Here is a 57,671-nt window from a genome sequence, read left to right on the forward strand (position 1 = left end):
TTCACCCAAGCGCCGCCGCCGCAGTTGAGGGCGCGGACTTCGTGCAGGAGAACGTGCCCGAGCGTATCAACATCAAGCACGCAACCTTTGCCGAGATCGAACCGGTGCTGAACCCGAACGCCATCGTGGCCAGTTCAGCCTCGGGCCTGACGCTGGGCCAGATGCAGGGCGGCTGGGCCAATCCCGCCCGCTTTGTGCTGGGTCACCCGTTCAACCCCCCGCATCTGATCCCGCTGGTCGAGGTGATGGGAAATGACCGAACCGATGCCAGCGCCGTGGACGGGGCCGAGCGGTTCTACGAAGCTGTCGGCAAGGTCACAATCCGGGTGAACAAGGAACGACCGGGCCATGTGGCCAATCGCCTGCAGGCGGCGATCTGGCGCGAAGCGATCAGCCTTGTGATGGATGGGGTCGCCTCGGTCGAGGATGTGGACAAGGCCGTTTGGGCCGGGCCGGGGCTGCGATGGGCGGCGATGGGGCCAACCATGCTGTTCAACCTCGGCGCGGGAGAGGGCGGTCTGCGCGCGTTTTGCGATCATTTCTCGGACACGTTCAATGGCTGGTGGGACGATCTGGGCCAGATCCATCTGGACGAATCCGTCGCCCAACACCTGATCGCGGGCGTCGGCGAGGCCGCGAAGGGCCAAAGCCCGGCGGAGTTGTCCGCCAAGCGGGACGCATTGATCCTTGCGATGCAAAAAGCCACAACGGGATTGCGCGATACAAGCTAAGAAAAAGCGCCGCTCAACACGCGGCGCTTTCTTTACTCTCACATCCCTCCGGACACTCAAGCAGCCGGAGGGATCTGACAAACTGGCTTACTGAAGCAGCGCCGACAGGTTGCCGCGCGCATCGTCATTCAGCCATTCCGACCATGTGTCCTGATAGTTGGTCAGGAAGTAAACGGCGGCCTCGTCATAAGATGCGCCATTGTCATCCTGCCAGGCCAAAACCGTGCCCATCTGATCGTTCGAGAAAGACATCTTCTTGAGGAACTCAACCACGTCCGGCTCACGCTCCAGCAGGGACGGGGCCACGGCGGTCACAACCTTGGCGGTCGGATAGGCGGACAGCACCGGGTTTGCGCATTCCGGGTCACCGTTGCAAGTATGCGCATCCTGATCGAAGGGTGCGGTTTCGACCTGAACCATCGGATACTTGCCAAGAACCGAAGTGGGCGCCCAGTAGTAGCCAAACCAGGGCTCTTTCGCCGCATAGGCCGCCGCGATTGCGGTGGCCAGCGTTTCACCGGACCCGTGCTGGAACCGCTCAATCCCGTTCTCGGTCATGTTGAGCGCTTTGAGGTTGTTGTTGTTCACCACATCACAGGCCCAACCCGACGGGCAGTCATGGAACCGGCCACCGACCAGTTCAGGATTGGCCAGAATGCCTTCGACCGTAGTCAGTTCGGGGTGCTCTTCGGCCAGATAGGCCGGAATCCACCATGCCTCGACCCCGCCATCAGCCAGAACATTCGCCAGTTCGACAAGTTTGCCGTCGGCGCGCAGCTCTTCATAAACCGGTGACGAGTTGGTCCACAATTCGGTCAGGATGTCAGGCTCGCCGGTTTCCGCAATCGACGCCATCGCGGGCGTGGTCGAGGACGGAACAGCAGCAACCGTGCAGCCATATCCGTTCTCAAGCAGGAATTTGGCCACCGCAGTTACAACCGCGGACGAGGCCCAGTCCATTTCAGTGATCGAAACCTCACCGCAATCGGCCAGAGCCGTGGTTGCGCTGAACCCGGTCGCAAGAGCCGATGCAGCCAGTAGTGTCTTGAGTTTCATTGCTTTCTCCCTGTAGCAAGATTCGTTTTTATCATGCGCCATTATTATCGAGCGCTTCTGGCAATTGAACCGCTAGATTGCATCAATTGCCGTTCTGTCATTTTTCTCAGACAGTCGCCGAATTAACATAATCAGTCATATCGCTGTTCGCTGATCAAACCGCCGACCCGGTTGGTTTCCCTTTGGCGGGTCCTGCACGAGGGCGGAGGAATTCAAAATTGACATAAGTGCCCAAGCCAAAAATGCTGACCGACAGGAGGAATCACGATGGTGCACCGAAACCTGTCCGTGGGCTGGAAGCCACTGGAGTCTCAACCCGCAGCAGGAAGGCGGGTGCCCGCATGAACATCGTTTCTGATTTCCCCAATCCCGTCCGCGAAATTTATCACACTGAAATCGCTATGTCCGATGGATGCAGATTGGGTGCACGGATCTGGATGCCCGAAAACGCCGAGGCGCAACCGGTCCCTGCGATCTTTGAATTTCAACCTTATCGCAAGAACGACATCATGGCCGAAAGGGACGTGACACTGTACCCGTACCTCGCGGGTCACGGATACGCCGTGGTGCGGGTTGACCTGCGCGGCAGCGGGGATTCCGAGGGCGTGTTGACCGATGAATACACACCGCAGGAACTTCAGGACGGGTGCGAGGTGATTGCATGGATCGCTGCGCAGACCTGGTGCGACGGCAAGGTCGGCATCACCGGCAAGTCCTGGTCCGGGTTCAACGGGCTGCAAATCGCTGCGTTGCAACCCCCGGCGCTGAAGGCGGTGATGACGCTGTGTTCGACCGATGACCGCTATGCCGACGACATCCACTATTCCGGCGGCTGCGTGCTGGGTGAGCAACTGACCTGGTCCTCGACGATGTTCGGCAAGAACACCATGCCGCCGGACCCGGCAAATGTCGGTGATCGCTGGCGCGACATGTGGCTGGACCGGCTGCGCGGCTCGGGCCTTTGGCTGAAGACATGGATGCAGCATCAAACCCGCGATGACTATTGGAAACATGGCTCGGTATGCGAGGATTTCTCGCGCATCCGCATTCCGGTCTTTGCAGTCTCGGGCTGGGCCGACGGGTATTATCCGGCGGTCTTTCGGATGATGGAACATCTGCAAGGGCCGCGCAAAGGGCTGATCGGACCATGGGCACATGTGATGCCAAACGCTGGCGATCCGGGGCCGCAAATCGGGTTCCTGCAAGAGGTTCTGCGCTGGTGGGATCATTGGCTGAAAGGCCGCGACACCGGCATCATGGAGGAACCGATGCTGCGGCTATATATGCAGCATAGCGCGGATCCGGCAGCGGCAATGGAACGTCGTGAAGGCCATTGGGTGGCCGAGGAAACCTGGCCATCGCCTTCAATCGGTGCAAACCATTGGTATTTCGATGAAAATTTTGGACTTTCACCGATCCCGCGCAGCGCGGGCAGGGTGCCTGTCAATTCGCCGGTCATGGTTGGCGGCAATGCCGGTTTCTGGTGCGCCTTTGCCAGCGACGGCGATTTACCCGGCGATCAACGGCGCGACGACGCCGTGTCGGTCTGTTTCGACAGCAATCGCCTGACCGAACCATTTGAAATCGTCGGCCAACCGGTTCTTCGTCTGGCTTTCACTTCGGACAAACCCGTGGCCCAGATCGCAGCGCGTCTGAATGAGGTGTTGCCCGATGGAACATCCTCTCGTGTGACCTATGCCGTTTTGAACCTGACCCATCGCAATGGTCACGAAAGCCCTGAACCTCTGGTACCGGGGCAGGACTATGAGATCGAAATCCCTTTGCGCGCCATCGCGCATCGGTTCGGGGCAGGCAGCCGCATCAGGATCGCGCTTTCGACACAGTATTTCCCACTGATCTGGCCCGCGCCGGAAGCCGCGACACTGGAGCTGAAGCTTGAAAACTGCCGCCTGACGCTGCCGGACAGACAGCCAAACCCAATCGACGAAACGCTGCATGAGTATCCGCCGGCCGCGCAGGCCCCGGCGCTGGAAACCGAAATGCTGGAAGCGGCCGAAGGCGGGCGTTGGATGACCCATGATGTGGTCAATGGCGTCACAACCGTGGTTTCACAACACGCAACAGGCCGGTACCGGATCGTCGAAAACAACCTTGAACTGAGCGTGCAGGGCCGGGAATCCTTCAGCGCATCGGACCATGACCCCGAAGGCGCTGTGGGCCAAACGACGTGGGTCTATGAAATGTCGCGCGGCGACTGGTCCATTCGCACTGAAACCGGGGTCAGTATGACTGCCCGCCTGACGGACTGGCAGATCAAGGCAAGCCTGCGCGCCTTCGAAGGTGACAAGCTGGTGCACGAAGACCATTGGGACGAAACCGTGCCCAGACACCTGAACTGACGCAGATGCAGCACATCTGAGATTGATTTGCAAAGACGCCTCGCATCGCTGGTGAAACGTTGCTGCTCGGGCTAAGGTTTGCGCACAAATACAACAATAAAACTAGTCCAACACCGGGCCGCGTCTTCGCTGGCCTGACCCGGAACGCAGAGGGGTACAATGGCAACTTACGATTGGCTATTCAGCACGCTTGGCCTTACGGAATGGTGCAATGCCGGAAAGACCGGCGGCGAACAGCTTTCACTCACAGATCTCATGGCGCAGGTCAAAGGTAGCGAAGCCAAGACCCCCTGGTATGAAACGCCGTTCCCGTCTTTGGATGCGCTGCACGATGCCTGCCCGGCCATCGCCCAGACACGGGACATGACATCGGGGGTCGAGAATGGTTTTCTGGCAATCAAGGATGGTCTGAAATTCATTCTCGATCCGCTCACGCAACCGCTCAGCTGGATGCTGGACGGGTCGCTGTGGCTGTTTCTGGCAATCCCGTGGTTCATCCTGATCCCGCTGATCCTGATCGGCACGCATCTGGCGGTGCGCAAGGCGTCGGTCACCATACTGGTTGCCGTGACCTTCCTGTTCATGGCCTTCATCGACCATTACACATTCGCCGTCCAGACCTTGTCGATCATCTTTGTCTGCACCTTCCTGTGCGTCCTATTTGGCGTTCCGATCGGAATCCTTATGTCGAAATCGGACAAGACGCAGAAATCGGTCATCCCGATCCTGGATATGCTGCAAACCCTGCCCAGCTTTGTCTATCTGATCCCGCTGATCTTTCTGTTCAGCGTCACGGAATCCAAACTCTACGGTATTGCCATCATCCTTTATGCAATTGTGCCGATCATCCGCCTGACCGATCTGGGTATCCGTCTGGTCAACAAGGACGTGATCGAGGCGGCAGATGCATTTGGCATGACCGCGCGCCAGAAGCTGTTCAAGGTCGAAATCCCGCTGGCCCTGCCCAACATTATGGCCGGTCTGAACCAGACGATCATGATGAGCCTGGCAATGGTTGTTATCGCCTCGCTGGTCTCGGCCCCCGGTCTGGGTGTTCTGGTCCTGCGCGGCATTCGCAACCTCGAACTTGGGGTTGGTCTGGTATCGGGCTTCTGCATCGTTCTGCTGGCAATCCTGCTGGACCGTGTGTCCAAGGCCGCCCTGTCGCGCGTCGACGAATCCACGCATCATTAAGGAGGCATGATATGACCAAGACCCCGATTGTCTCCATCAAAGGACTGTACAAAATCTTCGGTGCAAACCCGAAATCGGTGATGCCTCAGGTTCTGCAAGGCATGGACAAGGCCGAACTGCTTGAGAAACACCAGCACGTGCTGGGCCTGCGTGACATCAATGTCGACATGCAGGAAGGTGAGATCACCGTGATCATGGGCCTGTCCGGGTCGGGGAAATCGACCCTGATCCGGCACCTGAACCGCCTGATCGAACCCACGGCAGGCAGTATCGATGTGCGCGGCGAAGATGTGCTGAGCTATGGCGAACAGCGCCTGCGCGATCTGCGGCGCAACGTGATGTCGATGGTGTTCCAGAAATTCGCGCTGTTGCCGCATCGCACGGTCGAGGAAAATGCCGCCATGGCCCGCGAAGTGCGCGGCGAAAGCCATGACGAACGTCTGGCAGAGGCCCGAAAGTGGCTGGCCCGCGTCGGTCTGGCCGGGTTCGAAAAGCGCTATCCGCACCAATTGTCGGGCGGTATGCAGCAGCGGGTGGGGATCGCCCGCGCCCTGGCCTCGGACAGCCCGATCATGTTGATGGACGAGGCGTTCTCGGCGCTCGATCCGCTGATCCGGACCGACATGCAGGACCTGTTGCTGGAGCTGCAAAAGGACCTGCACAAGACCATCGTGTTCATCACTCATGATCTGGACGAAGCGCTGAAACTGGCCGATCACCTGGTGATCCTGAAAGACGGCTACGTGGTCCAACAGGGTGAACCGCAGCATATCCTGCTGAACCCGAACGATCCGTATATCGAGGATTTCGTCAGCGACATTAACCGTGCCCGCGTTCTGCGCGTCCGGTCCGTCATGCACCCGATGAATGGCGAGACCGATTTCGCCGGGGTGGTCGATGTGGACGACAACCTTGAGCACCTGATCGGCCTGTCCGGCGGCGACACCTACAAGACCTACAAGGTACAATCCAACGGGCAGGATGTGGGCGTTTTGGACATGAAGGATCTGGTGCGGGCACTGGTGCCTTCCGCCGCATCCGAAAGCGCATCACGCCGCATTTAGGGGCAAAACCCCCGAAATCCGTGGCCGTTTTCCCGGCCACGGATGGTCACTCAGATGGCATGTTTGCCTTGTGGACAGGCGTCAGAGCAGACCACGCTCCTCTAGAACCTTGCGCGCGACGCGGAAGCATTCCAGTGACTGCGGCACGCCGCAATAGATGCCGATCACGTGAATGATCGCCTGAATCTCTTCTTTGGAGACCCCATTGTTCAGCGCGCCTTTGCAGTGAATTTCCCATTCATGCATCTTCCCAAGCGCGCCGATCATGGACAGGTTCATCATCGACCGTGTCTTGGCGTCAATCGTGTCATCGCCCCAGCCAAAGCCCCAGCACCAGGCGGTCATCGCCTCTTGAAAGGGACGCGTGAAATCATCGGCTGCGGCCAGGTTTTTTTCAACATACTCGGCCCCCAGCGTCGCCTTGCGCTGTTCCAGCCCTTTTTCGAACAGATCATTGTCCATTACGTGTCTCCTGTATCAATCTTCGGAAGGCTTTCATAAAAGCGGCCCTCGCGCACGCGTCTGGCGGTTCCGGCCTCTTCGTCGGGGTCCTTGGCGTCCAGAGCATCCAATCGCAAACCGTGATGGGCGTAGACTGGGGCGCCAGCGTCTGTCATGCCTTTCAACCGGGCTGCCAAAGCGTGTTTCTTGCGGACCTGATGGGGTTGGAAATCGTCGAACATGCGCGGGGTGATGGTCTGGCCAGACTGCAGATCGCCTGCGGCGCAGGCCGCGCGATACAGATCCTCTCCGGCGGATGTGCGGGTGATCACACCGTTGAACCCCTCATCCTCACCCACCGGTGCGCCACCGGGCCAGATATCAGCGGCTGCAATATCGGCAGCCTCGCCCAAGGCATCCGGGCAGAGCTTGCAGCGACTTTGGATGCGCCAGCCGGATTCGTCCGCCCACATATCCAGATAGGTCTTTTCAAACACCTGCCCGTCGCCGGTTTCGATCCGCGTGGCACCGGGGTTTCCGTACCCACGATAGCGAAACAGGGTCACGTCCCGTTCCGACAGGTCATATTCATCCAGAACCGCCTGCGATTTGCCAAGGTCCGACGCCCCACCACACACCATCACCAGCAGGGCGACCAGATTTTGGCGCAACCGCTCATCTTCCTCTGCCCGCGCCCGCACGGCCCCTGCGTCGCAGGGTTTGGCTATGATGGCAAAGGGCGCGTCCCGGTCCAGCGCCGCACTTAGACCGGCCAGAGTGTCACTGGGCCCATATCGCGACCCCGCCCGCGCCATGACCTGCTCTGGCGTTTCGCTGATGCACCAACCGGTGCGCATCGGGTCATCCGGCAAGGCGGCGCAATGCAGGATGAACTTGGCCTGCCCGGATCGCAGCAGGTGAACACCAAGCGCCGTCAAAACTCCGCCAGTTGCCGCGCGATAGCGAATGTCCGGGTCTGCGGCCCAGGCTTTCTGCATGCTGTGATAGCCGCCCCAGATCTGATCCGTATGCGCCGAAAGTTCGGCATTCGGGCGCGCAACCGCGCCGGGACAGGCGCGCAGAGTTTCAGCATCCGAGCCGGGCCCGATTTCCGCAGGGCGCAGCCGACCTTCGGCCGTATAGGCCATTTTCCAACGCGTGGGGGCCAAAGCCTCGCACAACCCGCACCCGATGCACAGACCGGCATTGACCACATCTTCCACGGAGTGCGGGTGTCGCATACCTTATGCCCTCAACCGGATCGCGACATTCTTCGTTTGCACGTAGTTCCACAGCGCCTCGCGGCCCTTTTCGCGCCCATATCCGGATTTTCCATAGCCACCAAACGGGGTTTCGACGCCGCCTGCAAACCATTCATTCACAAAGACCTGACCGGCGCGGATTTGTCGGGCCGCCTGCGTGGCGCGGTCAATATCGCGGGTAAAGACGCCCCCGACCAGACCATAAGGGGTACCGTTGGCAATCTCGATCGCCTCGGCGTCGGATTTGAATTTCAGGACCGACAGAACCGGGGCAAAGACCTCTTCATTGGCGATGGTCATATCGGGTGAAACATCGCACAGGATGGTCGGTTCCAGAAACGCGCCGGGCCGGTTCAGCTTGCGCCCGCCGGTTGCCGCCTTGGCCCCGTCCGACACGGCTTGCGATACCATGCCAAAGGCGCGGTCCCGTTGGGCCTGGCTGACCATAGCACCCATGTTGGCACCGAATTCGGCGCGCTCGATCCCTGCACCGACCGACAGCCCCTCGGCCATGTCCACCAGTTTTCCGACAAGCGTGTCATGCACATCCTCATGCACGATCACGCGGCTCATGGCGGAACACACCTGTCCGGCATTGAAGAAGATGCCCCAGCGGACATCATTGGTGAAGGCGTCGATATCGGCGTCGCTATGAACGATAGCCGCCGATTTTCCGCCCAGCTCCAACACACATGGTACAACGTTTTGCGCCGCTGCGGTGGCGATAGCGACGCCTGTGGGAACCGATCCGGTGAAGACGATCTGGTTGACATGCGGGTGAGCGGACAGGGCTGCCCCGGCCTCGTGCCCCAAGCCGCACAGGATATTCACCGCGCCTGCGGGCAGGCCAACCGCTTCGGCCGCGTGGGCGAACCAGGCGTTGGTCAGCGGGGTCAGTTCAGGTGTCTTGATCACGCAGGTGTTGCCCGTGGCCAGCGCGGCGGACAAAGACCGCGCCGTCATCTCGACAGGGTAATTCCACGGGATAATCTGCGCCGAAACGCCGTAAGGTTCGTAGGTGGTGAAGTCGAAGTAGTTCGCCCCCAGCGGGATCGAGCGCCCCTCGACCGTTTCGGCCTGATTGCCGTAATATTCAAAATACCGCGCTGCGCCCTCGACCTCGATCCGCGCTTCCCAAAGGGGTTTGCCCTGTTCCAGCGTCAGAACGGGCGCGATCTCATCGATATGATCCAGCAGATAGCGACCAATGGCCTGAACCATCCGCCCACGTTCGACCGGGCGCAGCGCGCTGAGCGCGCCTGACAGATGCACCCGGCGCGCGGCCTGAACGGCGCGGTCCACGTCGGCGGCATCGGCCAAAGCGTGTTCGGCCAGTTTCTCACCCGTGGCCGGATCGACAACATCAATGCGGCCCGCGCCGCCATCGACCCATTGCCCGTCGATATAGTTCTGCCAATAGGGTTTCACGTCATGCATATCTCGCGCCTCCGAGTATTCAGGGAACGCGCTTGGCATTCCTAGAACAACTTGTCTTTCGCTATTCCGAGTTTCAGTCGACCGCGTCGCGCATCCATTGCTGCAACTTGGCAATCGAATGCTCGCTCATCACGCCGCCCTCGGGGTCCAGCACCAGTGGGCCAGGCACGTAGCCTTTTGATTTCAAACCACGATAGACGGATTCGACCAGACGAATATCCTCGGCCACAGTAGTTTCCCGGTCCTGCACGGCAAGCCCGCGGATCACATCGCTTTCATGGCCGCCTTCGGTATACCAGCCACGCCAGACCGTGCAGCTATCGACGGTTTCAGCACGCCAGTGATAGGTGTTCAGCACATTGCCCGGATAGCACTGGAACGAGAACATCGGCCACAGAAACCACGATTGGTAATCACCCGCATGCGGCACCGTCATGTCGATGGGGTAAGTCATCTTTTCAAGGGCCTGACACTCGGTCGTGTGGCGCAGAACATAGCCGCCATCTGAATCCGGCTGAATGTCATAGGTTTCAGGTTTAACCACGCCTTCCGCGAAGGTCGGGTGGTTGGTCGGGCAGTGATAGCATTCCGAGTAATTCTCGACCGAAACCTTCCAGTTGCAGCTTTCGGGGATTTCCACCCATTCCAACGGCGCAAGGTCATTGATCTGTGGGACAAATTCGGCGATCTCTTCCCGCACGCCGGGATACCATTCGTCCATAGGCGCGGCGTCCCTGTCGAGATTGACGAAGATGAAGCCCAGAAAGATCTCGGTCCGAACCTCGGTCAGGCAAATCTTTTCGCGATCAAATCCGGGCACTTTCTTGATATTCGGCCCGGCGCGCAGGCCGCCGGTCAGCTCATAGGTCCATTGGTGGTAGGGGCACACAACAACGCGCGTGTTCCCGGTGCCGGTCACCATCTCATGGGCGCGATGCTGGCACACGTTATAGAAGGTGCGGATCACCTCATCCCGCCCGCGAATGGCAAACAGGTTCTGCCCGGCGATCTGAAACGCAAAATAGTCGCCGACATTCGGGATATCCGCCGAATGCCCCGCAAATTGCCAGGTCCGCGCCAGAAGGCCGTTCATCTCATTCTCGAAGACGGCGGAATCCGTATAGTAGCTGGCGTCCAGCGAATGGGTGAGCGGCTTATTCATTTGGGTTCCTCATCCTAGAAGCCAGGGTGCTGGGGGTGATCGCAAAAGGTCCGAACAATCCCAGTGTCAGCACAAAACACAACGGCCTTGCGTGCCTTGGGCGACAGCGAATCCGATACCAGCGACAAACCGTTCTCGTCGCGGGCCGATTCACGCATTTGTTCCATTCCGATCCGTTTCTCGATCATTTGTGTCATTTATCATTGACCGTGGTACATTTGTTTGAATATCAAATCCACAGAAATCTGCGACTCTCGAACAGGAATTTTGCGATGTCCAAAAAAGAACTGCCGCAGCGTGCAAAGGTCGTCATTGTTGGCGGCGGCGTCATGGGTTGCGGCCTGGCCTATCATCTGGGGCATGAAGGCTGGGGGGACGACACCGTCCTGCTGGAAAAGGCCGAACTGACCAGCGGGTCGACATGGCACGCAGCCGGGCAGATCACCCATTCCACCAGCTCTTACGGGCTGGGGCGGATGGTCGATTACAACATCGGCCTTTATTCCAAGACGCTTGAGGAAGAGACAGGGCAGGCGGTTACCTGGCACGGCTGCGGATCGTTCCGGCTGGCCTATACCGAGGATGAGATGGACTGGTTGCGCCACACCCTGTCCGTCGGCCGTTCGCTGGGCTTCAATATTGAACTGGTCGGGCCGGACTTCATCGCAGAAAAGCACCCGTTCTATAATCTGGATGGCGTTCTGGGCGCGCTTTACACCCCGGGTGACGGCCATGTGGACCCGTCAAACGTGACCATGGCGATGGCCACCGGCGCGCGTCAGAAGGGTGTGAAGATCTTTCGCCATTGCCGCGCCACCAACATCACGCAGAATGATGCGGGCGAATGGGTGGTTGAAACCGAAAAGGGCACGATAACCTGCGAGCATGTGGTCAATGCCGGTGGCACCTATGCGCGCCAGATGGGCGAATGGTCGGGCTTGCAACTGCCCATGACCTCGATGACGCACCATTATTTCGTCACTGAAAATGTGCCCGAGTTTCAGGATCTGGACACTGAACTGCCCGTGATCCGGGATGACAAGATGGTCTCGGGCTATATCCGGATGGAGCAGAAAAAGGGCCTTATCGGGATCTACGAGAAAGAGAACTCGAACTCGGTCTGGCATGACGAGTGCCCGTGGGAATACGAGAACTGGCTGTTCGAGGCCGATTATGACCGTGTCATGCCATGGCTGGAGAATTCTCTGGAACGCATGCCGATCTTTGCGGAACTGGGCATCACCCGTGAGGTCCATGGCGCCATCAGCCACCCGCCGGATGGCAACCCGATGGTTGGGCCTGCGCCGGGCGTCAAGAACTACTGGTGTTGCTGCGGCACCCAGATCGGAATCGGCTGGGGCCCCGGCCTGACACGCGAACTGGCCAAGTGGATGGTGCGGGGTGCCGCCGATATCTCGATGCGCGATTACGACCCCCGCCGCTTTGGCAGCTATGCCAAAAAGGACTGGCAGGTCATCAAAGCGCATGAGGATTACAAACTGCGCCACGAGATTCCCTTCCCGCATTTCAACCGACTGGAAGGTCGCCCGATCAAGCCGTCACCGCTCTATGAGATCCTCAAAGACAAAGGCGCGGTGTATGAAGAGGTTTACGGGTTCGAGCGCCCCCGCTGGTTTGCGCCGGACGGCGTCGAGCAGCGCGACCACTACAGCTTCCGCCGCAATGTGGTGCATGATGTGGTAGGCGCCGAGGTCAAAGCCGTGCGCCAAGGCGTCGGCATCATGGATGTCACCGCCTTTACCAAGGTCGAGGTTTCGGGCCCGGACGCTTACGCATTGTTGGACCGTCTGACCGCCAACAAGATGCCGCAGAAAACCGGCTCGATCACGCTGACCCATATGCTGAACCGCCGGGGCCGGGTCGAGTTGGAGACCACGCTGGTGCGCATGGCGGATGATCGGTTCTATCTGGTCTGCGCCGCCTTCTTCGAACAGCGTCTGCTGGACCACCTAAACCACAACCGCGCCGATGAGGATGTAACCATCACGGCGCTGTCCGCCGGATGGTCGGCCCTGTCGCTGAACGGCCCAAAATCGCGGGACGTTCTGGCGCAATGCACCGATGCGGATCTGTCGAATGCAGGGTTCCGCTGGCTGTCGGCGCAGGAAATCACCGTTGCAGGCCACAAGGTCTGGGCGTTCCGGATGTCCTATGCGGGCGAACTGGGTTGGGAACTGCACATGCCGGACGCGGCCTGCGTTGACGTCTATTCCGCGCTCTGGGCCGCAGGTGCGCCCTTTGGAATCGTCAACTACGGGTCCTTCGCGATGAACGCGATGCGGATGGAGAAAGCTTTCCCCGGTGCGGGCGAATTGACCAACGAGGTCACGCTGCCCGAGGCCAATGTGGGCCGCTTCATAAAGCTGGACAAAGACTATTTGGGCGTTGAGGCCACCCGTGTCAGTGCACAACAGGCCGAGACGGGCGAGATGCCCTGGATCTGCGCCTATCTCGAGATCGAACCGGACGGGGTTGAAGACGGCCATGGCGGCGAAGCCGTTGTTGTAAATGGCGAAATCGTCGGCGCAACAGCCTCGGTCGCTTATGGTCACACGGTCGGGAAAATTCTGGCCTTTGCCTATATCAAACCGCACGCGCATGTGCCCGGCACCGAGATCGAAGTCATCATAGCGGGCAAGCCGCGCAAAGGGCGTATTCTGGGTGAGCCGGCCTATGACCCAGCCAGCCTGCTGCCGCGCACCGACGCCCCACAGCTTGAACAAGTAGAGGAAGCCTGACGTGAAGATCACGCGCATCGCGCTGTGGGAAGTCCCCCTGACCAGCCATGAGACCTACTACATGGCAGACGGAAAAACCTGCGACACCACCACCTCGGTGGTGGTGCGGATCGACACCGATACCGGGCTGCAAGGATGGGGTGAGGTCTGCCCCATTCCCCACTACCTGCCTGCCTACGCCAAGGGCGTGGTGCCTGCGGTAATGGAACTGGCCCCGGTTCTGATCGGGGCCGACCCGGTTGGCCCTGAAACACTGATGGAAAAACTGAACTCGTATCTTCAGGGCCACGGTTATGCCAAATCCGCCCTTGATACAGCCCTTTGGGATTTGACGGCGCAGGCGGCGGGCTTGCCGCTGCATCGCCTGTTGGGTGGGCGGCAGGTCAAGGACATGCCCCTTTATCACTCGATCACCTGCGTCGCGCCGGACGAAATGGCCCGCATGGCGCGGGATGCCTATGACAAGGGCATGCGCCAGTTTCAGGTCAAGCTGGGCGCCGACAATGACTGGCAGATGGATGTCGAACGTCTGGCCAAGGTGCGCAAGGCCGTTGGGGCAGGGCCCCTGGTCTATGGCGATTGGAACTGCGGCAGCGATGCGCTGTCGGCGATCCGTGTGGGACGCGCCGCTGCGCATCTGGACGTGATGCTGGAACAACCCTGCACCACCTTGCAGGAATGCGCCCATGTCCAGCGCACCACCGGTCTGCCGATGAAGATCGACGAGAACGCCCATGACATCGCCTCGGTGATCGAGGCGCATCAGGCCGGTTGTATGCAGGCCGCAGCGTTGAAACTGTCCAAGATGGGTGGCCTGTCGGCGATGCGGCAAATCCGCGATCTGTGCCTGACCCTGGGCACCCGGATGTGCGTCGAGGATACATGGGGCAGTGACATCACCACGGCGGCGCTGCTGCATCTGGCGGCATCGACACCGGCGCGCGGCATCATGAACACCTGCGACCTGAGCCACTATGTCGGCCCGCGTCTGGCACCGGATGGCCCGGTGCGTGAAAACGGCCGTATCGCCCCGCCCGAAGGGCCGGGGCTTGGCGTCACACCTGATGCGGACGCGCTTGGCCAGCCGGTCACGATCATCGACTGACCTCGGTGGCAGCCCCAGTTCACCGGGCTGCCGCCTTGCCCCTGGCACCGGTCGATCCTACGCTGCGCCAGCGGCACAAGTGCCCTGGCAATTGCAGGCGAACTCACCATGTCCAAGCCCCTCGACAGTTGGATCGGACGAACCGAGACCCACAGGGACGTTCTGCGGCCCGAGCCTGCGCGCTTCATGCAGGCGACTCTGGGGCGGACCCCCAGCCTTCAGGTCGGCGACCCGCTGCCGCCGCTGTGGCACTGGCTTTATTTCCTTGAGGCGCAGCCGATGGATGGCCTGGGGCGCGATGGCCACCCAAAGAAAGGTGGTTTTCTACCCCCCGTGTCGCTGCCCCGACGCATGTGGGCCGGAGGGCGATTTGTCTTTCACAACCCGTTGCCTATGGGGGTGTGGGTCGAAAAACGCTCGACCATCAAAAGCGTCGTGGAAAAGACCGGTCGCAGCGGCCCGCTTTGCTTTGTAACCGTCCTGCACGAGCTGATGCTTGAGGATGGCACCCTCGCCCTGACCGAAGAACATGACATCGTCTATCGCGAAGACCCACATCCCGATGCGCCACAGCCGATCCCACCCGTGGCACCCACGGATGCGCAAATCTCTGAGCATGTGGCGCCGTCTCAGGTCATGCTGTTTCGCTACTCGGCGCTGACGTTCAATGGCCACCGCATTCACTATGACGTTGATTATGCTAGGTCGGTCGAAGGGTACGACGGGTTGGTTTTCCACGGCCCACTGACCGCCACGCTTCTTGTCGATCTGGCCTGCCGGACAATAGGCAAATCGCCAAAAACCTTCGCGTTTCGTGGGCTGTCGCCGATTGCGGGCATGGTCCCGTTTAATATCGAGGGCAACAGAACCGGCAAAGATATCCAGCTTTGGGCGCGGCGTCAGGACGGTGTCAAAGCGATGGACGCCAAGGCGACATTCTGATCCGTTGCCCAAACCCTGTCAGCGCTGATCCAGATGCTCCAGCAAGGACAGGCACTTATGCGCAACCGGGTTCTGTTGGCCGAACCGAGTCAGGCGCGCGAAGAACTTGGTTTTGTTTGAATGCCAGTCGACCGGCATCTCGATCAAGGCGCCCCGGGTCAGGTACGAATCCACAAAGCTGCGCCAGCCAAGGCCCAAACCTTGCCCTGCGGCAGCGGCTTCCAGCAGGTAGACATAGCTGTCAAACTCTTCGGCAATCGGCCACCCGGCATAGGCGGGATGCACATTCACCCAGTCGGGCCAGTCCATCCATCCGAAATTCTCTTTCTGCAACCTGAGCAGAGGAGGGGGCTTGGCCTTGCCCGCAAGGGCGGCAACAGCCTGTTCAACGATGGCGGGCGTGCCGACTGGCTTGATCTCTTCCTCGCACAAAACCACATGCGGCGCGTCCGGAGTGGCCGAAGCGTATTCAAAGACGATATCGGCCCCGGTATCAATGGCGGCGGTCAATAGGTTGTATTCCGCTGTCAGCAATCGCAGCTCGGACCCGCTTCCCAACGCCCTGCGCAACGCGCCATAGCGCGGCATCAACAGAAGATGCGATACCGAATGGGAACACACAACTGTCACCTCGCTTTGCGGACGCGCCAGGATGTTCACAGCGGATTGCATTTTATCCAGCGTCTGCGCGACAGAATGATAAAAATCCCTGCCCTTTCTGGTCAGTGAAACGCGCGCGCCTTGCCGCTCGAACAAGGTGGTTCCGAACCGGATTTCCAGATTTCGGATATGTCGGCTGATCGCGGGCTGCGATGTCCTCAGCTCTTCTGCGGCCCGCGCAAAACCCTGTAATCGTGCCACCGCCTCAAACGCAATCATCGCGTTGATCGACGGCAGGTTATATTTGCGCTGACTCATATCAGTTTTGATATTGAATGCTGCACGTCAAAGCAATGGCATTTCGGGCTGCGCGGCAGCAAGGTCCGAAAACCCACCACAGGTTCGGAACGGCACAAGGCTGGCGCATGGAAAGCTATGTAAAACCCCCAAAATGGCAGAACCCCAAGGTCAAGCTGTTCCCGCATCAGGTGGGGTTTACCGCCCCGCCACATGACTTTGACGCAGCACCTTCGGACTTTCTGCGCATGGCCCCGCGCAGCGTGGGCGTGCATGGCCGGATGCTGCACGTGCCGGATTACGCGCACCGTCTGGATCAGCGGCAAAAGAACTTTGGCCTTTTGGAAGAATTCGTTGAATGCATGGCCAATAACGGTGCGGATGTCTGCGGTCAGGTCGGCTCGAACTGGGTCCATGCCAGCGGTCTGGGTGTCGAGGGCATCCGGCAACATTGCGAGCAACTCAGCGACACATACCAGACCCCCTTTCACATGGCGGGTTATGCCATGGTCGAGGCGCTGCGCGAGTTGAACGTCGAAAAGGTCGCGCTGAATGCCTGCTACCACCCCGACAGCTGGTATACCGGCACGGTTGGCTTCCTGCGCGAAGCCGGGTTTGATGTGGTCTGGGCAGGCAATTTCTTCGATCAGGGTTGGTTTGAAAGTCAGGACGCGGTTGACGACTGCATCTGGTGCTTTGACGAAGACCTGTTGTGGAAGTCCTTCGACTACACAGCAGAGCAGGCCCCGAATGTGGACGCCTACCTGATCAACGGGATGAGCAACTATCGCCGCCCATCTGACGGGATCGCACAACGCCCGGTGCATTATGAGGTCGCGCTGGAAAGCCGTTTGGGCAAACCGATCATCGGCCATGACACGGCGCTGTACTGGCGGATTTTCAAGACACTCGGCATTGCCCCGGAAACGCAGCAGGGCCGATTGCTCTCATCACTGAAAGGCTGAACATGCACAAAATCGTCGCCCTTTGGGCCATCCCACGCTCAACCTCGACCGCGTTTGAATGGATGATGCGTCAGCGCGGCGATCTGGACTGTCTGCATGAACCTTTCGGCGAAGCCTGGTATCAGGGCGAGGATCCCATGTGGCCCCGGTTCAAGGAAGGTGAGAAAACAACGCCCGGCCTGACCCTTGAAAGCGTGTGGACGGACGTCAGGGCCCGCGCCGAGAAAGGCCCTGTCTTCATCAAGGATTTCCCGCATTATATCAACCACATGTGGGATGCTGAGTTCCTGTCTCATTTCACCCATGCTTTCCTGATCCGTGACCCGGCCAAAACGATCACGTCGATGTATAACAAATGGCCCGATTTCGACGAGTTAGAGGTCGGCTTTCCCGAGCAACGCGCGCTTTACGATCTTCTGACTGCCTTGAACGGAACGCCGCCGCCGGTGATCGACAGCGATGATGTGCTGGAGAACCCGTACGAAATGACCCAGGCCTTCTGCGAAGCCGTCGGGATCCCATTCATCGAAGAGGCGCTGAGCTGGGAGGCGGGAGGCGATCCTTCAGCGCATAGCTGGTGGGACGGAGGATCCTTCCACGCAAACCTCGCCAAATCGACCGGCCTTGTGCGGCAGGAACGCAAATATGTCGATCTTTCCAACACCCCGGATCGCGTCCGCCGCGTTCACCGCCGCATGAAGCCGCATTACGACCATCTGTTCCGCAACCGGATCCGGGTGTCGGAAACTGTCTGAGGGATGAAGCAACCGGTTAGGCTGAAGGTGGGTTTTCGACCTTGAAGAAGGTCGAGTACACACTTAACATAACCTTGCTTATAGGGTTTTTATGCACATCGGTTTTTACGCCCGCATGTTGGCCCCGTTTGCATCATAGATGGGTCCGCCCAGAACTTCGGCATCATAGAATTCACCCAGAATTTCCACCTGAAGCGCCGTGCCGGGAGCGGCATGCTCGGTCGCGACATATCCCATCGCCATGGATCGCCCGACCCGGTGGGCAAAGCCGCCGGATGAGACATATCCAACAGCGGCACCGTCTTTCAGGATCGCCTCGTCATTTGAAACGTCAATCCCGTCCACGTCGATCGTCATTGTCACCAGTTTCTGCTTCACGCCCTGTGCACGCGACGCCTCAGTCGCATCTTTACCGACGAAATCTTTCTTCCAGTTGATAAACGCGTCCATTCCGCTTTCGACCGCATTGAAATCGGGACGGAATTCCAGGGTCCAGACGCCCCAGCCCTTTTCCAACCGCATCGACATCAGCGCCCGCGCGCCGTACCAGCGATAACCCAGATCGGCCCCGGCCTCTTCTATGGCCTCAGCCAGACGCAGCAGATATTGCGGTTTGCAGTAGATTTCATAGCCCAACTCGCCGCTGAACGAGATGCGGTTCAGAATTACCGGAACCCCGGCCACAAAGGTCTGACGCAGGTCACGGAATTTGAACGCGTCGGCCGAGACATCCGCACGCGTCAGCCGCGCCAGCAAGTCGCGGGATTTTGGACCAGACAGCGCGATGCCATGCCAGTCGTCCGAGACATTGGCATAGGTCACACCCTCGGGCAGGTCCTTTTCGAACCAGCGGCGGTGCGCCTCTTGCATCGCACCCGAGCCGAACAGGACAAAGTGGTCTTCGGCCAGACAGGCGACAGTCAGATCTCCGTACAGTTTGCCCTTGGGTGTCAGCATCGGCGTCAGTGTCAGGCGACCCGGTTTGGGCACATATCCGGCCAGTACGTGATCCAGATATGCACGCGCGCCTTCACCCTTGAATTCATGCTTGGCAAAGTTGGCAATCTCAATCCCGCCCACGGCCTCTTGCACCGCCTTGACCTCGCGCGCGACATAGTCGTGGCTGCGATTGCGCTCGAATGTCGGGTCTTCGTGTGCGTCGTCGGGGCCATCTGCGAACCAAAGCGCGTTTTCCAGACCGAACCCCTGCCCCATCCGCGCGCCATTGGCGACCAACCGGTCATAAAGCGCCGTGGTCTTCTGCATCCGGCCCTTGGGCAAGGTTTCGTTGGGGAAGGTCATCACAAACCGCCGCTCATAATTCTCGGACGATTTGACCGTGCCCCAGTCGGGCGTCGCAAATTCGCCAAATCGCGCAACATCCATGGCCCAGACGTCGATCGAGGGTTCGCCGTCGATCATCCACTCGGCCATGGTCAGGCCCACACCCCCGCCCTGACAAAAGCCCGCCATGACGCCAACCGCGACCCAATAGTTCTTCATCCCCGGCACTGGTCCGATCATCGGGTTGCCATCGGGGCCAAAAGTGAACGGACCGTTGATCATGTCCTTGATCCCGGCCTGACCGATAGTGGGGATACGTTCGAATGACATCTCAAGCCGGTCAGCAATACGGTCGAGGTCGGGTTGCAGCAGTTCGTGACCAAAATCCCACGGTGTGCCATCCACTTTCCACGGGGTCGATTTCGGCTCGTAAGTACCCAGCAGCATCCCCTGCCGTTCCTGCCGGAAATAGATGTTGGCCTCATAATCGATCCCGGCAGGCAGGCGACCGGCCTCACCCATGCTTTCCATCCGCTCGGCGATCTGAGGGATTTTTTCAGTGATCAGATAGTGATGCTCCATCGGCTGCACCGGCAGATGGATGCCGGACATATGCCCCACCTCACGCGCCCAAAGGCCGCCGCAATTGACCACATGCTCGGCGTTGATCCGCCCTTTGGGCGTGGTCAGATCCCAAGACCCGTCGGGTCGCTGAGACATTGCCGTCACCCCGCAATGGGTGAAATATTGCGCCCCATGAACGCGGGCGGATTTGGCAAAAGCATAAGTGGCCCCAGACGGATCAAGATCACCATCCTGATCATCCCATAGCGCCGCATAATAGTGTTTCGGATCAATCAGCGGATGCCGTTCGGCCAGTTCTGACGGAGAGATGAATTCCTGATGCAGCCCCATATACCGCGCTTTCGAGCGTTCGCGTTTCAGATAATCATACCATTCCTTGGTCGAGGCCGCGTAGAACCCGCCAGTGATATGCAGGCCGACCGAATGGCCCGATGTTTCTTCAATCTCTTTATAAAGATCAATGGTATAGCTTTGCAGGCGACTGATATTCGGGTCAGAACTGATCGTGTGAATCTGCCCCGCCGCATGCCAGCTTGAGCCCGAGGTCAGTTCGTCACGTTCCAGAAGCACAACGTCTTTCCAGCCAAACTTGGCCAGGTGAAACAGGATCGAACAGCCAACAACGCCACCGCCAATTACAACAACCTTGGCGTGGGACGGCAGCGGTTTACCGGTGGCGGTTTCGTCTTTTTGAATCTCGGGCATGGGGGTGTTCCTTACATCATCCTGTTCGCGGCAAGGGGGCTATCAGTACCAGGCATCGGGAAGGGCTTCTTTGCGTTTGGCTACAAACGCCTCCAAGGCTTCGCGCGTGGCCTCTTCGACAGGCGGTGCTTCGTAACCCTTCAGCATCTGGGTCCAACGGTCATAAGCGCGCGTCCGCATGTCTTTCGCGCCTTCATCCTCCCAGCTTTCGACATTCTCGCTGTGGCTCAGCGCGGGTTCATAAAAGGCGTTCTGATAGTGGCGCATGGTGTGACCGCAGCCCAGGAAATGACCGCCGGGGCCGACCTCGGCATAGGCGTCGCGGGCCAGTGCCTCATCCGAGGTATCCAGCCCTTGGCTAAGAACCTTTTGATAAGACCCCAACCGGTCCGCATCCATGATCAGCTTTTCAAACCCGGTGCACAGGCCGCCTTCCAGCCAACCGGCTGAGTGCAGGACAAAATTCGCCCCGGCCAGCATGGTCGAATGCATCGAATCCGCGCTTTCATAGGCGGCCTGCGCGTCCTCGATCTTGGATGCCGTCAGCGAGCCACCACAGCGCAGCGGCAGACCCGCGCGGCGGGCCAGTTGGCCGATGGCATAGTTCGAGATCACCGGCTCGGGCATGCCAAAGGTCGGCGCCCCGGATTTCAGTGACATCGACGACAGGAAGTTGCCCAGAACAAAGGGCGCGCCGGGTCGGATAAGCTGAACATATGCACAGACCATCATCGCCTCTGCCATGGCCTGCGCGACCGAGGCGGCGGTCGAGACCGGACCCATCGCCCCCGACAGGATGAACGGCACGACGATCATGCCCTGCCCCCGGCTGCTGTAAACCCGCGCGGACTCGGTCACCACCTTGTCGACCAACAGCGGAGAATTGGTGTTCACATTCCCCATGATGACGCAGTTTTCGGCCATCACATCGGCACCGAACACAATCTCGGCCATATCGACACTGTCTTGCGCGCGGCTCATCTCGGTGATTGCGCCCAGATGGGGTTTATCACTCAGCGTCATATGGGCCAGCAGCATGTCCAGATGGCGCTTGCTGACTGGCACGTCGCAGGGCTCGCAGGTGACAAAGCCGCCGTGATGCAGGTTCGGGTGCATATAGGTCAGACGCACAAGGTCCTGAAACGCCTTGATGTCGCCATAACGCCGACCGCCGTGCAAATCGCGCACAAACGGCGCGCCGTAGATCGGCGCGAAGACCTGATTGCGCCCGCCAATCCGAACCGAGCGTTCGGGATTGCGGGCCAGTTGCGTAAACTCGCGCGGGGCCTTGGCGCACAGGCTGCGGATCCAGTCCGCCGGGGCGCGCACGGTATCGCCTTCGATCCGGGCCCCTTCCCTTTTCCACAATTCAAGCGCCTCGGGGTCGTCGCGAAAGGCGATGCCGACATCCTGAATGATCCAGTCGACTTGCTGTTCCAGCCGGGCAATCTGCTCTTCGTCCAGCAGGTCGTAATACGGTGCTTGCCGTTGGACAAACGGAGACGCTGTCTGCGTGTCCTGTCGTTGTCTGGATCCCCGTGCGCGCCGTGCCATTGCAAACCCTCATCGACTTGTTCGCGCATAGTCATACTGCGCAAACGCCCGTCTGTGACGGTTGAAAAGAATGATCTTTTGCATAAGCTGAATTTATGCAAAACCTCTGGTCCCAACTCGCATCCCCCCGTCATCTGGTTGTGTTCGAAGCTGCCGCCCGGACGGGGTCATTCACCAAAGCGGCGCAAGAGCTGAATGTGCAGCAACCGGCAGTCAGCGCGTCGATCAAGCAGCTGGAAACCGCGCTTGGCGTGATCCTGTTCCGGCGCAGCCATCGCAGGATCACCCTGACAAATGCGGGAACGCGATTGTTTGCCGATGTGACCCGCGCGTTCGAGATGCTTTCGCATTCCGCATCCTCGATCCGGCAGTTCGCCAGCAATGACCACGTGACACTCAGTGCCTCTTCGGCCTTCAACAACTATTGGCTGGTGCCGCGTATTGCCTCGTTCCAGCAAAAACACCCCGATATTGACCTGCGCCTGCAATCCAGCGACCGCGAGCCTGACCTGACCGTCGAAACCATCAGTCTTGCGGTGCGGCTAGGCGATGGCAACTGGCCGGATTGCGAGGCGCAGCTGATCTATGACGAGATTATATACCCCGTAGCCGCCCCCCGCGTCATGGCCGCCGCCGTGACCTTGCGTAGTGTGCCGGGCCTGTTGAACCAGCGCCTGATCCATCTTGAGGAACCCATCCGCGAGCGCCCCTCGTGGGATCAGTGGTTCAGCGCGTTCGGCATATCCGAAGTTACGCCCCGCAGCGGTCTGCGTCTCAACGATTACGCATTGGTTTTGCAGGCGGCGATGGCGGGCGAAGGGTTTGCCTTTGGCTGGCACCACATCGTCGAACATCTGGTGCAGCAAGGCGTGTTGGCCGCGCGGCCGGAATGGACATGGAGAACCGGCAAAGGCTTCTATCTGGTCTGGTCGAAATCCCGCCCCCTGACGCCCGAGGCCCAGAGTGTCCGCGACTGGATTCTGTCGGCCCGAACTGTTGACTGAGGCCGTTAGCCGGTATCCGCAAGGCAGTCATCCACAAACGGGTGTTCGACCGCCGGCCAATAGGGAAGTTTGCGCTTGTGCAGGGCGATGTCACGAAACGCGGGCTGGGTTCCGCCCGGACTGGCGACCTGAAGGATGTGATCCGAGATTTTGCTGAACGGGCCGTAGAAATGGAACAGAGATTTCACCGCCACTGCCGATTTCTCGGCCAGTCGGATACCCATCTGCTCAAACGCTTCGGGGTGGTACACCTGAACGCGCAGGTCGTTGACCAGAAGGTCGATCTGGCCGTCGAGCCGCAGCCAGACCACGGTGCCCATCGGCTCTAACCCGGTTCCCAGATGCTGACCCAGACCGGTTGCGATATTCATGACCGTCGCCCGCAGATCGATGGGATCGCCCGACACCGTGCCTGTCTTGCCGCCCAGCCGAACGGTCAATGTGCTGCCGATACCCGCATCCTGACAAATGCGAACAACGCCGGGGTCCCAGAACATCCCGCTGGCAAAATTCCTGAACCCACGGTCCAGCATGGCGGCCAACAGATAGGTGGCGTCGCCCGGTGCGCCGCCGCCCGAATTGTCACCCATATCCGCCAGAACACACAGCCCTGCGCGCGTTCCTACCTGATCCAGCGCGCTGTCAATCGGCAGATAGTCAGTGGTCACCCGGTGACGCAGATCGAAAAACCGACGGCCCAATGTCTCGGCCAGTTGGACCGCCAGTTGCGGCTGATTGTCGGTCACGACCAGCATCCGCGCACCAATATCCGCAACATCCGCCCATGGAAACCCGTGGCTGAGCGACACCGACAACACATCGGGCGCAGTCTGAGCAGCGGCCATTTCGGCCACGAAATCCTTCATCGCCCCCGCTTTCGTCAGATAGAGATTCACCATCCGCGTGTCATAAAACGCCATGCAAGGCGCGATCTCACCCACATGGGCGCGCCGGGCCAGGTCGAACAGCTCAGCCGCGCAGGCGGTTGCGTCGTCATGGGGGTATTCCCTGAAATGCACGATCAGATCGCTGGCCTGCAGCATCCTGTCGGTGAGATGAGAATGCAGGTCCAGAGACGCCCCAATCGTGGCATTCGGGCACAGTGCACGGGCGCGGGCCAAAAGGTCGCCTTCGCAATCCTCGATATGTTCGGCCACCATCGCACCATGCAGTTGCAACAGAATGATATCGGCGCCGCCGCACTCGGTCAGATCAGACAGGATCTCGCTGCTTAACGCATCATAACAGCTGCGGGTGGTCGGCCCGGCAGGTTCAGCAATGGCGGCCAGACTTTCGATGACCTGCCACCCCAAGGCCTCTGCATTTGCGCGCCACAGATGCAACGCCTCGGTCATCAGGTTGGGCGGCTCCTGCGTTGCGGTGCCGTGGCGCAGAAAATACTCCTCGAACCCCGATATCGCGGTTGGCATGGTGCAGAACGTATTCGTTTCGGTCGATAGCGTTGCAATGAAGAGTTTCATGGAATCCTATCCCCGACACGACAGAGGACGACCGCAAAAGCCATCCCCTTTCTTTCACGATACTAGCATAGATCAGCTGCTATTCTGTTTTCCACCAGCGTTCCATAAAGCTGCTGCCATCCAGATCGAGGTTCGAGCCGAATTTCTCCGGCGTGCCGACGCTGGGCCGCGTGGCAAAGACGTAAGAGGCAAACATCGGGATCGCAACGCCGCCCTGATTGGCCACGATGTCCTGCATCTCGCCATACATCTGGCGGCGTTTGTCAGTGTCCAACTCGGCCCGCGCCTCGACCAGCAGCTTGTCGAATTTTTCGTGCGACCAGAAGGATTCGTTCCAGGCAACGCCGGACTGGAACGCCAGCGAGAACATCAGATCTTCGACCGGGCGACCCGCCCAGTAGCTGGCGCACCAGGGTTTCTTGGTCCAGACCTCGGACCAGTAGCCATCATTGGGCTCGCGTTTGACGGTGACATTGATCCCACATTTCGCTGCCGAGTTCGAAATCAGCGTCGCGGCGTCCACCGCACCGGGGAAGGCGGCATCTGACGACGAAAGCTCGACATCCAGCGAGTCCAACCCGGCCTGTTTCAGATAGAACCTCGCCTTGTCGGGGTCGAACGTCTTCTGCTCAAGCTCGGCGTTGAAGTATTTCTGGCCCGATCCGATCGGGTGGTCGTTACCAACCGCGCCATAGCCCAGCAGGATTTTGTCGACCAATTCCTGCCGGTCGATGCCCCATTTGATCGCCTGACGGATATTGTTGTCATCAAACGGCGCGGTATTTGTCAGCATCGGGAACGAGTAATGCTGGGTGCCCGCCACCGAATGCAGCGTGACATTGGGATCGCGCGAGATGAATTTGGCGGTTTTCGGATCGACCTTGTCGGCAACGTCAACGGTGCCCGCCGACAGGGCCGCCATACGCGCGGTCGTATCCAGCAGCACCAGCAGCTTCCATTCATCCACATGGGCCACATCATCGTTCCAATGGTTGGCATGACGCACCAGATCGGCTGAGATGCCGGGCTGGAAATCGGTCAACTGATAGGCCCCGCAGCCAATGCCCGACTGCCAGTCGATACTGTCACCCTCGGCGGGCAGAATGGCAAAACGAAAGTCGCTGAGGATGGCCGGAAAGTCCGCATTGCCGCCTTCCAGTTCAAACACGATGGTTTGCGGCCCGTCGGCACGGACCGCTTTGACCCCTGCCAGCAGCGGCGCACCGGTCGAGGTCGAACCCTCGCCCCGGTGATAATTGATCGACGCGATCACATCGTCCGAGGTCACGCTGCGGCCATTGTGAAACTCGACCCCGTCGCGCAACTGGAACGTCCAGACCGAGGCATCCGGCGACGCTTCCCAGGATTGGGCAATCGAAGGCTGCACATTGCTGTCGGCGTCAACAGCCGTCAGGAAGCCGTTCATGCCCAGGCTCAACGGGATCAGGAAGCCTGCCGAAATCTGCCCCGGATCCAGTTGTTCGGTGGATGCGCCGTGGCCGATCCCTGCGACCATGCTGCCGCCTTTCTTGGGTGTCGCAGCGATTGCCCGGTCAGCCAGCAAGGTTGCAGCGCTGACGGTCATCCCGGTTGCCAGTACCCCACGCATGAACTGGCGGCGGTCCACCTGACGCATTTGCAGGCGGTATTCCAGTTGCCGCACAGACTGAAATTTATCCATTGCTTGACCTCCCCTGGGCATGGATGCGTTGGCCCAAGGATTGCGCGCCCAAATGGGCTTAACAATAACGCCAGATTATGCTTTCTTTAGCGAGTTTAAGCGAAAGACCAACCGCATATGCATGAACATCTGGCAACGAACCTGCGCTATCTTTGCGCCGACCACCCCTCGGTTGCTGCGGTATGCAGGGACATCGGAATCAACCACCAACAATTCGCCAAATACCTCAGCGGTCGCAGTCAGCCCTCGCCCAATAACCTGCGCCGGATCGGTCGGTTCTTTGGCGTTGACGAGCATATTTTGCTGGGCGACCCGGCCGAGTTGCGCCGCCACACCACCCGATTGGCCAAAACCGAAGCCGATCGACGACGGGACCCGCTGATCGACGTGTTTCCGGGCGATCTTCAAAGATTGCGACCTTTTCTGGGATCGTATCAGGTGTTCTTTCGCGCGCCCAACGATCCGACCAAAGTGATTGTCAACGTAGCCTTCTTGGATGAGCGCAACGGGACCGTCTACAGCCGGATTGTCGAAGCGCTGAGCGAAGGGAAATCTTCGACGCGCCGTTGGACGCGGTGTGATGGCAAAGCGGCCTTCCGCGCCGGTCAGGTGTTTGTCGTCGATGCCGAGCGCGGACCGGACGCACCGCTAAGCCTGTATATACTGAACAAACCACACAGGGACAAATCGCGGCTGTTGTTTGGCACAATGTCCTATCTGGCCTCGCTTTCGGGCCGGGCGCCGACCTCATCACCTGTTGTATGGAAGAAGGTTGAAAGTTACCGCTCGGTGCGCGAACTCTTTGCCAATAGCGGCAGCTTCGACCTGCACAGTCCAAGGGTCGAATCCAAGATCCGCCAGCATCTGAGTCAGGTATCGGGATAAGGGCAGACTTCTGCCAACCGATCACCCCAGATAGTCGCGCAGTTCTGGCGGCGGGTTTTCGAATAGCAGGCCTGTCGCTGCCGGAGGATGCGCCTGTCCGTTGGCCACAAGAACGGTTTGACTTGCGATCCGTCGCGCATCCTGCGGGTCGTGGCTGACCATCATCAGGGTCGTTCCGGTTTCCGCCAGCAAATCCGCGACAAGGTCCAGCATCTCTGCCTTCAACGCGGGTCCAAGGGCCGCGAAGGGTTCGTCCAGCAACAGTAGCTGTCGCCGCTGCACAAGAACCCGCGCCAAAGCCACCCGGCTTTGCTGGCCACCGGACAACTCGGCCGGTTTGCGTGCCTCGAACCCGGACAGGGCCACGCGCGCCAGTGCAGTCTGAACCTGCGACTGCTCAGCGTCAGTCAGGCGTCCGTTGGGGCGCAGGCCCAAGGCCACATTCTGCGCGACGGTCAGATGTGGGAACAGATTTCCGTCCTGAAACAGCATCGCCACGGGGCGCTTGCCCGGCGCGCGGTCGGAAATCCGCGCGCCTTGCCACAGGATCTGCCCCTGCCTGAGATCGCGAAACCCGGCAATCGCCTCCAGCAGCGTTGACTTGCCCGCACCGGACGGGCCGATGATTGCCACGCTGGCACCCGCCTCGACCTGAAAACCCGCATGCAGCGAGAAGCCGCCATTTTCGATGACGCAACCCTCAAGTTTCAGCATGCGCTCGCCCTCCACGATCCAAAAGCCAGAATGCGCCCATCGACAACACCAATAGCAACAGCGCCGCCCCGGCTGCGGCCTGCATCTGATACGCCCCCATCAGGCGGTAAATCTGCAGCGGCAGGGTCGCAACCTGCGGGTCGGCAAACAAGGCGATCACGCCCAGATCGCCCATCGACAACGCCGCCGCCAACCCTGCGGCAAAGCCGATTTGCGCGCGCATACGCGGCAGCAGGACGCGCGTGAAGAAGGGCCATCTGGTCATATCCAGCGACAGCGCCAGCCGCCCGTGCCGGGTGACCACATCACGCGCAGCAGGCACCAGAATGCGCAGCGCAAACGGCAGCGCCATCACCGCATTCACCAACGCGGTCACCGGCAAGGCCAGCGATGTGGGGCTGATCACCGGTCGGATCAGAATGAACAGGCCGGTGCCAATCACCAGAGGTGAGGCCGCAAGGCCCAGAATGCCGCTGATTTCGACAATGCCATGTCGCCCGGTTGCAACCGCCATCGCCATAGGCAACGCCAGCGTCAGCAAAACGGCGGTACTGACCGCTGCCACCAGAACCGAGGTCAGCGCCGCGCGGAAGACCAACGCGGGCATGTCGAATATCCCGCCGATCCCCGAGATCACGACCGCCGCCAGCGGCAACAGCAGAAACGCCGCCGCGGCGATGATCCAGAACGTGTCGAAGACGGGTGCCCCTCCATCCCAGCGGCGAATGGCCCGGTCCAGCCCGGTGCCAAAGCCGTCACCCCGCGAAAACCGAAGGGCAGCCAGAGCAGCGGCGGCAGTCAGGGCCAGTTGCAGCGCGGAAAGCAGCGCGGCGCGGCCCAGATCGAAATCGTAGGTGAAGGATTGATAGATCGCCAATTCGATGGTTGTTGCGCGCGGCCCCCCTCCCAACGTCAGGGCGACGGCAAAACTGGTCAGGCAAATCGCGAAGATCACCGCCAGCACGCCGGGCAGGATGCGTTTCAGCATCGGTAGTTCGATCAGACGGAACATCGCCATTCCGTCACAGCCCAGTTGCGCGGCCAGACGGAACCTCTCGGCGGGGATTTCCTGCCACGCCTGCAAGATCAGCCGTGTGGCAAGCGGCAAGTTGAAGAACACATGCGCCAGCACGACGCCGTGCAACCCGTAGATCCGTATGGGCGGCAGGCCGAAAAGGCCCAGAACGTCGGAAATCCAGCCCGCCCGACCAAAGACCTGCAACAGACCAAGGATTGCGACGATGACCGGCAGGATAAACGGTGCACCCAGCAGCGCGATCAGCGCGCGCCGCCCCGGAAATCGCCGCCGGGCCAGTGCACGGGCCACAGGGATCGCAAGGGCCGCGCTGAACAGAGCCGACAAGATGGCCTGCACCAGCGTAAAGCGCAACGCGGCCCAGTCCGCCGGGCCGAACCCGCCGGCTGCATCAGCCCGCAGGGCAACGGCGGCCAGCGTCCCAAGGATCAGCGCAGCGACAAGCGCCGCTGCGCCAACACCCGGCCAGGGGCTTACTGGCTGAGCGCGCCCAGCCATTCCGCAAGCGCCTGATCCCGCGCAACGGCGGCCTCATCCGGGGACAACAACAGCGACTTTTCGGGGGTGATCAGCGTATCGAACCCTTCGGGCAGGCCCGATGCCGGAGTCACTGCCGGATACATCCAGTTGGTCGTGGGAATGATCTGCTGGAATGCGTCCGAGACCATGAATTGCAGAAACTGATCTGCCAGTTCCGGCTGATCGGTTCCGGCCAGTTTCCCGGCCACTTCCACCTGCATATAGTGACCTTCGTCAAAAGCCGCCGCCGCCTTGCTGGCGTCTTCTTCGGCAATCAGATGATAGGCGGGTGATGTGGTATAGCTGAGGACCATGTCGGCCTCACCTTCCAGAAACAGCCCGTACGCCTCGGACCAACCCTTAGTCACGGTTACGATATTGTCGGCCAGACCGGCCCAAATCTGGGGCGCGTCATCGCCATAGGCCGCCTTGACCCACAACAGCAGACCCAGACCGGGGGTCGAGGAGCGCGGGTCCTGAATGATGATCTTGGTGTCGCTGTCGGCCAGGTCCCGGAAATTCGCAGGGGCCGCAGCATCCGCGTTGTGAACAAAGGCGAAATAGCCCCAGTCATAGGGGGCAAACACGTCATCCGACCACTCGATCGGCAGCGCATATTCAGCGGTCACTGCGCTTGGCGCAAACAGGCCGGTTTCCTTGGCGGCGGTGATCAGGTTGGTATCCAGACCCAACACCACATCCGCGTCCGAGCTTTCGCCCTCAAGCCGGATGCGCGACAGAAGCGCTGCGCCGTCTTCAACGCCAACAAGGTTCAGGTCACAATCACAGACGGCCTCGAACGCCTCTTTGACCTTGGGACCGGGGCCCCAATCCGAGACGAAGCTGTCATAGGTGTAAACGGTCAGCTGAGGTTTGTCGTCCGCCATGGCGGCTGTTGCACTCAGAATTCCCGCAGCAATCAGCAGATGTTTCATGTCATCCTCCATTGCGGCGAGAGGGCAAGGATGGATGAACCGTTACCTTTCCCTCCGCCGGTTCTAGCCGGTTCAGGTTCAACGGGTTCGCCCATGGCATCTCAGCGTTTTTGTCACGCACCCCGAGGTAAAAGCCTGACTAGGGGGGAACGGATCAAAAGACAACCAGATTCGCTGCCCGCAGGTGCCGCCTGAAAGGGCCGCGTCGGGCCGAAACCGGGCAGGAAATTTCCGATAATGCCCAAAACAAGGGCCAAAAAAACGGATTGTTTTGCGCCCGATCCGATTTTTGGGAAATTCGTCCTGTCTGAGCGCTGGTCATTCCACTGAAGACCCCATATGAGGAACGCCACGCGTTTAACAGGCAGAAAAACAGTCCCGTGTTCGACCTTCCCGCGCAGCGCGCGCATCTCTCCGAAAAATATGATCTTGCCCCCTCGCCCGAGCTTGCCGAAAGCATGAGCGATATCTACGACCGCATGTCCCGTGTGGTGTCGCCGATGGATTGGGCGATCTACGCGCCTTACGTCAAGGCGATCAACGATCTGAAGGCCAGGCGCAACGCGGTCATTCTGGGCCACAACTACATGACGCCCGAGATTTACCATGGCATTTCGGATTTCGGCGGCGACAGCCTGCAACTGGCCATCAAGGCGACCGAGGTCGAAGCGGATGTGATCGTGCAATGCGGTGTGCATTTCATGGCCGAGACGTCGAAGATTCTAAGCCCCGACAAAACCGTGCTGATGCCGGATATGGAAGCCGGATGCTCGTTGGCGGAATCCATCACCGCCGAAGGCGTCGAGGAAATGCGACGCCGCTATCCCGGTGCGCCGGTCGTGTCTTATGTGAACACAACGGCCGAGGTCAAAGCGGCCTCGGACATCTGCTGTACCTCATCGAACGCGGCGCAGATCGTTGCGGCGCAGGACAGCCATACCGTCATCATGACCCCGGATCAGTATCTGGCCCAAAACGTGGCGCGGGACGTGCCGCAGAAAAACGTGGTCTGGTGGGAAGGTTCATGCATCGTGCACGAACAATACAGCGCCAGCGATCTGCGCGACTTCCGCGAATGGAACCCAGGCACGCGTCTGATTGCCCACCCCGAATGCCCGCCGGATGTGGTGGCCGAGGCTGATTTCTCGGGCTCGACCAGCGGGATCATCAAATACGTCACGGATGAGAAGCCGGAAAAGGCGTTGCTGATCACCGAATGTTCGATGGCGTCGAATATCGCGGATTCTCTGCCCGAAGTCGATTTTGTCGGCCCCTGCAACATGTGCCCTTACATGAAGAAAATCACGCTGGAAAAGGTGCTGTTCGCGCTGGATACCATGACCGGTCAGGTCGAGGTGGATGCCGAAGTGGCGGACAAGGCCCGCCTGTCGGTGCAACGCATGATCGACCTGTCGCGCCAGTTGGGTATTTGATCGGCGATATGCAAACCGTTCAGACACCGCGTGTGGTGATCATCGGGGCCGGGCTGGCGGCGGTCTATACGGCGCTGAAACTGGCCCCCTGCCCCGTGGTGATGATCTCACCCGAACCGCTTGGATCCGGCGCAAGCTCGGCCTGGGCGCAGGGTGGCGTTGCGGCGGCGATGGCGCGGACGGACAGCCCGCAGGCCCATGCCGAGGACACGATGCGCGCCGGGGCCGGGTCGGTTCTGCGCGAGGTGGCCGAGTTTGTGACCAAGGCGGCACCTGAACATATCCTTGATCTGTCCGATTTGGGCACCGGGTTCGACCGCACCGCCGATGGCAGCTTTGTTCAATCGCGCGAGGCAGCGCATTCCGCCGCGCGGGTCGTTCGCGTCAAGGGCGATCAGGCCGGGGCCGAGATCATGCGCGCGCTGATTGTGGCCCTACGCGAAACCCCGTCGATTCAGGTCATCGAAGATGCGCTGGCGGTTGGGCTGGACAGCGACGGCGCGCAGGTCAGCGGTGTCTATCTGACCAGCGCCGATGCGCCAGGCGCGCCACACGTTCTGCTGCGCGGGTCTGCGCATGTGTTGGCAACGGGTGGTTCGGCGGGTCTTTACGCCCAGACCACAAACCCTGCGCGCATCCGGGGTCAGGGTATCGGCATGGCCGCGCGCGCCGGTGCACGGATTGCCGACGCTGAATTCGTCCAGTTTCACCCCACCGCCATCGACGTCGGCGAAGACCCCACCCCGCTGGCGACCGAAGCCCTGCGCGGCGAAGGGGCGGTTCTGATCGACGGCGATGGGCATCGGTTCATGCCCGACATTCACCCCGATGCCGATCTGGCCCCGCGCGACACTGTTGCCCGAGCCGTCTACACACAGGCACAGACGGGCAAGCGCCCGGCGCTGGACACCCGCGCGGCGATTGGCGCACAGATCGCGGACCATTTCCCGGCAGTGACCGAGGCCTGTTTGCGTCACGGTCTCGACCCGGTGCGCGATCCGATCCCGGTGACCGCCTCGGCGCATTACCATATGGGCGGCATCGAAACCGATCTGGCGGGCCGCAGTTCGCTGAACGGGCTTTGGGCTTGTGGCGAGGCGGCTTCGACCGGGTTGCACGGCGCGAACCGGCTGGCGTCGAACGGATTGCTTGAGGCGCTGGTCTTTGCCCGCGCCTGCGCACAGGACATTGCAACCGTTGTGTCCGGGCAGCCTGCGCCAAAGGTCGATGTTACGCTTATCCCCGACAGCGCGACCGAACAGACCCCGGATCTGGCTGCATTGCGCCATGCCATGACCCAGCATGTGGGCGTTGTCCGCGATCAGGCCGGTCTGCATCGCGCCCTGACCGAAATCGCGGCGCTTGAGGCCCGGCATCCGGGCTCTGACGTGTTTCTGAACATGACCGCCACCGCCACGCTGATCGCCGCCGCCGCGCTTTTGCGCGAGGAAAGCCGTGGCGCGCATTACCGCTCTGATTTCCCCGACCTTACCCCCGGCCCCGGCCAACGCTCGGCCCTAACGCTGAACGAGGCGCTGACCCTGCGGGACCGCATTGCAAAGGACGCAGCATGACCCATCCGGCCCTGCCCGACATGATCCTTGAACCTTTGGTGCGCTCGGCACTGATGGAGGATTTGGGTGCCTATGGCGACATCACCACCCAGACCGTAATCCCGTCAGATACGACCTATGCGGCCCGCTTGAACGCGCGCGAAGATGCCGTGGTCTCGGGGATGCAGGTCGCCGCGCTGGCGTTTCGTCTGGTCGATCCTTCGCTGGAAATCTCGACACATATCGCGGATGGCCAGCGTTGCGCCAAGGGCGATACCCTGATGGAGATCACGGGCAAGGCATCCTCGATCCTGTCGGCTGAGCGCGTGGCACTGAACTTTGCCGGGCGGCTGTGCGGCGTGGCAACGTCCACAGCGGCTTTGGTCGCCGAAACCAGGGGCACCCGCGCGCGTATCACTTGCACGCGAAAGACCACGCCCGGCCTGCGCATCGTCGAAAAACAGGCGGTTCTGCATGGCGGTGGGTTCAACCACCGGTTCTCACTATCGGATGCGATCCTGATCAAGGACAACCACATCGCGGCGGCAGGCGGCGTGCGCGCGGTGCTTGAGGCGACGCATGCCCGCGCCTCGCACATGATGAAGGTCGAGATCGAGGTGGATACGCTGGATCAATTGGCCCAAGTGCTTGAGGTTGGCGGTGCCGATGTTGTGCTGCTGGACAACATGTCGCCTGCAACCTTGGCCGAGGCAGTCGCGCTGGTGAACGGTCGGTTGGTCACTGAAGCCTCGGGCAATGTCACGCGCGAAACGGTGGCAGCCATTGCAGCGACCGGCGTGGATTTCATATCCTCCGGCGCGCTGACCCATTCCTATCGGACTATCGATCTGGGTCTGGACTTCTAAGCCCGATCCGCCGCGCTTAGCGCATGACAAACGGATCCGGGATCGGGTCATCGCTGGTGCGCAGCCAGACCGATTTGATCTTGGTGTAATCCAGCGCCGCTTGCAGACCCCCTTCGCGCCCGTGGCCCGACAGACCGTGGCCCCCAAACGGCGCAATCGGGCTGACGGCGCGGTAGGTGTTCACCCAGACAATCCCCGCGCGGATGGCACGGATCATACGATGCGCCCGCGTCAGGTTCTGTGTAAAAAGGCCCGAGGCCAAACCGAATTGGGTGTTGTTGGCGATGGCGATGGCCTCGGCTTCGGTCTCGAACGCAACAACCGACAGGACCGGACCGAAAAACTCGTTGGTCAGGCTGTCGGCGTCCGGCACGTCGGAACAATCCAGAATGGTCGGAGGAAAGAAAAACCCGTCGCGGTCAATCGGCTGCCCGCCGGTTATCAGCTTGGCCCCTTGCGCGACAGACCGCTGGATCAGGTCGACCGCATTGCCCCGCTGACGCAGCGTGCACAGCGGCCCGACCTCGGTCGCCATGTCGTCGGGGGCACCGATCACAACGGCCTCGGCCTTGTCCTTGAGACGGGCGAGGAATTCCTCCTTGATCGTGGCCTGCACCAACAGCCGCGACCCGGCCACACAGCTTTGGCCCGTTGCGGCGAATATCCCCGACACCTGTGCATTCACGGCACTTTCGATATCGGCATCCTCGAACACGATGAACGGGGATTTGCCGCCAAGTTCCAACGAGGTTGAAGCCAGATTCTCAGCCGAATTGCGCACAATATGGCGCGCGGTCTCCGGCCCGCCGGTAAAGGCGACATGCGCCACTTTCGGGTGGCTGGTCAGCGTTGCCCCTACCACCGGTCCACCGGTGATGACGTTCAGAACACCCTTGGGGAATCCGGCCTGATCGAAGATGCGGGCAAATTCCAGCATCGGCGCGGGCCCCTCTTCGGACGCTTTCAGCACCACGGTACAGCCCGCCGCCAAGGCGGGGCCGATCTTGACCGCCGACAGGAACAGTTGCGAGTTCCAGGGCACCACCGCCGCCACAACCCCGATGGGTTCACGGCGCAGCCAGACCTCCATATCCGGTTTATCGATGGGCAAATGCGCGCCTTCGATCTTATCGGCCAACCCGGCGTAATACCGATAATAATCAGCGACATAGGCGATCTGGGCCGAGGTTTCGCGGATGATCTTGCCGGTATCGCGGGTTTCCAGCTCGGCCAGACGCGGGGCGTTTTCGGCGATCAGATCCGCCAGCCGGGCCAGCAACTTGCCACGGGCAGTGGCCGTCATCCCGGCCCATTCTGGCGCAAAAAACGCACGATCCGCGGCCTCAACAGCTTGATTGACATCATCCGCATTGGCCTCGGGCATTTTTGCCCAAACCTTTCCGGTGGCCGGGTCCAGACTGTCGAACTGTGTCGCCCCATCCGAAAAAGCGCCATCGATATACTGTTGAAACTGCTGCATCTTATGGCACCCCTTTATTGAAACGCCGGCATGACGTCTTTGATAAACCGCTCAAGCGAGGCTTTCTTGCGCTCGAACGGCATGCTGGAGTCGATCCAGAAGGAATACTCATCATAGCCAAGCGCCTGATAGCGGCGCAGCCGGTCGATGACGGTGTCGACTGTGCCAATGACCAGATCACGCTCCATGTTTTCCGGGGTATAGAAGGGATGCGCGGCAATCTCATCTTCGCTCAGCGGGTCGATCAGGCCCTGCGAGATATCGCGCTTGTTCATGAACCAGGCCCCGAAATAGTTGTAGAACCGGTTCAGCTCGACCGCCGCCTGTTTCACGTCCGCGTCATTCGAGGCCACATAGGTGTGCATCAACAACATGATTTTGGGCCGTGCTACATCAGGAAACTTGGCGCAGGCGTCGTTGAACTTGACCATGAGGCTTTCAACCTCGTTATCGCCGTTCCAAAGCGGCGTCACCTGCACGTTGCACCCATGCGATACAGCAAATTCGTGGCTGTTGGGATCGCGCGCCGCGACCCAGATCGGCGGGCCGTCTTTCTGAACCGGCTGCGGGGCCGAGGTGGTCTTGGGAAACTGGTGAAACTCGCCCTCATGCGCATAGTCGCCCAGCCACAGCTTTTGCACCGCCGGGATCAGCTCGCGCATCCGCTGGCCGGCTTCCCAGGCGTCCATGCCGGGCATCAGACGTTCGTATTCAAAGCTGTAGGCCCCGCGTGCGATTCCCAAATCAAGACGGCCCTCGGTGATGATATCGGTCATCGCCGCCTCACCGGCCAGACGGATCGGGTGCCAGAACGGTGCAATCACGGTGCCGGTGCCCAGACGCACATTTTTGGTATGGCGCGCCACGTCGATCAGGTTCAGGAACGGGTTTGGGGCGATGGTGAAATTCATCCCGTGATGCTCGCCCGTCCAGACCGCGTGCATCCCGCCCTCATCGGCGATTTTGCACAGTTGGATGAACTCGTCATACAGCTGCTTCTGGTCCTGATCCTCCGAGATCCGCTCCATATGCGCAAAGAGTGAGAATTTCATGTCCGCTTAACTCCCCCGGTGAGAGGCTTGACCCGCCCGCTCACCTCATTGCCGTAATACACCCCGAAATTCCCGATCTGACTTTCCGCCGCGAACCGTTCAAGCATGGTGCAAAGGGCCGGGTCCGACACATCCATCAATGTGAGCGGGCTAATTTCTGTGAAAACCCCATTCACCGGTTCACCGCCGTCGGCCTGACACAGGAACGAGATATGCTGCTGCTGGCGCGCGTCGTCCTGAAAGACGGAATAGATAAAGCCGGGCTCCGCATTCACGCCGCTGTCGGCAATCAATCGGGCAAGAGCCGCGTTTGCGCCGCCCGCGACATCGTCGGTATTGGGAATGGTCAAATAGCCGTTGCCATCGTCCTGCAGCAGGATCTTCCCGTCGCGCTCGATCAGGGCCGACACCACCATGTCCGAGCGTTTGCTGAGCGCCCTCGCCTCGGCAGCCGGTGTGACATAGGCCCCGCGCGCGTATCCCAGGCCCGGCGCGATATCCTGATCAAAGGCTTTGACCTGACCAATCAGGATCAGATGATCGCCCGCTTCGACGGTTCTGTGCATGGCGCAATCGAACCACGCCGAGACACCCCCCAGAATGGGCGAGCCATGCGGGCCGGGTTCCCAGTCGACACTCGCAAACCGATCCTCGACCGGGCGGGCAAAGGTATTGGACAGCGCGATCTGTGCCTCGGACAGGATGTTGATCGCGAATTTCGATGTATTGGCGAAGGTTTCATAATTGCTGGAGATGTTGGCCAGACAGACAAGAACCAAAGGCGGATCAAGCGAGACCGAGGTGAAGGAATTCGCGGTAAAGCCCAACGGGTTGCCCGCATCGTCATGGGCCGTCACAACGGTCACGCCGGTCATGAAGGTGCCGAAGGCATTGCGCAGGGCGCGCGGGTTGTTCAGCGTGTTCGGGTCAAATTCAATCATGTCAGTTCACCCTGTTCAGATGGCATGTGCAACCAGTCCGTCAGCGCAGCGTTCACCGCGTCCGGTGCGGTCAGGTTTACCATATGTCTGTGGTTTTCGATGATAACCGCGCACCCGTATGGTGCAGCCTCTGCCATCGCTTGCGACATTGCGGGGGTCGAGTTGGGATCGTCCTGCCCGGTCAGCGCCAGCAACGGGCATTTGATCCCGCCGAACCCGTCAGCATACAGCGCATCACCCCGCGCAAACGCGCCATAGGCGGTCGCGTAGCCGTCAATATCCACCTCCGACAGCCATTGCGCCACGTGGCCCCGCGCGGCGCGGTCGGTCGGTGTGTCCCCGAACCAGCGGCGCAGGGGCGTGTCCAGATCGAAGGACCCGGTTCCGATCAGTTCGGCCCGTTCGATCACGGACTTGCTGGCTTTGGCGTCGCGGCAGAACACACCGTTCAGCAAGGCCACGCGGGCCACCCGGTCCGGGTGACACACGGCAAACCCGCCTGCAATCAGGGCCCCCATGGAATGCCCGGCCAAACTGACCCGTTCAACCCTCAGTGCATCCAGAACGGCCAGCAACCAGTCCAGAAACACCGGCAGTCCCGACCCCGAAGGGATGCGGTCACTGCCCCCATGCCCCGGCATATCCAGCGCGATCACGTGATGCGTTTCCGACAGTGCCTCAATCTGCGGCCCCCAGGCCGCCGATTGCATGCCGACCCCGTGAATCAGAACCACAGGAGGGGCCTTCCCGGCATGAGACAGGCCCGCCTCGCGACAGGCAACCTGCCCAAAGGGCTCAGACAGCTGCAGGGTTGTCGATGTCATGGCCCAGTTCCCTGAGGTCCTGATAGCGGTCGCCAATACGGTGATGCGGACGACCCCCGATGGATGCCCCCAGCGCGATCATGATCTCATCCGGAGCGGGCGCGTCTGCCACTTGCAACTGAATGGTCAGATAGTGGCTGCGCCTGCCGCCATCGTTCTTGTCCATCAGCGGGATCTGCATCGACGCATTTGCCGGGCCGCGGGTATTGGTGAAGGCCAGATAGGATTTGGCCCCGACCGCCTCGCGATAGAAATTGCCGAACCGCAGCGTGTGGATCAGGGCCGAGCCATGCTCGACCTCACCATTCACTCCGACAATGGCGGCCTTGCCGTACCCTTCGACCATGTCGCCCCCGCCTGCGGCTTGCAGCACCATATCGGTCAGCAGTTTGCCCAGACCCGGCGCGCAATCGTGGATCTCGGGCTTCAGGTCCTCAACGAAACCGCGCCCCGCCCACGGGTTCCGGATCACCGCAACGGCCGCGATCATCTTCAACGGCGTCTCGGCCACCTTTCCCCCTTCGATCAGCGTGTTTTCCACATGCAACAGGGTCTTTCGGATTTCGGCGGGCATGGTTCTGCTCCTTACGATTCGGTGCAGATCTATTTGGTATACCATCATACCATCTGTCAATCATACCTTGCGAGCGATCTTCCAAACCGATAGGTATCTGGCCATGACGGAACCCAAACTGACCAAGATTGATCATCCCCCTGCGACCCTGCGCGATATGGTGCAGGAACGGATGCGCGAGGCGATCATCGAAGGCACGTTCGAACCCGGAGAGCGGCTGGTCGAACGCCCGCTTTGCGATCAGTTGGGCGTCAGCCGAACCGTGATCCGCGAAACCATTCGCTATCTCGAAGCCGAAGGTCTGGTAGACATCCTGCCCGGACGCGGACCTATCGTTGCTGTCATGTCGTGGGAGGATGCGCGCCAGATCTACGATATTCGCCGCATGCTCGAAACTGCCGCCGCGGAATACTGCGCGCGCAATATCACGCCCGAACGCACAGACGCGCTGAGACAGGCGCTGGACCATCTCAGACGCGGGTTTGAGAACAAGGCACCGGGTGCCCTGTTCCGCGCCACGGCGGATTTCTATTCCGAGATTTTCGATGGCGCGGGTCACTACATCGCCTGGGATATCGTTCAGCGCCTGAATGGTCGGATCAGCAGGCTGCGCATGATGACCCTGTCTTCGGACGATCGGGATCAGCCCGGCCTGACCCATATGGAACAGATCTGCGACGCCATTACTTCGGGCGACCCGGTCGCCGCCCGCGCAGCGGTCGAGCGGCATCTGGACGACACCACCAAAATCGCCGAACGGCTGTTTGCATCAGATGAAAGAAACCAAGTTGAGTGAAAAACCCAAAGCCTATTGGATCGCCAACGTCACCGTCACCGACCCCGAGGCCTATAAGGGCTATCAGGATATCGCCCCTGCGGCCTTTCAGAAATTCGGCGCGCGGTTCCTGGCCCGGGGCGAGGCCGAAACGCTGGAAGGACACCCATGGCAACGCCGGGTGATCATCGAGTTCGACAGCATCGAGGACGCCCGCGCCTGCTATGCCTCTGACGAATACCGCGCGGCGCGGGAGAGGCGTCGGGATGCATGTCAGGCGGATATTGCGCTGATAGAAGGCGTCTGAGGCGTACGAGCTCCGCCATGCTGCAAGGCCGGACTGCGAAACAGCCCGGCCTTTTTCTGTTTCGGAAAGGGCGATGAACCTCAGATATCGAGCGTGTGTTCTTTCTCCCAACGCGAGAAATGGCTGACGAACGAGTTCCACTCCTGATGTTTCATCTTCAGAAACGCGGCTGAAAACTCGTCGCCCATTGCAGCTTTCAGCTCGGTATCCTTGTCGTAGTCGCGCAGCGCGTCCAGCATGTTCAGCGGCAGTTTGGGTGCGTCGGTCACCGTATGGCCCTCGGCATACATGTCGATGTCATAGCGGCGGCCCGGATCGGCCTTGGACCGAATGCCCGACAGGCCCGCCGCGATAATCACCGCTTGCAGCAGATAGGGGTTTGTCGCGCCATCGGCCAGACGCAGTTCGAACCGGCCCGGTCCTGGGACGCGGACCATGTGGGTGCGGTTGTTGCCGGTCCACGTGACAGTATTCGGAGCCCATGTAGCACCCGACATGGTGCGCGGGGCGTTGATGCGTTTGTACGAGTTCACCGTCGGGTTGGTGATCGCCGCCAGCGCGCTTGCGTGCTTCATGATGCCGCCGAGGAAATGTTTTCCCTGTTCGCTCAGACCGACCTCGCCCGTCGGACCGTCACCCTCACCGGCAAACACATTGGTCTTTGCATCCGCGCCCGGCGCATCCCAGACCGAGATGTGGGCATGGCAGCCATTGCCCGTCAGCCCCTCGACCGGTTTCGGCATGAAGGTGGCGCGGAAGCCGTGCTTTTCCGCTACCGATTTGGTCATGAACTTGAAGAAGGAATGCTTGTCGGCGGTGCGCAAGGCATCGTCAAATTCCCAGTTCATTTCGAACTGGCCATTGGCGTCCTCGTGGTCGTTCTGATACGGCCCCCAACCCAGTTCCAGCATGTAGTCGCAGATCTCGCGTACCACGTCATAACGGCGCATCACCGCCTGCTGGTCGTAGCAAGGCTTTTCGGCCGTATCGAACGGATCGCTGATCTGCTCGCCATCGGGCGTCAGCAGGAAGAACTCGGCCTCGATCCCGGTTTTGACATGCATGCCCATGTCGGCGGCCTCGTCGATCAGGCGGCGCAGCACGTTGCGCGGGGCCTGGGCGACGTCCTCGCCCTCCATCACGCAATTGCCAGCGACCCAGGCGACCTCGGGCTTCCAGGGCAGTTGGATCACCGAGGACGGATCGGGCACCGCCAGCATGTCGGGATGCGCCGGGGTCATATCCAGCCAGGTGGCAAACCCGGCAAAACCTGCGCCCTCTTCCTGCATATCCGCAATAGCCTGCGCGGGGACCAGCTTGGCCCGTTGCCCACCGAACAGATCGGTGAACGAAATCATGAAATATTTGACGCCTTTTTCCTTGGCGAAAGCTGCCAGATCTGTCGTCATGGTCGGCCTTCCTTTCCCTGTTGGTTCAAAAGAAGAAAGGCGCCGCCCGTTTGGGCCGCGCCTTCATTTCGCTTGCAGTTCAGAACCCGGCCTTGCCGGGATACCAGTCGGTGCCCGCCAATGGGACGCGCGCCATGGCGGCGGCCTCCATCGTCAGGGCGCACAGATCCTCGGGCTCCAGATTGTGCAGGTGATTATGGCCACATGCGCGCGCGATGGTCTGCGCCTCAAGGGTCATCACCTTCAGGTAGTTGCGCAACCGGCGGCCCGCTTCGACCGGGTCCAGCCGCGCGGCCAGATCCGGGTCCTGCGTGGTGATACCCGCAGGGTCCTGCCCTTCGTGCCAGTCATCATAAGCCCCGGTGGTGGTGCCCAGCTTTTGGTACTCGGATTCCCATTTCGGGTCATTGTCGCCCAAGGCGATCAAAGCCGCAGTCCCGATGGCCACCGCATCTGCGCCCAATGCCATAGCCTTGGCCACATCAGCGCCGGTGCGGATACCGCCCGAGATCACCAGTTGCACCTCGCGGTGCACACCCAGATCCTGCAGCGCCTGCACGGCAGGGCGGATACACGACAGCGTCGGCAGGCCCACATGCTCGATGAACACATCCTGCGTTGCGGCAGTGCCGCCCTGCATCCCGTCCATCACTACCACATCGGCCCCGGCCTTCACCGCCAGCGCAGTGTCGTAATAGGGCCGGGTCGCGCCAACCTTGACGTAGATCGGAACCTGCCAGCCGGTAATCTCGCGCAGTTCAAGGATCTTGATTTCCAGATCGTCCGGGCCGGTCCAGTCCGGGTGACGACAGGCCGAGCGCTGGTCGATGCCTTTCGGCAGGGTGCGCATCTCGGCCACGCGGTCGCTGATCTTCTGGCCCAGCAACATGCCGCCACCGCCGGGTTTTGCGCCCTGCCCCACAACGATTTCAATCGCATCCGCCTTGCGCAGATCGTTCGGGTTCATCCCATAGCGCGAGGGCAGGTACTGATAAACCAGCTTGGACGAATGGCCGCGTTCCTCGGGTGTCATGCCGCCGTCACCGGTGGTGGTCGACGTCCCCGCCGCGGATGCGCCGCGGCCCAGAGCCTCTTTCGCCGGGCCGGACAGCGCACCAAAGCTCATGCCCGCAATGGTGATCGGGATGTCCAGTTGAATCGGGTTCTTGGCAAAGCGCGTGCCCAGCGTCACCGAGGTATCGCAGCGTTCGCGGTAGCCTTCCAACGGGTAGCGCGAGACCGAGGCACCCAGAAACAGCAGGTCGTCGAAATGGGGCACCTTGCGTTTGGCACCGCCACCGCGAATGTCATAGATGCCGGTCGCCGCCGCCCGCCGGATTTCGGCATTGATCGGGTTGGTAAAGGTCGCCGACTGGATCGGCATGGTGCGGGGGATGGCGTGATCTGTGTCTTTCATACCCATATCCTCAGTAAGCAGCCGCGTTGTCGACGTCGAAATTGTAAAGCTGACGGGCCGAGCCGTACCGCTTGAACTCTTCCGGGTTGGCGTCCGCTCCGGCGCGGTCCAGCAGATCGGCCAACAATTCAAGGTGCTCGGGCCGCATCTCTTTCTCGATGCAGTCCGCCCCAAGGCTTTTGACCGAGCCGCGCACAAACAACCGCGCCTCGTACAGCGAGTCGCCAAGCGTATCGCCCGCATCGCCGCAGACAACCAGATTGCCATCCTGCGCCATGAAGGCCGACATATGACCGATATTGCCATGCACGACGATATCGATCCCTTTCATCGAGATCCCGCAGCGCGAGCTGGCATTGCCCTTGATCACCAGCAAACCACCATGCCCGGTTGCCCCGGCATATTGGCTGGCGTCGCCTTCGACGATCACGGTGCCCGACATCATGTTTTCGGCCACGCCCGGACCAACCGAGCCTTCGACCTTGATGGTCGCCTGCTGGTTCATCCCCGCACAGTAATAACCGGTGGACCCTTTGACCGTCACCTCGATGGGCGCGTCCAGCCCCACGGCAATGGCGTGGCTGCCCTTGGGGTTCCGGACCTCCCAGCTGGTCTGGTTGGTGTCAACGCTTTGGGCCTGAAGGGTCGAATTCAAACCGCGCAGGCCGTTTTCTGCAACATCGTAAGTCTGCATCTCAGTGGCTCCAGAAATAGACGGTTGCGGGTTCGGGTTCCCAGACCTTGGCGTCTTCGATGCCCGGCAGGTTGACCAAAGCGCGGTATTCGCTGCCGAAGGCCACATATTGATCGGTCTCGGCCATCACAGCCGGTTTGCAGGCGATGGGGTCGCGCACCACGCCGAACCCGTCCTTGGTACCGACAACAAAGGTAAAGAACCCATCGAGATCTTCCAGACTGCTTTCCAGCGCCTCACCCAAGGTGGCCCCGTTCTGCATCTTCCAGGTCAGATAGGCCGCGCCAACTTCGGTATCATTCATCGACTCCACCCGCACGCCCTCACGCTTGAGCTTGCGTCGCAACGCGTTGTGGTTCGAAAGCGAGCCGTTATGCACCAGGCACTGATCCGAGCCGGTGTTGAAAGGGTGCGCGCCTTCGGTGGTCACAGCGGATTCGGTGGCCATCCGCGTGTGTCCGATGCCGTGGCTGCCGCCCATGGTCGACAGGTTGAACCGGTCGGCCACATCTCGTGGCAGGCCAACTTCCTTGTAAATCTCAATCGCCGCGCCGTCCGACATCACGCGCAGACCGGGGCGCAGTTCGTGCACGGCCTGACGGGCCTGTTCGACCTTGGCACCGTCCATCTGCAGCACCGCATGCGTGTCGTTGGCCTGCAAGGAAACCTGCGCGCCAATCGCCTCGCCCAGATCGGCGGCCAGCGTTGCAAAGTCTTCATCCGGCGCATCCGATTGCACCGTCAGCTTTGCTGTCCCATCGGACTCGGCGCCATAGATTGCAATCCCAGCGCTGTCCGGTCCCCGGTCCGTCATCGTGACCAGCATATCCGTCAGCATCGAGCCCAGTTCAGGCTCCAAACTCTTGTCCTTGAGAAACAGACCGACAATTCCACACATCCGCTTTGGTCCTCTGAAATTTCGTCGAATCTGACGCTAACAGGCCGGGATGTGAAAAACAATACTGAGAAATAAATATTCCTGAGAGGAAAATCCGCAAAACAGGAATAGGCCCACGGTCCGGCGCAGCACTCAAGCAGCCCGGTTTCGACGACACCAATGATGAAAATGGTCAGCTTGTCTGCGGGTACGAGATGATCGACAGGTATTTTGCAGGCAGTTTCACCAGACCCTCTGGCCCGTGCGGGGCATCGGCATCGAAGAAAAGCGTGTCGCCCGGCTTCATCGAATAAATGCTGTCCCCGTGACGGTAATCCACTTCGCCTTCCAGCAGATACAGCATCTCGATCCCGTCATGCTGGAATGTCGGAAAGCGGTCGGATTCCTCGGTCAGCGTGATCAGGTAGGGTTCCACCACGACACCGCTGGCATTGGCCCCCAAATGACCCAGTAGGGTATAGTGGTGCCCGGCCCGCGTGCCGGCCCGCTCGGTCTCGACCCCTTCGCCCGATTTGGTGTGCACCGCGTTGCGGGTTTCTTCATAACGTCGGAAAAACGATGTGATCGGCGTGCTCAGCGCATCGGCCAGAGACTGGAGGGTTGTCAGGGAAGGCGAGGTCGCCCCGTTCTCGATTTTGGACAACATACTGATCGACAGGCCGGTCAACCCGGACAATTCGGCAATCGTTGTCCCTTGCTGCAGGCGCAACGCCTTGATTTCGCGCCCGATTGCCGTTTCCAGATTCTTTTCACCGCTGTCCCGAACCCTGTGCGGGTCCTGCGACAATGTCAGCTTGTCATCGGTCGTTTCGGCCTGCGCCACTGCTATTCCCTTGATCCCTGAGGGTGGTTCTGCCAACCATGGCACACGAGACCCTGATTTGTGTAGCCACTCTTGTCAGGAAAGTATTTTTCCCCATAGTATATCGAAATTCCCTGCAACGGAAGCTGACATGCACCAGTTATCGGCCCCTTTGAAGGATCTTGATTTCGACGGGCGAGACCGGATTTCGGTTGGCTTCCTGCTGCTGCCCGGCTTTCCGATGGCCTGTCTGACCTCGGTGATCGAACCGTTGCGCGCCGCCAATGAAATCGCGCGCAAACAGGTGTTTTCCTGGGTGCTGTGTTCCGAAGACGCAGGCCTCGTTACCGCCAGCGCGGGTATCCCGTTTCAGACCGAGTGCGCCCTGAAAGCATTGCGGGATGTCGATCTTCTGATTGTCCTGTCCGAACCCGATGGCCAGTTCAGCGCGCCCGCCGAGGTTACGGCGCAATTGCGCTATCTCGCACGTCATGGCACACGGTTGGGCGCGATCAGCGGCGGGGTGTTCCCACTGGCCCGCTCGGGCGTTTTGCAGGGGCAGACCTGCTCGGTCCATTGGCTGTACCGTACGGCGTTCGAGGCTGAATTTCCCCAGATTGCCGTAACCGATGACGTGATCGCGGTGAACCGGCGCTGTTGCACCGCATCCGGCGCGGCCTCGGCCTTTGATCTGTCCTTGCACATGGTCGAAGCCATGCTGGGTGAGGCCACGATGACCGAGGTCGCCTGCTGGTTCCAGCACCCCGCGATCCGCAGCCCCAATATCCCGCAAAAAACGCCAACCTTTCAAACCGACGAAACCGCCGATCATCTGCCGCAAGTCGTGGCCCGTGCGGTCCGGTTATTTGCCGACAATCTGGAATTTCCACTGACCACGCGCGATGTTGCACGCCAGGTCGGTGTGTCCTCGCGACATCTGGAACGCTGCTTCCGTCAGGCGCTGGATCAAAGCCCGGCAGAGTATTACCGGCATCTGCGCCTGCGTGCGGCACGGCAATTGGTGATCTACACGCAGGATTCCCTGACATCTATTGCCCATGCCATCGGCTACACCAACCCAACCGCCATGTCGCGCCACTATGCAGAACAATTCGGGGCGTCACCGCGCCAGGACCGGCAAGAGCGTAACCGGTTCCGCGTCACCCGCGATACCGTGTTGCACTGATCGTTTCAGCCCGCCGAGATAGCCTGCGCCGCCTCTACTAATGCGTGATGCAGGGACCCCGCCGATGACCGTGGCCCAAGCACGGCAAAGCTTTGACCCGCCTCAAGGCACCAAAGGTAGCAGCCGATGTGATGAATGGCGCAACGTGTCGCCGTCTGGGCCTTCATCGCGCGAATGTCCACGTTGCACAACCGTTCGAACAGATCGCAGGCCGTCGGGCCGGTAACGTCGAACCGGCACCATCCGTCGGTCTGCTCGACCACCGAAGCGGTCTGTTGCATGGCCGACTTGAGGTCTGCAGCCAGCGTTTCATGCGCCGCATAATCCGCATCGATCATCCAGCTGTCCGGGCCAAGCCAGAAGCCGGAAAATGGCGACCCAACAGCCGCGCCGCCGGGACCCGGCAGATCGAACCCCAAAACGTCTTTGGCCCGGCTGGCAAATTCCGCGCCCTGCCCCAGACGCATCGAAACAGAGGCCAGGGCGCGGTCTGTCACCTCGGTTATCGTCAGCCCTGCGATGGTCGAGACACGTGCCTCGGCAGATCCAAGGGCGGTGATGGCTTTTAGTTTATGCACGCAAACGCTCCCCTTCCGGATCGACAAAATGGGCGCTGACAATTTCGACCTCGGTCTCGGACCCTTCCAGCGGATTGACCAGACGCATGACCTCACCCATCCGCTCGGCCCCGTTCTTCAAAAGGCCCAACCCGATCGAGGACCCAAGGATCGGGGAATAGGCCGCCGAGGTGACATAACCCTGATCGTGGGCCGCATCGACAGGGCCGCCCTTGTTCATCAGGTGCCCCCCGGCTGTCACGGTCCGGCTGGCATCGACAGGTTTCAGCCCGACCAGCCGCAAGGCATCCGGTTCATTCAACCCGTCCCGCTCGCTGAGCGTATTGCCGATACAGTCCTTCTTCTTGCTGACCATCCGCCCCAGACCCAGGTTCAGGGCCGTTGTGGTCCCGTTAATCTCATTCCCGGTTGCATGGCCCTTTTCGATCCGCATGACGCCCAGTGCCTCGGTGCCATACGGGGTCGCATCGAACTCTTCCCCTGCCTCCATCAGCGCCCGGATCAGGGCGTCGCCATAGCGGGTGGGTACGGCGATCTCATAGGCCAGCTCACCACTGAACGAGATACGGAACAGCCGCGCGCGGCAGCCGCCGCAGACGGTGATTTCGCTACAGGCCATGAAGGGGAAGGCCTCGTTCGAAATGTCAAACTCGGCATCAACCACCTTTTGCAGCAACTTGCGCGCGTTCGGACCTGCCACCGCATATTGCGCCCAGGCTTCTGTGGTCGAGATCAGCTGAACATCCAGATCGGGCCACAGGCATTGCCGCGCGAATTCCATCTGGCGATAGACCAGCACCGCGTTGGCTGTGGTTGTGGTGACAACGAAATGATCCTCGGCAAACCGCGCGGCGGTGCCGTCATCATAGGCAATCCCGTCCTCGCGCAGCATCAACCCATAGCGCACCTTGCCGACGGGCAGTTTGGCAAATGCGTTCGAGTAAATCTTGTTCAGAAACTCTGCCGCATCCGCGCCCTGCACGTCGATCTTGCCCAGCGTGGTCACATCGCAGATGCCGACCGAGTTGCGGGTGGCCAGAACCTCGCGATCCACCGATTGCCGCCAGTGGGTCTCGCCCTTGCGCGGATACCATTGCGCGCGCAGCCAGTCGCCGACTTCGGTGAACACCGCGCCCTGCTCGGTGGCCCATGTGTGGCTGGGGGTTTTGCGGGTGGGGTGGAATTGCTTGCCGACTGCACGGCCTGCCAAAGTGCCCATCGCCACCGGTGTATAGGGCGGACGGAAGATGGTTGTACCGGTCTCGGGGATCGACTTGCCGGTCATCTCGGCCATCACCGCCAGACCACCCATATTCGAGGTCTTGCCCTGATCGGTCGCCATCCCGAGGGTCGTGTAGCGTTTCAGATGCTCGACCGAGACGTAATTCTCCTGATGCGCCAGTTTCACATCCTTGACGGTCACATCGTTCTGCTGGTCGATCCAGGCCCGACCTTTGCCCTGCTTCACATACCAGAAGGGTTGCAGATTGACCGCAGCATCCTCGGCTGTTGGAACATCACCCGGCGTGGCCTGAATGCCCATATCAGCCAGAGCTTCGACGGCACGCGCGGCGCCCGTTTCCATAGCTCCTTGGGTGGACAACACTCCCGCCGCCGCACCCGCGACCGACAGGCCAACCGGCAGAGACTCACCTGGCACAAACGCAGCCAGCGCTTCGTTCCACTGGGGTCGCCCGCGCTGATGACAGGTCAGATGCACATTTGGGTTCCAGCCGCCAGAGACAGCCAGCGCCCCGCAGATGATGTCGTGGGTAAAGCCCTGTTGCGTCTGGATCGTGACGGTCTCAAGACCCAGCCGCCCTTTGCTTCCAATGACCTGAGCCCCGGCGAACAGCTCCGCACCGTCGACCGCAGGCGCATCGGCCCGCGTGTCAATGACCGCGGCAACTTTGACGCCCTTTGCCATCAGATCCGCAGCCGTGCGATGCCCGTCGTCGTTGTTGGTGAACACTGCGACACGTTCATGCGGCGTCACCGCCCAGCGATTGGTGTAGGATCGCACAGCCCCCGACATCATGATCCCGGGCCGGTCATTATTCGGGAAGGCTATGGGGCGCTCGGTTGCGCCGGCGCACAGAACCGCCCGTTTCGAGTAGATCCGCCAGAAGATCTGTCGTGGCTCTGCCGAACCGGGTTGCGGTTTGTGGTCGGCCACCCGCTCGACCGCGCCGTAGATGCCATGATCGAACGCGCCGACAATCGTTGTGCGCGGCAGCAGGCGCACATTGTCCATCGACGTCAGTTCGGCCACGGCCTGAGCTGCCCAGTCCGACCCGGCCATGTCGTCGATGGCATAGGATTCCGAATTCAGCCGACCACCAAGGGCAAAATCCTCATCCGCCAGTATCACCCGCGCCCCAGCGCGCCCTGCGGTCAGGGCCGCCGACAAACCGGCAGGACCGGCCCCAATCACCAGCAAGTCGCAATGCAGGAAACCCTTGTCGTATGGGTCTGGATCATCCTGTCCCGAAACACTGCCCAATCCGGCAGCGCGGCGGATAATCGGCTCGTACAGCTTCTCCCAAAACGCCTTGGGCCACATGAAGGTCTTGTAGTAGAAGCCCGCCGTCAGGAAATTGCTGAACAGGTCATTGACCGCCAGAAAATCCCGCTGCAGTGACGGCCAGCGATTCTGCGAATTCGCGTCCAGCCCCTCATAGAGTTCCGCCACCGTGGCGCGCGTATTCGGCTCTTGCCGCCCGCCCGAGCGCAATTCGACCAGAGCGTTCGGTTCCTCCGACCCAGCCGTCAGCACCCCACGCGGACGGTGGTATTTGAAGGACCGGCCCATCAGGCGCACGCCATTGGCCAACAACGCCGAGGCCAGCGTATCGCCCGCAAGCCCTTGATAACGCTTGCCATCAAAAGTGAAGTTCAGGCTCTGCCCGTGGTCGACCAGACCGCCACTCAATCGATTGATCTGTCCGCTCATCTGCCGCGCCCCCGTTCCCGGGCCACGTCGCGGGCCAGTTTTACATCGGTAATTTCATGAGTCAGCGTGTTGCGCGTGACCACCAGCCAGGACCGGTCGCCCTGCTCGTGATACCAAAGCTCCTGATGCTCCCCCGCCGGGTTGTCGCGCAGATAGAGATAGTCGTGAAACGCCTCGGCCGCGTTATCGGCCTGCCAATCGGGGCGGTCGATCATGGAAGCGTCGCCGAGGTAAACGAATTCCTGCGCATCGCGAGGGCCAAGAAGCGGGTGTTCGATAATCATGAATGGCCTCCGTCAGTGCAGGTTGGGCTGCGCGCCCACCCCTTTTTCGTCGATCATGTGACCGGTGCGGAACCGGTCCAGACGATAGGCTGTTGCAACCTCATGCGGGCGGTCGGTGGACAGCAGATGCGCAAAACACCAGCCCGAGGCCGGGGTGGCCTTGAAGCCGCCATAGCACCAGCCGCCATTGAAATAGAGCCCCTCGATCCCCGTCCGGTCGATGAAGGGTGAGCCGTCCATCGACATGTCCATGACACCGCCCCAGGCCCGCAACAGGCGCACGCGACCCAAGGCCGGGATCAGGGAGACGCCGCTTTCGACCACATCCTCGATCACGGGCAGGTTACCGCGCTGCGCGTAGGTGTTGTACATGTCGATATCGCCGCCAAAGACCAACCCGCCCTTGTCGGACTGGCTGCAATAGAAATGCCCGGCACCATAGGTGATCACGCCGTCGATCAACGGCTTCAGCCCTTCCGAGACAAAAGCCTGCAACACGTGGCTTTCGATGGGCAGGCGCATCCCCGCCTTTTCCATCACCCGGCCGGATGATCCGGCAACGGCCACCCCGACCTTCTTGGCCCCGATATACCCGCGTGAGGTTTCGACCCCCTGCACCTTGCCGTTTTCAATGCGAAAACCCGTCACTTCGCAGTTCTGAATGATATCGACGCCGCGCATATCCGCGCCGCGCGCATAGCCCCAGGCCACCGCGTCATGGCGTACGGTGCCGCCGCGTCGGTGCAGCAAGCCGCCTTTGATCGGGAACCGCGCATTGTTGAAGTTCAGGAACGGGTACATCGCCCGCACGTCCTCGGTATCCAGCAGTTCGGCATCCGAGCCGTTTAGGATCATGGCATTGCCCCGCCGCCGCGCCGCATCACGCTGCGCATCGGTGTGCACAAGGTTCAGAATGCCACGCTGGCTGACCATGGCGTTGAAGTTGAAATCCTGTTCCAACCCCTCCCACAGTTTCAGCGAGAACTCATAGAACGGTTCATTCCCGTCCAGCAGATAGTTCGAACGGATGATGGTCGTGTTCCGCCCCACATTGCCGCCACCGATCCAGCCCTTTTCCAGCACGGCAATCCGGGCCTCGCCGAATTCCTTGGCCAGATAATAGGCGGTGGCCAGCCCGTGCCCGCCGCCGCCCACGACGATGATGTCATATTCGCTTTGCGGCGCGGGGTCGCGCCAGGCGGGCGTCCACCCTTTGTGGCCGGTCAAAGCCTCTTTGATGATCCGAAATCCGGAATAGCGCATGGGTCTCTCGTGTCAGTTTGACCCCACAATGCGCGATTCTGGATCGCTTGGCTTAGGTGTTTTGCGGTGTGCACTTGTCTCTTTGCGACCTGAACAGGGTCTGAGGTCCAAAAGGAGCGGGCTGTGAACCTTGGGGCACCAAAAAAAGAGGGCAGCCAAAAGGCTGCCCAGGTCGCTTAAGCGAGGGGGAGTTTTGCTAGTTCTGGTTCGGCACAACAAGCGTCGGAATGGTTGATCTGCGCAGAACGCGCTTTACGACTGTGCCCAGAAACGTATGCGACGTGCCATGTTCGTGCGACCCCATCACGATCAGATCGCATTTCAGCTCTCTGGCGCGTTTCAGGATCGATTCGGCAGGGTGCCCATCGATCAGTTCCACCGAAGACACGGCGGAATATTTCTCCTGATCTTCGGGGGTCAGCGATTTCAGGAAATCGTGCTGATTGTCCGTCAGCAGAGACTTCACGGCATCGTGCCGGTCCTTGATGGCCTGCTTGCGGGATTTGTCGTCCTGAATGAACATCCGCATGGTGACGATGGCATCCTGCGACAACGGTTCGGTGACATGCAGCACATGGGCTTTTGCCCCATGTGCGATTGCGATGCTCAATGCGTGCCGAAGCGCGTTGTCCGCGTTTTCGGACAGGTCCGTTGCGATCAGGATATTCTCGATTTTGGGTAGCATTGTCTTCTTCCTCCGTGTCGCGGATCAGTACCCAAAGAACCTTGGGAGCCATAGCGCGATTTCGGGCACGAAAGCGATAATGAAGATCGCCACCGTGTTGATGAAGGCAAACGGCAGGGCCGCCACCGAAATACGCTCGATCGAGATATTGGAAATACCCGATGCGATGAACAGGTTTTCACCCAATGGCGGCGTCTGGAAGCCGATGCCCAGAGTACAGACCATGACAACACCAAAGTGGATCGGATCGATCCCCATGCTGTAGGCCACCGGCAGCATCACCGGAACCAGGATCAGAATGGTCGCCAGCGTCTCCATGAACATGCCGACGAACAGCAGGAACAGGATCACCAGCGTCCAGATGATATAGATGTTGTCGGTGATCGACAGCATCCCGTCCGCGATGATGGCGGGGATCTGGTTTTCAACCAGCAGGCGGCCAAACACCGTCGCCGTGAACATGATCAGCAGCACGCGGCCGGTCAGCCAGGTCGTGGTCTCAAGCGAGGTGAACAGCTTCGGCCATGTCAGTTCGCGGTAGATGAACGCACCCACGATCAGAGTGTAGAAGATGGCCACAATCGCCGCCTCGGTCGGGGTGAAGAAGCCCGAATAGATGCCGCCCAGAATAACCACCGGTGCCATCAGCGCCCAGAACCCACGGTACATCTCGCACCAGATATGGCGGGCGGACCAGCCTTCGGTCGTGCCTTTGTAGCCGCGCTTTCTGGCCAGGATGTAGTTCATGACCAGCAGGCTTCCGGCAATCAGGAAGGCCGGGAAAAAGCCCGCGATGAACAGTTTCGGAATCGACACAGTCTGGAAGGTGCCATGCTCGGCCACCGCCTCGGGTGGGGGTGGCATACCCAGTGCCGCGATGCCGAAGATGATCAGTGGGATCGATGGCGGGATCACGATGCCCAGACCACCGGACGAGGCCGTGATGGCCGACGCATAGTCGCGGCTGTAGTTCCGCTGGATCATCGCGGGGATCATCAGCATGCCCACCGCCGCCGTTGTCGCGGGCCCCGAGCCCGAGATCGCGCCGAAGAACAGGCAGGCAAAGACCGCCGCTGCAGACATGCCGCCGGTAAACGGCCCGGCAAAGCTTTCGGCCACGTTGATCAGCCTGCGGGACAGGCCCGACGCCTCCATCAGCGCACCGGCCAGAATGAAGGCGGGCAGCGCCATCAGCGGGAAGGACCCCACCGAGGTAAAGGCGATCTGGACGAACTTGATCGGGTTTTCATCCAGCACGAGGAAGGTGATCAGCGTCGACACACCCAACGCCACCGTGATCGGCGCGCCGATGAACAACAGCAGAAGGAACCCGCCGAACAGGATATAGATGATTTCGGTGCCCATTACTTGCCCCCTTCTTCGCCGAGTTCTGCGCGGACCTCTTCCAGGTCAACCTTGTCCGGATCGCGCAGATCCTCGTCCAGAACGATTTTCTTGTAGTTCACCTGAATAATGCGAACGGTCATCAGGGCAAATGCAATGGGAAGAACGATGTAGACCCAGCTGAGGTGGAACCCGAGCGTCTGGGACGATTGGAACCGGTTCATCCGATTGAAGATGAAGTCCAGCGCCAGATAGACGAAATACAGGTTGAAGCAGATCCAGAACAGGTCGGCGAACGCTTCGATATACTTGATCGCACGCGGCGGCAGAAACTTGAACTGGAACGTCACCCGGTTGTGGGCGCCCATCTTGGCCGCATAGCTCGCGCCGAAAAACACGAACCAGACGAACATGTAGACAGACAGCTCCTCGACCCAGGAGAACGAGAAATTGAACACTGTTCGGACGACAACCTGAAGGAACAACAAGCAAACAAATGTCGCAAGCAGAAAGCGGCAAAGGTAGCTTTCTATATTGTTGAGGATCCCTAAAAAGGTTTTCATATGCCCCTCCCTAGAAGTGAGAGAGCGCCACTTGGGCGCTCTCTTGGTCTTTTTGTATTATTATTCCGAGACCGGCTCGCGGCCGATTGCGGCCAGCACGGCGTTCAGCTTTTCGACGCCGCCGATGCTGTCATAGAACTTCGGCCACACGGCGGTGGTTGCCAGTTCGATGAATTCTGCCTCGTCGTTTTCAGGAACGTGGATTTCCATGCCCTTTTCGACCAGCAGTTCTTTGATCTCGGCTTCCTTGTCGCGCAGGAACTGAGCCGAGGCTTTGGTGGCGTATTCACCGGCTTCCAGAACCATGGCCTGATCTTCAGCCGACAGACCCTGGAATACCTGCTCGGACACGATCAGAGGCTCGATCGAGAAGATATAGCGGATCTCGGTGACGTAGTCCTGAACTTCGTAGAACTTCATCGCGTTGATGGTGGTGTAGGGGTTGTCCTGACCGTCCACAACCTTGGTCTGCAGACCGGCAAAGGTTTCCGACCATGCCATCGGGGTCGGGCTGATGCCCCATGCCTTGTAGGTGTCGATCATGATCTCGTTCTTGGGAACGCGGATGACCAGACCTTCCAGATCGGCAACCGATTTCACCGGCTTTTTCGAGTTCGTCAGAACGCGGAAACCCGTATAGGTCCAGGCGATGATGCGCACACCCGCGTCATTGATGGTGTTCTCGGTCAGTTCCTGACCAATCGGGCCTTGGGTCAGCGTTTCCGCGTCTTCCAGGCTGAGAATCACGTAAGGCAGCGTGAACACACCAACAGTTGGCGAGAACGGCGTGACGTTGTTGATCGCCAGCAGCGACATGTCCAGCGTGCCGATTGCGGCATCGTTGACGGTGTCCTGCTCGGATCCCAGCTGACCGTTCAGGAACAGTGTAGCGGTGTGATTGCCGCCTGACAGCTCTTCCAGTTTTTCCTTGAAGGCAAGGCCGGTTGCTTCCTGGCTGGACCCGCCGCTGTCACCGACAGCGATCTTGAAGTTCTTGGCGCTTGCAGGCGCGGCCAATGCCAATGCGCCAAGCGATGCAACCGCCGCAAATGTTTTGATACTGTTGAGCAGAGTCATAAAACCTCCTCCTGTTCGTTGGTTTTTGGAAAGTGTTCCGACATGAACGAGTGCTCACTAGACTCACTTCGCACGAACACTAAGTTGTTTTGACTGTAACGCTAAGATAAAGTAATCGACGTAAAGGTGCAGAAAACTACACGTAACCCGTGCCACAGAAAAAAGCAATTACTAGCATATCAGATGTCGACATCAGGCTGCTTCAGGTCTTCCGTACTGTTGTTTGGTGTGGTGGGTTCACAGCGGCAGAGTTTGAACTGAACATCAGCCGGTCGACGATCAGCAAGCATATTGCCGATCTCGAAACACGGCTGGGCGCAAAACTGTGCCATCGGGGGGCCGCCGGGTTTTCCCTGACATCGGACGGCCAGTATGTCCTGGACTCCTCGAATGAGCTGTTTCTGGCCATCGACAAGTTCCAGAACGGGCTGGGCGATGTGCGCTCGGAACTGACCGGAAAACTGCGTATCGCCTTGTTTGATCATTCCACTTCAAACGAGGAATCCAACCTCGGCGGGGCGATCAGACATTTCATCGACAAAGCGCCGGGCGTGACGCTGGAAATATCCATGGAGCCGCCGAACATCATCGAAGAAGGCGTCATCAACGGGCGCTTTAATCTGGGGATCGTTCCCTTGCATCGGCAGTCGCCGATGCTGTCCTACTCGGAACTTTATGTCGAAAGAATGCGGTTGTTCTGCGGCCGAGAGCACGAGCTGTTTCATTCCGCGTCCGACATCGTCCCCCTGAACCAGCTGCGCAAGTACAATTATGCCGGTCTGAGCTTCAACTCGCCCAACATGGCCGTTCACCAAAAGTTGATGCTGAGGAAATCCGCATTTGTCCAAAACGAAGAATCCTTGATGCTTCTGGTTCTGTCCGGTCGATACCTGGGGTTCGTGCCGACACATAAAGCACGCGCTTTGGTGAAGGACGGTTTCCTTAAACAGATCAACTGCCCCGAGGCCGAGTTTTCGTCGACCATGGCAGCCATTGTCCGAAAAAGCGCATCAAAGGGACGTCGGTTGAATTTGTTTCTGGATATTCTGCGCAAAGCCCACGAAAGTTAGCCGCGAATACAGCCCTTCTGAGTGCAAAGGATAAACGCGTGGCCCCAAGATTCGACGCTTTCGCAGCCGGTCTGCGCTATGAGGATTTGCCTGAACAGGCGTTGTGGACTCTGCGCCGCTCCTTTCTTGATACTATGGGCGTCGCGGCCGTCGGGGCCACCACCGAGCTGTCGGGAATCGCGCGCCGCGTGGCCCCGCTGATTTTCGGGGCGGGCGGTGCGGGGCAGGCACAGATGCTGATGGACGGGCGCGCGGTCAGCCCCGTCGGCGCGGCAATGGCAGGTGCCTTCACGATTGACAGTATAGATGCCCATGACGGCACTACGCCCTGCAAGGGCCATGCGGGATCGGCCATCTTCCCGGCGCTGATCGCAATGGCGCAGGCCAGTGCGCCAAAGATGGACGGGCGTGACTTTGCCACGCTTCTGGCGACTGCGTACGAGCTGTCTTATCGCGCCGGTCTGGTACAGCACGCAACCTGCGCCGATTATCACACATCCGGGGCCTGGACGGCCGTTGGCGTCGCGGCAGCCGGTGCAAAGCTGCTGGGCGGACATGCGCAGCATATCCGTCACGCCGCAGGCATCGGCGAATACCACGGCCCGCGCAGCCAGATGATGCGCTGCATCGATCATCCGACCATGCTGCGCGACGGGGTCGGCTGGGGGGCACCATCAGGCGTCACCGCCGCCTATCTGGCCATGGAAGGCTTTACGGGCGCCCCTGCCCTGACCTGTGAAGGCGATGACGGCGCCGCCTTCTGGAACGATCTGGGATCCGGTTGGCGGTTGGTCGATCACACGCATTACAAGGCTTACCCGTGTTGTCGTTGGGCCCATCCCTCACTTGATTCGGTTCGGGACCTGATGCGCGAACATGCTCTGTCCCACCAGCAAATCGAACGTGTAGAAATCCGAACCTTTCACTACGCCACCCGTCTGGCAGGCCACGAACCGGCAAATCAGGACGAATTTGCATATGCAATTGCCTTTCCGGTGGCGGCAATGATTGTGCGCGGCCGCCTGGGGATTGAAGAGCTAAGCGCAGACACATTGCGCGACCCCGACATCCTGCGTGTCAGCCGCGCCATTCACCTGATAGACGACCCCGAGATGACGCGTATCAGCACC

Annotated in this window: 50 protein-coding genes and 1 riboswitch (2 of these 51 cut by a window edge); of the genes, 19 read left to right on the forward strand and 31 right to left on the reverse strand. The window is 60.3% G+C overall.

The features are described 5' to 3' along the window. Window positions 1-731: the 3' portion of a 3-hydroxyacyl-CoA dehydrogenase NAD-binding domain-containing protein gene (locus ACR0E6_RS12980; RefSeq protein ID WP_480584058.1), read on the forward strand. 205 nt of this gene lie to the left of the window's left edge; the window shows 731 of its 936 coding nt (coding positions 206-936); its start codon lies off the left edge, out of view; the stop codon is at window positions 729-731. Between the two features lie 87 nt (window positions 732-818). On the opposite strand, the gene ACR0E6_RS12985 is transcribed toward ACR0E6_RS12980, so the two are convergent. Next, on the reverse strand, window positions 819-1,787 hold the full coding sequence (locus ACR0E6_RS12985) for an ABC transporter substrate-binding protein (protein WP_170622611.1): 969 nt from the start codon (window positions 1,785-1,787) through the stop codon (window positions 819-821). 341 nt (window positions 1,788-2,128) lie between these two features. Here ACR0E6_RS12985 and ACR0E6_RS12990 point away from each other — a divergent pair, with 341 nt between their 5' ends. The 3 genes from ACR0E6_RS12990 to ACR0E6_RS13000 all read left to right on the forward strand — a co-directional run bounded on the left by ACR0E6_RS12990 (window position 2,129) and on the right by ACR0E6_RS13000 (window position 6,405). Beyond that, window positions 2,129-4,147, forward strand: coding sequence for a CocE/NonD family hydrolase (locus ACR0E6_RS12990; protein ID WP_480584061.1), 2,019 nt, complete (start codon window positions 2,129-2,131; stop codon window positions 4,145-4,147). A 159-nt stretch (window positions 4,148-4,306) separates the two neighbouring features. After that, a complete protein-coding gene (locus ACR0E6_RS12995) occupies window positions 4,307-5,341 on the forward strand; it encodes an ABC transporter permease subunit (protein WP_170630519.1) in 1,035 nt (344 codons plus the stop codon). Window positions 5,342-5,352: 11 nt separating this feature from the next. Next, window positions 5,353-6,405: a betaine/proline/choline family ABC transporter ATP-binding protein gene (locus ACR0E6_RS13000; protein WP_170622608.1), complete on the forward strand. Its 1,053-nt coding sequence runs from the start codon at window positions 5,353-5,355 to the stop codon at window positions 6,403-6,405. Window positions 6,406-6,486: 81 nt separating this feature from the next. Here ACR0E6_RS13000 and ACR0E6_RS13005 read toward each other — a convergent pair whose 3' ends face one another. The 4 genes from ACR0E6_RS13005 to ACR0E6_RS13020 all read right to left on the reverse strand — a co-directional run bounded on the left by ACR0E6_RS13005 (window position 6,487) and on the right by ACR0E6_RS13020 (window position 10,707). After that, complete coding sequence (locus ACR0E6_RS13005) at window positions 6,487-6,867, reverse strand: carboxymuconolactone decarboxylase family protein (RefSeq protein ID WP_170622607.1); 381 nt, start codon at window positions 6,865-6,867, stop codon at window positions 6,487-6,489. Then, complete coding sequence (locus tag ACR0E6_RS13010) at window positions 6,867-8,087, reverse strand: Coenzyme F420 hydrogenase/dehydrogenase, beta subunit C-terminal domain (protein WP_480584065.1); 1,221 nt, start codon at window positions 8,085-8,087, stop codon at window positions 6,867-6,869. The genes ACR0E6_RS13005 and ACR0E6_RS13010 overlap by 1 nt, the downstream gene beginning before the upstream one ends. Before the next feature lie 3 nt (window positions 8,088-8,090). Continuing rightward, window positions 8,091-9,545, reverse strand: a complete 1,455-nt coding sequence (locus tag ACR0E6_RS13015; protein ID WP_480584068.1) for an aldehyde dehydrogenase family protein — start codon at window positions 9,543-9,545, stop codon at window positions 8,091-8,093. 73 nt (window positions 9,546-9,618) lie between these two features. After that, entirely contained in the window at window positions 9,619-10,707 is a 1,089-nt protein-coding gene (locus ACR0E6_RS13020) for an aromatic ring-hydroxylating oxygenase subunit alpha (RefSeq protein WP_170622604.1), read from the reverse strand. 272 nt (window positions 10,708-10,979) lie between these two features. Here ACR0E6_RS13020 and ACR0E6_RS13025 point away from each other — a divergent pair, with 272 nt between their 5' ends. The 3 genes from ACR0E6_RS13025 to ACR0E6_RS13035 all read left to right on the forward strand — a co-directional run bounded on the left by ACR0E6_RS13025 (window position 10,980) and on the right by ACR0E6_RS13035 (window position 15,513). Further along, window positions 10,980-13,466: an FAD-dependent oxidoreductase gene (locus ACR0E6_RS13025; RefSeq protein ID WP_480584072.1), complete on the forward strand. Its 2,487-nt coding sequence runs from the start codon at window positions 10,980-10,982 to the stop codon at window positions 13,464-13,466. A gap of 1 nt (window position 13,467) precedes the next feature. Next, the gene (locus ACR0E6_RS13030) at window positions 13,468-14,571 is read left to right on the forward strand and encodes a mandelate racemase/muconate lactonizing enzyme family protein (RefSeq protein ID WP_170630525.1); all 1,104 of its coding nucleotides are present in this window, start codon (window positions 13,468-13,470) and stop codon (window positions 14,569-14,571) included. Window positions 14,572-14,679: 108 nt separating this feature from the next. Next, complete coding sequence (locus ACR0E6_RS13035; RefSeq protein ID WP_480584075.1) at window positions 14,680-15,513, forward strand: HTD2 family dehydratase; 834 nt, start codon at window positions 14,680-14,682, stop codon at window positions 15,511-15,513. 18 nt (window positions 15,514-15,531) lie between these two features. Here the strand turns inward: ACR0E6_RS13035 and ACR0E6_RS13040 are convergent, their stop codons facing one another. After that, window positions 15,532-16,431: a LysR family transcriptional regulator gene (locus ACR0E6_RS13040; RefSeq protein ID WP_480584078.1), complete on the reverse strand. Its 900-nt coding sequence runs from the start codon at window positions 16,429-16,431 to the stop codon at window positions 15,532-15,534. Window positions 16,432-16,448: 17 nt separating this feature from the next. On the opposite strand from ACR0E6_RS13040, the gene ACR0E6_RS13045 reads away from it, so the two are divergent. Continuing rightward, the gene (locus ACR0E6_RS13045) at window positions 16,449-17,375 is read left to right on the forward strand and encodes a hypothetical protein (protein WP_480584081.1); all 927 of its coding nucleotides are present in this window, start codon (window positions 16,449-16,451) and stop codon (window positions 17,373-17,375) included. A gap of 2 nt (window positions 17,376-17,377) precedes the next feature. Further along, entirely contained in the window at window positions 17,378-18,130 is a 753-nt protein-coding gene (locus tag ACR0E6_RS13050) for a sulfotransferase-like domain-containing protein (RefSeq protein ID WP_480584084.1), read from the forward strand. A 105-nt stretch (window positions 18,131-18,235) separates the two neighbouring features. Here the strand turns inward: ACR0E6_RS13050 and ACR0E6_RS13055 are convergent, their stop codons facing one another. Both ACR0E6_RS13055 and ACR0E6_RS13060 read right to left on the reverse strand, forming a co-directional pair. After that, the gene (locus tag ACR0E6_RS13055; protein WP_480584087.1) at window positions 18,236-20,704 is read right to left on the reverse strand and encodes a GcvT family protein; all 2,469 of its coding nucleotides are present in this window, start codon (window positions 20,702-20,704) and stop codon (window positions 18,236-18,238) included. A gap of 42 nt (window positions 20,705-20,746) precedes the next feature. Continuing rightward, complete coding sequence (locus ACR0E6_RS13060; protein WP_480584090.1) at window positions 20,747-22,258, reverse strand: trimethylamine methyltransferase family protein; 1,512 nt, start codon at window positions 22,256-22,258, stop codon at window positions 20,747-20,749. 95 nt (window positions 22,259-22,353) lie between these two features. On the opposite strand from ACR0E6_RS13060, the gene ACR0E6_RS13065 reads away from it, so the two are divergent. After that, window positions 22,354-23,262, forward strand: a complete 909-nt coding sequence (locus ACR0E6_RS13065; RefSeq protein ID WP_480584093.1) for a LysR substrate-binding domain-containing protein — start codon at window positions 22,354-22,356, stop codon at window positions 23,260-23,262. Between the two features lie 5 nt (window positions 23,263-23,267). On the opposite strand, the gene ACR0E6_RS13070 is transcribed toward ACR0E6_RS13065, so the two are convergent. Together ACR0E6_RS13070 and ACR0E6_RS13075 are read right to left on the reverse strand one after the other, a co-directional pair. After that, on the reverse strand, window positions 23,268-24,743 hold the full coding sequence (locus tag ACR0E6_RS13070; RefSeq protein ID WP_480584096.1) for a M81 family metallopeptidase: 1,476 nt from the start codon (window positions 24,741-24,743) through the stop codon (window positions 23,268-23,270). Between the two features lie 79 nt (window positions 24,744-24,822). Further along, entirely contained in the window at window positions 24,823-26,424 is a 1,602-nt protein-coding gene (locus ACR0E6_RS13075) for an ABC transporter substrate-binding protein (protein ID WP_480584099.1), read from the reverse strand. A gap of 117 nt (window positions 26,425-26,541) precedes the next feature. On the opposite strand from ACR0E6_RS13075, the gene ACR0E6_RS13080 reads away from it, so the two are divergent. After that, on the forward strand, window positions 26,542-27,309 hold the full coding sequence (locus tag ACR0E6_RS13080) for a helix-turn-helix domain-containing protein (protein ID WP_480584102.1): 768 nt from the start codon (window positions 26,542-26,544) through the stop codon (window positions 27,307-27,309). Window positions 27,310-27,330: 21 nt separating this feature from the next. Here ACR0E6_RS13080 and ACR0E6_RS13085 read toward each other — a convergent pair whose 3' ends face one another. Genes ACR0E6_RS13085 through thiB form a run of 3 tightly spaced genes read right to left on the reverse strand, consistent with a single transcriptional unit; the run spans window position 27,331 to window position 30,513 of the window. Further along, window positions 27,331-28,023: a thiamine ABC transporter ATP-binding protein gene (locus tag ACR0E6_RS13085; RefSeq protein ID WP_480584105.1), complete on the reverse strand. Its 693-nt coding sequence runs from the start codon at window positions 28,021-28,023 to the stop codon at window positions 27,331-27,333. Beyond that, window positions 28,010-29,557, reverse strand: a complete 1,548-nt coding sequence (locus ACR0E6_RS13090; RefSeq protein WP_480584108.1) for a thiamine/thiamine pyrophosphate ABC transporter permease ThiP — start codon at window positions 29,555-29,557, stop codon at window positions 28,010-28,012. The genes ACR0E6_RS13085 and ACR0E6_RS13090 overlap by 14 nt, the downstream gene beginning before the upstream one ends. After that, complete coding sequence (thiB, locus tag ACR0E6_RS13095) at window positions 29,533-30,513, reverse strand: thiamine ABC transporter substrate binding subunit (RefSeq protein ID WP_170622591.1); 981 nt, start codon at window positions 30,511-30,513, stop codon at window positions 29,533-29,535. Before thiB ends, ACR0E6_RS13090 begins: the two co-directional genes overlap by 25 nt. Before the next feature lie 31 nt (window positions 30,514-30,544). Next, window positions 30,545-30,648: riboswitch (TPP riboswitch) on the reverse strand. A gap of 245 nt (window positions 30,649-30,893) precedes the next feature. On the opposite strand from thiB, the gene nadA reads away from it, so the two are divergent. Genes nadA through nadC form a run of 3 tightly spaced genes read left to right on the forward strand, consistent with a single transcriptional unit; the run spans window position 30,894 to window position 34,365 of the window. Next, complete coding sequence (gene nadA / locus ACR0E6_RS13100) at window positions 30,894-31,946, forward strand: quinolinate synthase NadA (protein WP_480584111.1); 1,053 nt, start codon at window positions 30,894-30,896, stop codon at window positions 31,944-31,946. Window positions 31,947-31,954: 8 nt separating this feature from the next. Beyond that, a complete protein-coding gene (locus ACR0E6_RS13105) occupies window positions 31,955-33,520 on the forward strand; it encodes an L-aspartate oxidase (protein ID WP_480584114.1) in 1,566 nt (521 codons plus the stop codon). Then, a complete protein-coding gene (gene nadC, locus ACR0E6_RS13110) occupies window positions 33,517-34,365 on the forward strand; it encodes a carboxylating nicotinate-nucleotide diphosphorylase (RefSeq protein WP_480584117.1) in 849 nt (282 codons plus the stop codon). Before ACR0E6_RS13105 ends, nadC begins: the two co-directional genes overlap by 4 nt. Before the next feature lie 16 nt (window positions 34,366-34,381). Here the strand turns inward: nadC and ACR0E6_RS13115 are convergent, their stop codons facing one another. Genes ACR0E6_RS13115 through ACR0E6_RS13135 form a run of 5 tightly spaced genes read right to left on the reverse strand, consistent with a single transcriptional unit; the run spans window position 34,382 to window position 39,236 of the window. Then, on the reverse strand, window positions 34,382-35,845 hold the full coding sequence (locus ACR0E6_RS13115) for an aldehyde dehydrogenase (protein ID WP_480584120.1): 1,464 nt from the start codon (window positions 35,843-35,845) through the stop codon (window positions 34,382-34,384). Between the two features lie 14 nt (window positions 35,846-35,859). Next, a complete protein-coding gene (locus tag ACR0E6_RS13120; protein WP_480584123.1) occupies window positions 35,860-36,897 on the reverse strand; it encodes an LLM class flavin-dependent oxidoreductase in 1,038 nt (345 codons plus the stop codon). Further along, window positions 36,894-37,838 (reverse strand): flavin reductase, encoded by a 945-nt coding sequence (locus tag ACR0E6_RS13125; RefSeq protein WP_480584125.1) that lies wholly within the window; start codon window positions 37,836-37,838, stop codon window positions 36,894-36,896. The genes ACR0E6_RS13120 and ACR0E6_RS13125 overlap by 4 nt, the downstream gene beginning before the upstream one ends. Beyond that, window positions 37,835-38,662 carry an alpha/beta fold hydrolase gene (locus ACR0E6_RS13130; RefSeq protein ID WP_480584127.1) on the reverse strand — a complete coding sequence of 276 codons (828 nt, stop codon included), beginning with the start codon at window positions 38,660-38,662 and terminating at the stop codon, window positions 37,835-37,837. Before ACR0E6_RS13130 ends, ACR0E6_RS13125 begins: the two co-directional genes overlap by 4 nt. Then, a complete protein-coding gene (locus ACR0E6_RS13135; RefSeq protein ID WP_480584129.1) occupies window positions 38,634-39,236 on the reverse strand; it encodes an amino acid synthesis family protein in 603 nt (200 codons plus the stop codon). The genes ACR0E6_RS13130 and ACR0E6_RS13135 overlap by 29 nt, the downstream gene beginning before the upstream one ends. Window positions 39,237-39,339: 103 nt before the next feature. On the opposite strand from ACR0E6_RS13135, the gene ACR0E6_RS13140 reads away from it, so the two are divergent. Next, window positions 39,340-40,032 (forward strand): GntR family transcriptional regulator, encoded by a 693-nt coding sequence (locus ACR0E6_RS13140; RefSeq protein ID WP_480584130.1) that lies wholly within the window; start codon window positions 39,340-39,342, stop codon window positions 40,030-40,032. Next, a complete protein-coding gene (locus ACR0E6_RS13145) occupies window positions 40,025-40,318 on the forward strand; it encodes a DUF1330 domain-containing protein (RefSeq protein WP_480584133.1) in 294 nt (97 codons plus the stop codon). The genes ACR0E6_RS13140 and ACR0E6_RS13145 overlap by 8 nt, the downstream gene beginning before the upstream one ends. Before the next feature lie 80 nt (window positions 40,319-40,398). On the opposite strand, the gene glnT is transcribed toward ACR0E6_RS13145, so the two are convergent. The 5 genes from glnT to ACR0E6_RS13170 form a co-directional block, all read right to left on the reverse strand. Continuing rightward, entirely contained in the window at window positions 40,399-41,727 is a 1,329-nt protein-coding gene (gene glnT, locus ACR0E6_RS13150) for a type III glutamate--ammonia ligase (RefSeq protein WP_480584136.1), read from the reverse strand. Window positions 41,728-41,806: 79 nt separating this feature from the next. Beyond that, a complete protein-coding gene (locus tag ACR0E6_RS13155; RefSeq protein ID WP_170622580.1) occupies window positions 41,807-43,144 on the reverse strand; it encodes an FMN-binding glutamate synthase family protein in 1,338 nt (445 codons plus the stop codon). 10 nt (window positions 43,145-43,154) lie between these two features. Then, window positions 43,155-43,838, reverse strand: coding sequence for a protein GlxC (locus ACR0E6_RS13160; RefSeq protein ID WP_480584140.1), 684 nt, complete (start codon window positions 43,836-43,838; stop codon window positions 43,155-43,157). Between the two features lies 1 nt (window position 43,839). After that, window positions 43,840-44,736, reverse strand: a complete 897-nt coding sequence (locus ACR0E6_RS13165) for a class II glutamine amidotransferase (RefSeq protein ID WP_480584143.1) — start codon at window positions 44,734-44,736, stop codon at window positions 43,840-43,842. A 172-nt stretch (window positions 44,737-44,908) separates the two neighbouring features. Beyond that, the gene (locus ACR0E6_RS13170) at window positions 44,909-45,559 is read right to left on the reverse strand and encodes an XRE family transcriptional regulator (protein WP_170622577.1); all 651 of its coding nucleotides are present in this window, start codon (window positions 45,557-45,559) and stop codon (window positions 44,909-44,911) included. Between the two features lie 130 nt (window positions 45,560-45,689). Between ACR0E6_RS13170 and ACR0E6_RS13175 the strand changes: the two genes are divergently transcribed. After that, window positions 45,690-46,724, forward strand: coding sequence for a GlxA family transcriptional regulator (locus ACR0E6_RS13175; RefSeq protein WP_480584146.1), 1,035 nt, complete (start codon window positions 45,690-45,692; stop codon window positions 46,722-46,724). Between the two features lie 5 nt (window positions 46,725-46,729). Here the strand turns inward: ACR0E6_RS13175 and ACR0E6_RS13180 are convergent, their stop codons facing one another. The 8 genes from ACR0E6_RS13180 to ACR0E6_RS13215 all read right to left on the reverse strand — a co-directional run bounded on the left by ACR0E6_RS13180 (window position 46,730) and on the right by ACR0E6_RS13215 (window position 55,471). After that, window positions 46,730-47,302 (reverse strand): sarcosine oxidase subunit gamma, encoded by a 573-nt coding sequence (locus ACR0E6_RS13180; protein WP_480584149.1) that lies wholly within the window; start codon window positions 47,300-47,302, stop codon window positions 46,730-46,732. After that, window positions 47,295-50,255 carry a sarcosine oxidase subunit alpha family protein gene (locus ACR0E6_RS13185; RefSeq protein ID WP_480584152.1) on the reverse strand — a complete coding sequence of 987 codons (2,961 nt, stop codon included), beginning with the start codon at window positions 50,253-50,255 and terminating at the stop codon, window positions 47,295-47,297. The genes ACR0E6_RS13180 and ACR0E6_RS13185 overlap by 8 nt, the downstream gene beginning before the upstream one ends. Further along, on the reverse strand, window positions 50,252-50,539 hold the full coding sequence (locus ACR0E6_RS13190; RefSeq protein ID WP_480584155.1) for a sarcosine oxidase subunit delta: 288 nt from the start codon (window positions 50,537-50,539) through the stop codon (window positions 50,252-50,254). The genes ACR0E6_RS13185 and ACR0E6_RS13190 overlap by 4 nt, the downstream gene beginning before the upstream one ends. Window positions 50,540-50,551: 12 nt before the next feature. After that, a complete protein-coding gene (locus tag ACR0E6_RS13195) occupies window positions 50,552-51,802 on the reverse strand; it encodes a sarcosine oxidase subunit beta family protein (RefSeq protein WP_480584157.1) in 1,251 nt (416 codons plus the stop codon). Between the two features lie 196 nt (window positions 51,803-51,998). Continuing rightward, window positions 51,999-52,487, reverse strand: a complete 489-nt coding sequence (locus ACR0E6_RS13200) for a universal stress protein (RefSeq protein ID WP_170622571.1) — start codon at window positions 52,485-52,487, stop codon at window positions 51,999-52,001. Window positions 52,488-52,511: 24 nt separating this feature from the next. Further along, window positions 52,512-53,852, reverse strand: coding sequence for a TRAP transporter large permease (locus ACR0E6_RS13205; RefSeq protein WP_170622570.1), 1,341 nt, complete (start codon window positions 53,850-53,852; stop codon window positions 52,512-52,514). Beyond that, window positions 53,852-54,394 carry a TRAP transporter small permease gene (locus tag ACR0E6_RS13210; protein WP_170622569.1) on the reverse strand — a complete coding sequence of 181 codons (543 nt, stop codon included), beginning with the start codon at window positions 54,392-54,394 and terminating at the stop codon, window positions 53,852-53,854. Before ACR0E6_RS13210 ends, ACR0E6_RS13205 begins: the two co-directional genes overlap by 1 nt. A 60-nt stretch (window positions 54,395-54,454) precedes the next feature. After that, window positions 54,455-55,471, reverse strand: coding sequence for a TRAP transporter substrate-binding protein (locus ACR0E6_RS13215; protein WP_170622568.1), 1,017 nt, complete (start codon window positions 55,469-55,471; stop codon window positions 54,455-54,457). A gap of 149 nt (window positions 55,472-55,620) precedes the next feature. Here ACR0E6_RS13215 and ACR0E6_RS13220 point away from each other — a divergent pair, with 149 nt between their 5' ends. Both ACR0E6_RS13220 and ACR0E6_RS13225 read left to right on the forward strand, forming a co-directional pair. Beyond that, window positions 55,621-56,541: a LysR family transcriptional regulator gene (locus tag ACR0E6_RS13220; protein WP_480584163.1), complete on the forward strand. Its 921-nt coding sequence runs from the start codon at window positions 55,621-55,623 to the stop codon at window positions 56,539-56,541. Between the two features lie 38 nt (window positions 56,542-56,579). Next, window positions 56,580-57,671 carry the 5' portion of an MmgE/PrpD family protein gene (locus tag ACR0E6_RS13225; protein ID WP_480584165.1) on the forward strand. 252 nt of this gene lie beyond the right edge of the window, so the window shows 1,092 of its 1,344 coding nt (coding positions 1-1,092); it begins with the start codon at window positions 56,580-56,582; the stop codon falls past the right edge of the window.

The organism is Ruegeria sp. AP12 (genome assembly GCF_056540025.1).

Excerpts from the sequence above, each read along its gene's own strand:
- ACR0E6_RS13125 (WP_480584125.1), bottom strand. The coding sequence starts at position 37,838 with ATGATTGAATTTGACCCGAACACGCTGAACAACCCGCGCGCCCTGCGC.
- ACR0E6_RS13115 (WP_480584120.1), bottom strand. The coding sequence starts at position 35,845 with ATGCAGCAGTTTCAACAGTATATCGATGGCGCTTTTTCGGATGGGGCG.
- ACR0E6_RS13025 (WP_480584072.1), top strand. The coding sequence starts at position 10,980 with ATGTCCAAAAAAGAACTGCCGCAGCGTGCAAAGGTCGTCATTGTTGGC.
- ACR0E6_RS13075 (WP_480584099.1), bottom strand. The coding sequence starts at position 26,424 with ATGGATAAATTTCAGTCTGTGCGGCAACTGGAATACCGCCTGCAAATG.
- ACR0E6_RS12990 (WP_480584061.1), top strand. The coding sequence starts at position 2,129 with ATGAACATCGTTTCTGATTTCCCCAATCCCGTCCGCGAAATTTATCAC.
- ACR0E6_RS13195 (WP_480584157.1), bottom strand. The coding sequence starts at position 51,802 with ATGCGCTATTCCGGATTTCGGATCATCAAAGAGGCTTTGACCGGCCAC.
- ACR0E6_RS12985 (WP_170622611.1), bottom strand. The coding sequence starts at position 1,787 with ATGAAACTCAAGACACTACTGGCTGCATCGGCTCTTGCGACCGGGTTC.
- ACR0E6_RS13105 (WP_480584114.1), top strand. The coding sequence starts at position 31,955 with ATGCAAACCGTTCAGACACCGCGTGTGGTGATCATCGGGGCCGGGCTG.
- ACR0E6_RS13050 (WP_480584084.1), top strand. The coding sequence starts at position 17,378 with ATGCACAAAATCGTCGCCCTTTGGGCCATCCCACGCTCAACCTCGACC.
- ACR0E6_RS13085 (WP_480584105.1), bottom strand. The coding sequence starts at position 28,023 with ATGCTGAAACTTGAGGGTTGCGTCATCGAAAATGGCGGCTTCTCGCTG.
- thiB (WP_170622591.1), bottom strand. The coding sequence starts at position 30,513 with ATGAAACATCTGCTGATTGCTGCGGGAATTCTGAGTGCAACAGCCGCC.
- ACR0E6_RS13160 (WP_480584140.1), bottom strand. The coding sequence starts at position 43,838 with ATGCAGACTTACGATGTTGCAGAAAACGGCCTGCGCGGTTTGAATTCG.
- glnT (WP_480584136.1), bottom strand. The coding sequence starts at position 41,727 with ATGACGACAGATCTGGCAGCTTTCGCCAAGGAAAAAGGCGTCAAATAT.
- ACR0E6_RS13185 (WP_480584152.1), bottom strand. The coding sequence starts at position 50,255 with ATGAGCGGACAGATCAATCGATTGAGTGGCGGTCTGGTCGACCACGGG.
- ACR0E6_RS13035 (WP_480584075.1), top strand. The coding sequence starts at position 14,680 with ATGTCCAAGCCCCTCGACAGTTGGATCGGACGAACCGAGACCCACAGG.
- ACR0E6_RS13120 (WP_480584123.1), bottom strand. The coding sequence starts at position 36,897 with ATGAAATTCTCACTCTTTGCGCATATGGAGCGGATCTCGGAGGATCAG.
- ACR0E6_RS13010 (WP_480584065.1), bottom strand. The coding sequence starts at position 8,087 with ATGCGACACCCGCACTCCGTGGAAGATGTGGTCAATGCCGGTCTGTGC.
- ACR0E6_RS13140 (WP_480584130.1), top strand. The coding sequence starts at position 39,340 with ATGACGGAACCCAAACTGACCAAGATTGATCATCCCCCTGCGACCCTG.
- ACR0E6_RS13065 (WP_480584093.1), top strand. The coding sequence starts at position 22,354 with ATGCAAAACCTCTGGTCCCAACTCGCATCCCCCCGTCATCTGGTTGTG.
- ACR0E6_RS13045 (WP_480584081.1), top strand. The coding sequence starts at position 16,449 with ATGCTGCACGTCAAAGCAATGGCATTTCGGGCTGCGCGGCAGCAAGGT.
- ACR0E6_RS13205 (WP_170622570.1), bottom strand. The coding sequence starts at position 53,852 with ATGGGCACCGAAATCATCTATATCCTGTTCGGCGGGTTCCTTCTGCTG.
- ACR0E6_RS13200 (WP_170622571.1), bottom strand. The coding sequence starts at position 52,487 with ATGCTACCCAAAATCGAGAATATCCTGATCGCAACGGACCTGTCCGAA.
- ACR0E6_RS13020 (WP_170622604.1), bottom strand. The coding sequence starts at position 10,707 with ATGAATAAGCCGCTCACCCATTCGCTGGACGCCAGCTACTATACGGAT.
- ACR0E6_RS13040 (WP_480584078.1), bottom strand. The coding sequence starts at position 16,431 with ATGAGTCAGCGCAAATATAACCTGCCGTCGATCAACGCGATGATTGCG.
- ACR0E6_RS13070 (WP_480584096.1), bottom strand. The coding sequence starts at position 24,743 with ATGAAACTCTTCATTGCAACGCTATCGACCGAAACGAATACGTTCTGC.
- ACR0E6_RS13005 (WP_170622607.1), bottom strand. The coding sequence starts at position 6,867 with ATGGACAATGATCTGTTCGAAAAAGGGCTGGAACAGCGCAAGGCGACG.
- ACR0E6_RS13055 (WP_480584087.1), bottom strand. The coding sequence starts at position 20,704 with ATGCCCGAGATTCAAAAAGACGAAACCGCCACCGGTAAACCGCTGCCG.
- ACR0E6_RS13060 (WP_480584090.1), bottom strand. The coding sequence starts at position 22,258 with ATGGCACGGCGCGCACGGGGATCCAGACAACGACAGGACACGCAGACA.
- ACR0E6_RS13015 (WP_480584068.1), bottom strand. The coding sequence starts at position 9,545 with ATGCATGACGTGAAACCCTATTGGCAGAACTATATCGACGGGCAATGG.
- ACR0E6_RS13210 (WP_170622569.1), bottom strand. The coding sequence starts at position 54,394 with ATGAAAACCTTTTTAGGGATCCTCAACAATATAGAAAGCTACCTTTGC.
- ACR0E6_RS13130 (WP_480584127.1), bottom strand. The coding sequence starts at position 38,662 with ATGACATCGACAACCCTGCAGCTGTCTGAGCCCTTTGGGCAGGTTGCC.
- ACR0E6_RS13190 (WP_480584155.1), bottom strand. The coding sequence starts at position 50,539 with ATGATTATCGAACACCCGCTTCTTGGCCCTCGCGATGCGCAGGAATTC.
- ACR0E6_RS13215 (WP_170622568.1), bottom strand. The coding sequence starts at position 55,471 with ATGACTCTGCTCAACAGTATCAAAACATTTGCGGCGGTTGCATCGCTT.
- ACR0E6_RS13080 (WP_480584102.1), top strand. The coding sequence starts at position 26,542 with ATGCATGAACATCTGGCAACGAACCTGCGCTATCTTTGCGCCGACCAC.
- ACR0E6_RS13165 (WP_480584143.1), bottom strand. The coding sequence starts at position 44,736 with ATGTGTGGAATTGTCGGTCTGTTTCTCAAGGACAAGAGTTTGGAGCCT.
- nadC (WP_480584117.1), top strand. The coding sequence starts at position 33,517 with ATGACCCATCCGGCCCTGCCCGACATGATCCTTGAACCTTTGGTGCGC.
- ACR0E6_RS13135 (WP_480584129.1), bottom strand. The coding sequence starts at position 39,236 with ATGCCCGCCGAAATCCGAAAGACCCTGTTGCATGTGGAAAACACGCTG.
- ACR0E6_RS13090 (WP_480584108.1), bottom strand. The coding sequence starts at position 29,557 with ATGGCTGGGCGCGCTCAGCCAGTAAGCCCCTGGCCGGGTGTTGGCGCA.
- ACR0E6_RS12995 (WP_170630519.1), top strand. The coding sequence starts at position 4,307 with ATGGCAACTTACGATTGGCTATTCAGCACGCTTGGCCTTACGGAATGG.
- ACR0E6_RS13175 (WP_480584146.1), top strand. The coding sequence starts at position 45,690 with ATGCACCAGTTATCGGCCCCTTTGAAGGATCTTGATTTCGACGGGCGA.
- ACR0E6_RS13000 (WP_170622608.1), top strand. The coding sequence starts at position 5,353 with ATGACCAAGACCCCGATTGTCTCCATCAAAGGACTGTACAAAATCTTC.
- ACR0E6_RS13155 (WP_170622580.1), bottom strand. The coding sequence starts at position 43,144 with ATGAAAGACACAGATCACGCCATCCCCCGCACCATGCCGATCCAGTCG.